The organism is Pseudomonas sp. UBA7500 (assembly GCF_002478435.1).
GTDB classification, from domain to species: domain Bacteria; phylum Pseudomonadota; class Gammaproteobacteria; order Pseudomonadales; family Pseudomonadaceae; genus Aquipseudomonas; species Aquipseudomonas palmensis.
In genome coordinates this window covers 1-51,671 of the sequence record NZ_DLNW01000021.1, presented here as the reverse complement: position 1 = coordinate 51,671, position 51,671 = coordinate 1, and the positions used below count along the sequence as shown (strand labels likewise).

The following is a 51,671-nucleotide window of genomic DNA, read 5'->3' as shown; positions in this document are numbered from 1 at the left end:
CTTCAGGCCCTGGCCATGCAGCGAGTTGACGCGGATTTCATCGCTCTGCAGCAGTTCTCGCAGCCAGCTGCCGGCTTCCAGGCGCACGCTGTGAACCTGGCTGTACTGCACATCAACCGGATCGTCGGGGTTCTCCCGGTGATCGTTGAAGCCTGGTTCGGCATAGACCTTCTGGTAGATGTCGCCGCCCAGTGCCACGTTGATTTCCTGCATGCCGCGGCAGATACCGAAGATCGGCAGGCCACGGGCGATGGCCAGTTGCACCAGCGGCAGGTCGAACAGGTCGCGGTCGCGGTCCTGGGCCTTGCCCGGGGTTTCGTTCTCCTGGCCATACAGCGCCGGGTCGATGTTGCTGCCGGCACCGGTCAGGTACACGCCGTCGGCCATGTCCAGGTACTGCTCGAGGTCTTCGGTACCGCAGCAGGTCGGAACCAGAACCGGCACGCATCCGGCATGGTCGACCAGGGGTTGGATGTATTTGTGGGTCATTACCTGGTAGGCATGGCCCTTGCGTTCCTGGGCACCCATGGTCATGAGCACGACAGGCTTGCGCAGGGTCTGATTCTTATTGCCAATGTTGCTGTTGGGCATATGTCACCTTGGGACAGGCTCGGCCTGTCATTGTTGTGCAGGCGCATCGGGAACCGCTGACGCTACCTGAGGTTTCGAGCACTGCCGAGAGCGCCTGGAAGGGCGACTCCCGGTCGAAACCTGTGACATAGCTTGCCAGAGCCGTTAAATATGTCAAACGGCTTTACCCTGTGGCAGGCTAATTTCATTATGTTGTTTCTAGAAATACAACCCAATACCTTGTTTTATAAGGATTAATGTCAATTGTTAGCGTGCTTGGTAGTTCATTATATTTAACGTACGACTTTCGGCGTAGGCAACCAGGCCTCAGCTGGCCGGCTGGCCCTTGCGCCAGCGCCGCATGCCGGTGGTGATTGCATACAGCAGCCAGACAGCCCAGCCGACCAGCACGAACCAGCCGAACACGAAGGGTATGCCGATGACGCCCACCCCCAGCAGCAACAGGCCGATCCAGAACATGCGGATCTGGAAGGTGTAGTGGCTGCGGTCCAGGTCATTTGCGCCAGCGCGGCTCTGGTAGGCGTAGACCAGCCCGGCAGGCGCGGTGACCACCACCAGCAGGCTGATGAGGTACAGCACGTAGACCAGCATCGGGCCGTTGTCGCTGCTGCGGGTGTAGGTGCTCTGGTTCTGCTGCGCCTGGCGGTGGCGCGGCTTGTAGTAGGCCGTGTGGTCGGTGCTGTCGGGCTGCTGCGGTTGGCTTTGCGGCTTGCTTTGCGGCTTTGCGCGGCCATCCGGGTCGGGGCGTTGAATCTTGAAATCCTGCATGCTTGCTGTTCTCCACTGGAGTTGGAAGGCTTAAGCCTGGGCGTCGTGCATGACCTGAATCGCCGACTGGGTGCCGCGGGTCTGCTCGCGGTACTGGTAGGTGACCTTGTCGGTGGCGACCTTGCCGTTGTAGCCGCTCTTGATGGTTCTGACGATGTAGTTGAAGTCGCCCTTGCTGCGGGTGGTGACCACCACATTGGCCTTGCTGCGGGCACCGGACACGTAGCTGCCGACACGGCCCAGGGGCTCCTTGAGGCGCTTGTCGCGCTTGTTGACCAGGGCCTGGGGTACGTTCACCTGCATGGAGTCGACGGCATCGATGCTGGCGGCGCCCACCGCATTGCGCTCGTCGGCCGGCACCGCGACCTGGCGGGTACTGACCTGCACGGCGGCTACGTCGGCAGACTGGCGCTCGATGTCGGCCTGCACCTGCCGGGCCTGCTGCAGGTCTTTCTGGCGGCCGATGTAGTAGCCACTGGGGGCGCCCAGCGCGGCACCAATGGCGCAGCCCACACCGGGCTTGCCGCCGGTGCCGACCGCAATGATCGCGCCGCCCAGGCAGCCGGCAGCACCGCCCAGTGCGGTGCTGCCCATCTGCGAGTTCTGGCAGCCGCCGAGCAGCACGCTGCCAGCCAGTAGTACAAGGGTAAGGGTGGTCGAGCGGGTCAAGGTGGGGCTCCTTTCAGGCCGTGGCGGGGCGCTGTCATCAGTCGTTGTCGTGGTAGCCGTAGCTCAGGCCTTGCAGCAGGTGCAGGCGAATCGCTTCGTTGAGCGGGTAGAACAGCGGCTGCACCTGGGCGGTCCACTGCGCACCGTGGGCGATCACCCAGCCCATGGCGCCCAGGGTGCTGGCGCCTCGCTGCTTGAGGGTGAGAAACAGCGGCTGTTCGGTGACCTTGTTGCTGAACGGCATCGGCAGCGCCAGCACCACCACCGCGTACACCGCCAGCGCACCCCAGTAGGCGCGACGCGGCACCGGGCGCACGGCGCGCAGGGCGAACAGGGTGCATTTGAACAGGTGGGTGAAGGCCCCCAGCAACGAGAACAGCAGGGCGATCATCGGCACGATCAGGGCGCGGTAGCTGTCTCGGCCGATGTCGGCCTTGTCGTTGCGCTCGCCATAGCGGGCCGGCTCGACCAGGCGTTCGTCGAGCAGTTGCTGGGCATCCAGGCGCAGGGTCGGGCGGTAGATCGCCTGTTCATAGGCGTCGAGCGACCAGTCGGGCTTGAGTGACAGGCTGTCGGGCAGGTACAGCGCGCTACGCCAGCGCTGCTGGATCGCCGTGTCGGCGAAGAACCCCTGGCGCGACAGGCCGGGTTTGATCCAGTCGCCCTGGATATGCTTGAACAGCTCGGTGCCGTAGGCGCCGCTGGCATGGCCCTGCACGCGCTTGGCCACGGCCAGGTTGAAGCCGGCGCGGTCGCCGGGTTGCCAGTTGTCACCCACCTGAATGCCCTTGTCATCCAGCATGCGGCGCACCTGCGGCCAGTGCCGGCGCGGCACGTTGCCTGGGGTCAGGCGGCGATTGCGCTGCTTGAGGGTCTGTACGTAATCGTCCCAGGCCTGTTGCTGATGCCGGGCGATGGCGGCCGGGCTGGTGGCGTCCAGGTAGCGCTGGCTGCCCTGGCGGTAGTTGCCGTACAGCTCGTCCAGCTCGGCCAGGGCCTCGCGGTAACGCTGGTAGTTGTCGGCCAGCGGGCCGCGGCGGGTTTCGGCGAACAGTTCGAAGAAGGCCAGGCCCTGCTGGCGCACCCGCTCTTCGAGGCGATCGACCGACTGCAGCAGGATCGGCAGGGTGGCCAGCAGGGTCTTGCCCTCGGGGCGCTTGTAGTCGTCGGTGCCCAGCTCCAGCCCCTTCAGGCCGAACTCGCGATGCACCAACAGGTAGCTGATGGGCACGCCCAGCACGGCGCGGGCACGCTCCTGCGGGGTGGAGGTGGCGACCAGGTGGTTGATCAGGGCCAACTGCGCATAAAACACCACCAGCAGGCAGCTGCCCACCGTCAGCGCAGACCAGGCCAGCGTGCGGCCCAGGCTCCAGTACTGGCTGCAGGCCTTTTTCAGTACCCAGCCCAGGCCCAGCAGGGCCACGGCGGTGCCGGCGATCAGGCGTCCGTAGACTTCGATCGACTCGACCTGCGCGGGGCTGGCCAGCCCGCCCACCACATCCAGCAGGCGTGCGTTGAAGCCCATCTCGACGAGCAGGTAACACAGCGTCAGCCCCAGCATCAGGCGGGCCACGAAGCGTTGCTGCTGGCGGGGCGTTGACGCACGTGCCACGACAGGCCGGCGCAGCCACCCGCGCCATGGCCGGCCCGTCAGGTCGGGCGACAGGCGGCTGTTCACGGCTAGTGTTCCAGCTCGGAGGTCAGGTCGAGCGTCACCCGGCGCTGGGCTGGCGCCGCGGTTTTGGCGCGGTCGACCACTTCAGTGGCGACCTGGGGCGTGACCTGCGGCGCGGCCGATGGCGCTGCTGCCGGGGCAGGCGTTGGCGGTTTGGCTTCGACCCTGGCCACCGCGGGCGCGGGCTTGGGTTGCGGCGGGGGCGTCGGGGCCACGGCGTGCTGGACGGGTGCAGGGCGTGGCGCTGCGGCCCTGGCAGGGGTTGGTGTCGCCTTGGCCAGGCCCTTGAGCAGGTTCGGCAGGGCGACCCGCAGCGGGCCGCGAAACTGCCGGTCGAGCGACGAGTAGGTCCAGGCCGCCGACTGCGTGCCGTTGAGCTGCATCGCCACCAGGCTTTTGCCGTCTTCGGCGCGCTGCAAGGCCAGCATGTCGGAACAGCCGCCCAGGCGGTAAGGCCCCCACGCCGAGGTGCCGGACAACACCACCAGCGCGCTTTGCGAGTCGCATTGCGGCGTGCGGTAGCTGAGCACCACGGCGGTTTCGCCCTGCAGGTCGTAGGTGCCCTCCACATTGGTTTCGCGCCACTGCGCTGGCAGCTGCAATTGCAGCTTGCGCTGGGGCAGCGTGAGGTAGGCGTGCCCCTGCGGGGTTTCCATGTGGTTGATCGGGCCGGCAGCCGAGGGGTGGGTGCCGATCAACTGGTCGGCCAGCGCGCCGGATGCCTGGAAGGCGAGCCCGGCCATTAGCCAGCAGGCCAGGGCGAGTGCGCTGAAACGTGAGGGGGTGTGGTGTTTCAAAGAGTGCTTCCCTGTACTGATGGCGCGCGTGACCCGCTGCGCGGGATGGTAGCACAGGGCTACATATTGGGCAGTTTCCTACAAGAATTGCTGACAACCGAAACGTGACGCGTAGCGCACGCCAGGGGCGGCGTGGCATTCTGTGGCGTTACGCCAGCAGGCGAAAACAGGACGCGCGCATTGAGACGGAGTAGACGATGACCCAGGCATTCACCCGCACCGTGGAGCAAGCACTGCGCAGCCGCCTGCAGGGGTGCGGCTATGACACCTCCGATCTCGAGCTGACCGTGCAGCAGGTCGAGGACAAGGGGCGCGCGGTGAGCGTGAGCCGGCGCTGGAGCCTGGTGACCGAAGTGCGCCGCGAGTCGGCTTCGGTGGGGCTGCGGATCAATTCGGTGAGCGAACACCAGCTCGAGCAGTCGATGGCCGAGCAGCGTCAAGTGCTGCTGGGCAGGGGCGCGGCGCATTACAAGAACCGTGTGCTCAAGGGGCTGGGCAGCAATCCCGCGCATTTTCTGCGCAGCCAGCAGGTGAAGCTGTTTGCCCTGGACCCGCTCTACACCAGCCATACCTGCGGCACCTGCAGCGGTTACGGCAAGCAGCGCTGCACTGCGTGCAACGGCAGTTGCAAGCTAAGATGCAGCAGTTGCAGCGGCAAGGGCCGCACCCAGTGCTGGGGCTGTGGCGGCTCCGGCCGCACCGGCAGTGGCAGTTGTGCCTACTGCATGGGCGCAGGCGGCGACAACTGCCCCAGTTGTGTGGGCGGCTCTGTGGCGTGCGGCTGCATGGGGGGGCAGGTGACCTGCGGCGGCTGTTTGGGCGACAAGTTCATCTGCACCCGCTACACCCTGGAGGTGTCGGCCAAGGCGGTCGGCAATTCGGTGCACCTGAAGTCCAACGATACCTGGCTCAAGCCTTACGTCGACGAGTGGGGGGATGAGCCCGAAACCATCGAGCGGGCTGCCGAAGGGTTCGCCGCGCCCTATTACCCGGACAATACACCCGAGAAGGGCGACCTGGTACTGAGCGTGGACGGCACCTGCTATTACAGCCAGGCCCAGGTGCGTGCCGGACGGCGCAGCATCCGTTGCAACATGCTTGGCCGCTACCGGCATGTGGTGTTCGATGACGGGCTGGCCGCCAGCTACTTCGACAGGGTGATCGAGCAGTTGGAAAACCCGGCAGACATCGAACAGGTGGCCCTGGCCAGTGAGCGTTCGGTGGCCCGGCGCATGATCGAGGAGTCTGGACACGTGAATTACGTCAGCCAGCTGTCGGACGTGAAAAACGGCACGGTCAGCCCCGAGCAGGCCAATCGCTTCTTCGCGCTGCGCAAGAACGCCTCGGACCAGCAGACGGCCCTGCGCAGCAAATTGGAGCCCAGGCTGGTGCTGCGCCGTGCGCTGGGTTACTTCTGGCGGCTGAGCCTGCTGATGCTGGTGCTGTTCTTTTTCAGCGCGGGCAAGCTTCTGGAGGTGAAGTTCGGCGGGCCGCAGGTGCTGTTCAGGGCCGATGGCCCGGCCACGGTGTGGGCCATGTTCAAGCACTACCTGGTGCTGCCGTTCACCAGTCCGATCAACGGGGTGATGCTGGTGGGCGTGGGGCTGCTGTGCACCTGGCTGTTCAAGGACATGCTGTGGCACCGCATGAACCGCTTCATGGGCAAGGGCCCGGGCAATCGGCTGCTGGCCGCCGTGGTGCTGGCCTTCTGCCTGATGCCGCTGCTGGCGTTGTTCCCGGACACGCCGATCGCCCTGTTGCGGGACGGGCCACGCCTGCAGCACATGCTGCCCAATGCGCTGGTCGGCATGCTGGGGGCCTTGCCCACGCTGGTGCCGCTTTCGCTGCTGCTGGCCCTGGTGTTCAACCGCGCGCTCAACGCGCCGGCCATCGATGCGCGGCTGCGGCGCATGAACTTCGACGTGTGAGGGGGCAAGGGCAGGGCGTGTACCTGTCCTATACTTCGCGTATCCGCAACAGCTGGCTGTCGTTGATCGGATCGAGACGTCTCGATGCCGCCGGTAGTGCCTGTAGTCGTAGTCGCAGCTGAGCCGTCACTCAATCAGCGCTGCGCAGGGGTATAGCCATGGACATCGTGAGTCTGGTCATTCAGGTCATCAGTGGTGTGGTAGGCGGCAATGCCGCCGGCATGAGCAAGCAGAGCATGGGGCCGTTGCTCAATTCGATCTTCGGCGGGGTGGGCGGGGTGATCGTGGGCCAGATACTGGCCGCGATCACCGGTGAGCCCGGGGCCGCCATGGGGGCTGGCGGGTCGCTGGACATGGCGGCGATCATCAGCAGCATCGTCGGCGGTGGTGCCGGCGGCGCGGTGCTGACGTTCGTGGCCGGGTTCATCAAGTCGAAGATGCAGGCGCGCTAGGCGTAGTACGTGGTGGGCCTTTCGCGGGGCAAGCCCACTCCCACAAGGCCGGCGTGAGCCCCTGTGGGAGCGGGCGTGACCCGCGAAAGGTCAGCGGCTTCAGTGCAGAATCTGCGCCAGGAAGCCCTTGGCCCGATCACTCTGCGGGTTGTTGAAGAACGCCTCGGGCGGGGCATCCTCGATGATCTGCCCGCCGTCCAGAAACAGCACGCGCTCGGCCACCTGTCGCGCAAAGCCCATTTCGTGGGTCACGCACAGCATGGTCATGCCGGTGTCGGCAAGCTTGACCAGCACATCCAGCACTTCGGCGACCATCTCCGGGTCCAGTGCCGAGGTCGGCTCGTCGAACAGCATGATCTTTGGCTTCATGCACAGCGCCCGGGCGATTGCCACGCGCTGCTGCTGCCCGCCCGACAGCTGGCTGGGATACTTGCCCGCCTGGCTCTCGATGCCCACCTTGTTCAGGTAGAACCGTGCCCGCTCCTCGGCCTCCTTGCGCGACAGGCCGCGCACGCTCATCGGCGCCAGGGTGCAGTTGTCGAGCACGCTCATGTGCGGGAACAGGTTGAAGTGCTGGAACACCATGCCGATCTCGCTGCGCACCTCGGCGGCCTGGCGCGTGGTCAGTGCCAGGTCGGTGTTGTTGACCAGCAGGGTGCCTTTTTCGGCGATCTCCAGGCGGTTGATGCAGCGGATCAGCGTCGACTTGCCCGAGCCGGACGGCCCGCACAGCACGATGCGCTCACCTTCACGCACCTTGAGGTCGACGTCGCGCAGTACGTGAAAGTCGCCATAGAACTTGTTCAGCCCGTCGATGCTCACCACGACCTTGCGCGGGTCGGGGTGCGTGTCGGGGCGTGCAGCGGCAAGGCTCAGTGGTGCGGTCATGTTGTTGTTCTCCGCGATCTCAGTGTTCGAAGCGGTCGGCGCCATAGGGCGTCGGGTCGGTAAAGGTGTTTTCGCCGGTGATCATTTCTGCCAGCAGGCGCCCGCATACCGGGCCCAGTGTGAGGCCGTGGTGGGCGTGGCCGAAGTTGAACCACAGGCCCTTGTGCCGCGGCGCCGGGCCGATCACCGGGCGCATGTCCGGCAGGCAGGGGCGTCGGCCCAGCCACGGCGCGTCCTGGGTGCGCTCGCCCAGCGGGAACAGCTGGCGGGCGATGGCTTCGCAGCGCTGCAACTGGACCTCGTTGGCCGCATCGTCGCTGGCGGCGAACTCGATGCCGGTGGTCAGGCGAATACCCTGGGCCATCGGTGCCAGCACGAAGCCGCCCTGCACGTCGCACAGTGAATGCTTGAGCGCAGCACCGGCCTTGGCATGGAAATGTACGTGATAGCCGCGCTTGACCTCCAGCGGGATGTCGTAGCCCAGCGGGCGGAACAGCTCGCCGGCCTGCGGGCCCAGCGCGATCACCGCCTCCGGTGCAGTGACCGGGCCCTGGCGGGTGTCGACCTGCCATTCGCTGGCCACCTGGCGCAGGGTGCGCGCATCGCCCTGGATGAACTGCCCGCCGCGCTTGACGAACAGCGCCGCGTAACCGCGGGTGAGGCCGCCGGGGTTGCTCACGGTCTTGGGGTCGAGCCAGTGGATGCCGCCCACGGCGTTGGCGCTCAGGTCCGGTTCGCGATCGTGCAGTTGCTGCTTGTCGAGAATCTCGAACTGCAGGCCGTAGGGCTTGAGCGCCTGGGCATCGGCCACGGCCTGGGCCAGGGCAGGCTGGGTGCGGTACACCTCGATCCAGCCCTTGGCCTGCACCATGGCGCCCAGTTCAGCAGCCTCGATCAGTGCGTCGTGTTCCTCGACGCAGCGCTGCACCAGCGGCAGCATGGCGCGGGTGGCCTCGGCCAGGGGCGCCGGGGCAGAGTTCTTCCAGTACTGCAGCAACCAGGGCGCGGCCTTGGGCAGGTAGCTGAAGCTGTAGCGCACGTCGGGCTGGCGGTTGAGGCCGTAGCGCAGCAGCTTGGACAGCTCGCGCGGGAAGGCATAGGGGATCACGCTGGAGCGCTCGATCAGGCCGGCATTGCCGTGGCTGGTGCCGCTGCCCGGTTCGTCACGGTCGATCAGGATCACCTTGCGCCCGCGTGCTTGCAGGTGCAGGGCCGTGGAAACACCGACGATACCGGCGCCCAGAACGATGGTTTGGCAATGCATGAAAAAATCCTCTACGGCTACGGTTCAGCGCAGGTGGCGGCCCAGTCGGGCTTCTATGTGTTTGAGGCTGCGGCGCACGATCTCCACGATCAGCAGGTAGAGCACCGCGGCCCACAGGTAGATCTGGAAGTCGAAACTGCGCGAGAAGGCCAGCTTGGTCACGCCCATCAGGTCGTAGATGGTCACCAGCGAGGCGATTGCACTGGCCTTGATCATCAGAATCAGCTCGTTGCCCAGCGGGCCGATGGCCACGATCAGCGACTGCGGCAGGATCACCTTGAAGAAGGTCGTCGAGCGCTTCAGGCTCAGTGCCCTGGCCGCCTCGTATTGCCCGGGGGCCACGGCCATCAGGCTGCCGCGAAAGATCTCGGCCTGGTAGGCGGCGGTGTTCAGGGTGAAGGCCAGCAGGGTGCAGTACCAGGCTTCGCGGAAGAACCACCACATGCCGACGTCCTGCCAGAAGCTCTTGAGCGAGCCCAGCCCGTAGTACAGCAGAAACAGCTGCGCCAGCAGCGGCGAGCCCCGGAAGAAGTAGATGTAGCCGGCGCTCAGGCGTTGCAGCAGCACGTTGTTCGACAGCCGCGCCAGCGCCAGCAGCAGGCCCAGCAGGGCGCCCAGGGTGAAGGAGATGGCCACCAGTTTGCCGGTGACCAGCAGCCCGTCGATAAAGCGCGGGCCGTAGCGTTCGAGCAGGTCGGGGTCGACGAAGAACGCCAGCAGGGCATCGAGATTCATGTGCGTGCACTCCGCAGGTGACGGCTGGTGTGGCGTTCGATATAGGCGAAGACCCGGCCCGACAGCGCCGAGAACAGCAGGTAGCCCAGGCAGGCGACGGTGTAGAAGAACATCGGCTCCTTGGTCACGCTGACGGCCAGGTTGGTCTGGCGCATCAGGTCGACCAGCGAGATGGTCGACACCAGCGAGGTGTCCTTGAGCAGCGACAGCCAGTTGTTCGACAGGCCCGGCAGGGCGATGCGCACCAGCTGCGGGAACACCACCTTGCGGAAGGTGGTGGTTTTGCTCAGGCCCAGCGCGGCCGAGGCCTCGTACTGGCCCTTGGGAATGGTCTTGAACGCGCCCAGCCAGATTTCACTGGAAAACGCGGCGAACACCAGGCTGAAGGCGATCATGGCGGCGAGGAAGGTATTGATCATCACCTCGCCCTCGTAGCCCATGGCGGTGAGGATCTTCTGCGCGGCGATCTGGCAGCCGTAATAGATGATCAACAGCGTGAGCAGTTCGGGCAGGCCGCGAAATACCGTGGAGAACACGGTGGCCCAGGCGCGCGGAAAGCGTTTTTTCGAGCGGGCGGCCAGCGCCACGCCCAGGCCCAGCGGCAGGCCGATGGGCAGGCAGGCCAGGGCCAGGGAAATGGTCACCAGGGCGCCGGCCAGCAGGGCCTGGCCCCAGCCACCGCTGGCAAAGGATAACAGGGACAGTTGTTCGATCATGCGCGAACCCTCGGCAAGACAACAGGGCCTCTTCGCCGGCAAGCCGGCTCCCACAGGGTCGCGGTTGACGCAAAACCCTGTGGGAGCTGGCTTGCCAGCGAATGCGGTCTTACTGGTAGATATCGAAGTCGAAGTATTTGCTGGAGATCTTCTGGTAAGTCCCGTTGGCGACGATCTCGTCCAGGGCCTTGTTCAGGCGCTCGCGCAGCGCCTCGTCTTCCTTGCGCACGGCGATCGAGGCATCGGCGGTGGTGCCCTTGACGTCACCCAGGATCTTGCAGCAGTCCTTGCCTGCCTTGCCCAGCCATTCGAGCAGCGGGAACTTGTCGGCAATCACCCCGTCCAGGCGCCCGGCAGCGAGGTCCGCGTTGGCTTCGTCCAGGGTCGGGTACAGCTTGACGTCGGCACCGGCCTTGCCATACACGTCTTCGGCGTAGATCGCCTGGGTGGAGGAGGACTGCGCGCCCACCGTGTAGCCCTTGAAGTCGGTCTGCGCGTCGGTGATCTCGCTGTCCTTGGGCACTGCGACCGACAGCGGTGTCTTGTAGTAGTGGTTGGTGAAGGCGATTTTCTTGCGGCGTTCTTCGGTGTTGATCATCGAGGCCACCACGGCGTCGTACTTCTTGGCCATCAGCGCCGGGATGATGCCTTCCCAGTCCTGGGCCACCACGGTGCACTCGACATTCATCTGTTCGCACAGGGCCTTGGCGATGTCCACGTCAAAGCCGTGCAGCTGGTTCTTGGAGTCGACGTAGTTGAACGGCGGGTAGGCGCCTTCGGTGGCGATCTTCAGGGTTTCGGCCTGGGCCGAGGTGATGCCGGCGAACAGCAGCGCGCATGCGCCTGCAAAGCGGAGGACGGGTTTCATGAAACACCTCGTGGTTGATTGCACTCTTGCTATTGTTTGCTCGTTGACGTGTAGCCAACGAATTCGTTGTGTAGAGCGGCAGTTGCTTCCAAGCGTTTTTCAACATCCGGCCCGAGCTTCTTGCAGACCTCGTTGACCATCAGGTGTACCCACGACAGCATCGTCGCGGTGGACTCCCAGAACAGATTGAATTCGGTGGGGATGCGAAACACCTCGTCGGCGTTGGCATCGGCCCAGTCACAGAAGGTGTCGGTAACCAGTGTTACCGGGATGCCCGCTTCGCGTGCCTTGCGACACAGCACCAGGGCGTGGCGCGAGTAGCGGCGCGCCTCGAACACCACCAGCGCACAGTCGTGCGAGGCGCTGAGCAGCACTTCGCCGAAGTGCCCGGCGCTGCCGTCCACCACCTGCACGCCATCGCGCAGGTATTGCAGCAGGTGGCTCATGCACTGGGCGATACCGCGCTCGGTCTGGAACCCGGCAATGAATACCCGACGCCGTTCGGCCAGGCGCCGGGCCACGGTGTGCCAGGCCTCGGTGCGGCTGTACTCGTAGACCCGCACCAGGGCGGCGACCTCCAGCTCGAGGCTGCGCGCGCGGTCGATGTCGTCCTTGCCCTGTTGTTGGCGAAATTCTTGCAACCGATCACCGACCAGCCATGGGCCATCGCCCAGGTCGTCCTTGAGATCGTGCTTGAGGGCCTTGAGGTGCTCGTAGCCGAGCGAGCGGCAGAAACGCCCGACACTCGATTCGCTGACGCCGATTTTTGCCGCCAGGCTGGCCGAGGTCTCGAAGGGCAGGTCGGTGAAATGGGCGAGCATGTACGTGGCGATCTTGCGACCCGAGGCCGCCGCATGTTGCAGGCTGTTTTCCAGGCGTTGCTTGATCGGTTGGCTCACGGACGATTCTCGACGACGGTTGCGCTGGGAATAGAAAATGAATGTTTTCTGTCATCAAGTCAACATTTGACAGTTTGCTGTCAATCAGAGGAAAGTCCGCTATCGCTCACTGCTGTCGCCCATACCAATTCCAACAAGGGAGCTTCAGATGTCCGCAGCTGTTCACCACTTGCCCCAGGCCGACCTCGAGCGCCTGTTGCAGCAGATTTTCGTGCGCCACGGCACCAGCGAATCGGTTGCCCGCACGCTGGCCGCCAACTGCGCCAGCGCCCAGCGCGACGGCGCCCATAGCCACGGGGTATTCCGGATTCCCGCCTATGTGTCGACCCTGGCCAGTGGCTGGGTCAACGGCACGGCGGTGCCCCAGGTGCAGGACGTGGCCAGCGGCTACGTACGGGTCGATGCCGGGGGCGGTTTTGCCCAGCCGGCGCTTGAGGCGGCGCGGGCGCTGCTGGTGGAAAAGGCCCGCAGTGCCGGCATTGCTGTGCTGGCGATACACAACTCGCATCACTTCGCGGCCCTGTGGCCGGATGTCGAGCCCTTTGCCGAAGAAGGCCTGGTGGCCCTGAGCGTGGTCAACAGCATGACCTGCGTGGTGCCGCACGGCGCGCGCAAGCCACTGTTCGGTACCAACCCCATCGCGTTCGCCGCACCCTGTGCCGGGCATGCGCCGATCGTGTTCGACATGGCCACCAGCGCCATGGCCCATGGTGACGTGCAGATTGCCGCGCGCAAGGGCGAGCAGTTGCCCGAAGGCATGGGCGTGGACCGCGACGGGCAGCCGACCTGCGACCCGCAGGCGATTCTCGACGGGGGTGCCTTGCTGCCCTTTGGCGGGCACAAGGGCTCGGCGCTGTCGATGATGGTCGAGTTGCTGGCCGCGGCGCTGACCGGCGGCAACTTCTCGTTCGAGTTCGACTGGTCGCAGCACCCGGGCGCCAAGACCCCGTGGACCGGGCAACTGGTGATCGTGATCGACCCGACCAAGGCCGAAGGCAGCCGTTTTGCCGAGCGCAGCCGTGAACTGGTGGAACAGATGCAGGCGGTAGGCCTGACCCGCATGCCCGGCGAGCGGCGCTTGCGTGAGCGCGAGGCGTCGGCGCGGGACGGGGTGAGCGTGACGGCGCAGGAGTTTGAGCAGTTGCAGGTGTTGGCCAAGGGGTGACCCGCGGCCTTTTCGCCGGCGGATGCATGCGCAGCTGCACTGATCAGTTGCATCCAGGGTCATGTCACAAATCGGCGGCTACAGGTATCCTCGGCAGCGTCTTTCACGATTTGCCCAGACCCAAGGAGCTGCACGCTGTGTTCAAACATGTCGATGCCTATGCCGGCGATCCGATTCTCTCCCTGATGGAGACCTTCAAGGCCGATCCGCGTGCCAACAAGGTCAACCTGAGCATCGGCCTGTATTACGACGCCGCCGGTGTGGTGCCACAGCTGGCGGCAGTGGGCGAGGCGGAAAAACGCCTGGCCGACCAGCCCCACGAAGCCTCGCTGTACCTGCCGATGGAAGGCCTGGGCAGCTACCGCCAGGCGATCCAGGCGCTGCTGTTCGGCGCCGATCACCCGGCCGTGGGTGGCGCACGTGTGGCCACCGTGCAGACCGTGGGCGGCTCGGGTGCGCTGAAGGTCGGTGCCGACTTCCTCAAGCGCTATTTCGCCGACTCGCAGGTATGGGTCAGCGACCCGACCTGGGACAACCACCGCGCGATCTTCGAAGGCGCCGGGTTCAAGGTCAACACCTACCCGTACTTCGACCCGGCCACCCGTGGCCTGGACTTCGACGGCATGCTCGCCACCCTGCAGACCCTGCCGGCCAACAGCATCGTGCTGCTGCACCCGTGCTGCCACAACCCGACCGGGGTCGACCTGAACCAGGCGCAATGGCAGCAGGTGATCGAGGTGGTCAAGGCGCGCGAGCTGATTCCGTTCCTCGATATCGCCTACCAGGGCTTCGGTGAAGGCCTGGACGCCGACGCCTACGCCATTCGCGAGTTTGCCCGCGCCGGCGTGCCGTGCCTGGTCAGCAACTCGTTCTCCAAGATCTTCTCGCTGTATGGCGAGCGGGTTGGCGGCCTGTCGGTGGTCTGTGACGACAGCGCCACCGCGCAGAGCGTGCTGGGCCAGCTCAAGGCGACCGTGCGCCGCAACTACTCCAGCCCGCCCAACTTCGGTGCGCAACTGGTTGCGACGGTGCTTGGCGATGCCGGCCTGAATGCCCAGTGGCAGGCTGAAGTGGAGGGGATGCGCCTGCGTATCCTGGACATGCGCCAGGCGCTGGTGGATGCACTGGCGGTGCTGCTGCCGGGTCAGAACTTCGACTTCTTCCTGAGCCAGCGCGGCATGTTCAGCTACACCGGCTTCAGCGTGGAACAGGTGCGCCGGCTGCGTGACGAGTTCGGCGTGTACCTGATCGACAGCGGCCGGGTGTGCATGTCGGGCGTGCGCCCGGACAACCTGCAGCAGGTGGCCGAAGCGTTCGCGGCGGTGCACAAGACCGCATAACGGCCAGTCCCGGCTCAAGCCCGCTCCCCCACATACAGTGATGGCCTTGTGGGGGCGGGCTTGACCGGCGATGCGTTGCCGGCAGGTGCAACCACTCCTCGGCAAGGGCTTTGCAAGTGCAACCAAAGCGCGCACAATCGCGCCCCTCTTTTACAGCTGGGGTGCGCCGATGCGTCTGTTTGGCCACTCCCAGCGATGTTGCAGTCTTGCGAGCGGAGTTGCACCCGGATGAATGAGCAGGCCCCGAGCGTTGATCAACGCTTCGAATCGACCCCCGCCGCCCTAGGTAGCTGGGCCCGGCAGGACACCACCTGGATGCTGGGCCTGTTCGGTACCGCCATCGGTGCCGGCACGCTGTTCCTGCCAATCAACGCCGGCCTCGGCGGCTTCTGGCCGCTGCTGATCCTCGCGCTGCTGGCCTTCCCGATGACCTACTACGCACACCGTGGCCTGACCCGCTTCGTGCTCTCGGGGCGTGACGGTGCCGACATCACCGAAGTGGTGGAGGAGCATTTCGGCCTCAGCGCCGGCGCCTGCATCACCTTGCTGTACTTCCTGGCCATCTTCCCCATCCTGCTGATCTACAGCGTGGCCCTGACCAACACGGTCAGCAGCTTCATGGAGCATCAACTGCACATGGCGCCGCCGCCGCGGGTGCTGCTGTCGTTCGTGCTGATCCTGGGCCTGCTGGTCATCGTGCGCTGCGGCGAGCAGGCCACCGTCAAGGTCATGAGCCTGCTGGTGTACCCCTTCATCGTGGCCCTGGCATTGCTGGCGGTGTTCCTGATACCGCACTGGAACGGCGGCATCCTCACGACCGCCACCGAGCTGCCATCGGGGTCGGCATTCGTGCACACCCTGTGGCTGGCGATTCCGGTGATGGTGTTCTCGTTCAACCACTCGCCGATCATTTCGGCCTTTGCCGTGGACCAGAAACGCCGCTACGGCGAGCACGCCGACGAGCGCAGCGGGCAGATCCTGCGGCGCGCGCACCTGTTGATGGTGGCGATGGTGATGTTCTTCGTGTTCAGCTGCGTGCTCACCCTGAACCCGGCGCAACTGGCCGAGGCCAAGGCGCAGAACCTGTCGATCCTGTCGTACCTGGCCAACCACTTCAGCAACCCGACCATCGAGTTCGCTGCACCGCTGATTGCCTTCATCGCCATCGCCAAGTCGTTCCTGGGCCATTACATCGGTGCCAGCGAAGGCCTCAAGGGCCTGGTGCTCAAGACGGGCAAGCGGCCGGGCGCCAAGGCCCTGGACCGGTTCACCGCAGCCTTCATGCTGGTGATCTGCTGGGTGGTGGCCACGCTCAACCCCAGCATCCTGAGCATGATCGAGTCGTTCGGCGGCCCGGTGATCGCGGCGATCCTGTTCCTGATGCCGATGTACGCCATCCGCCGCGTGCCGGCGATGCGCAAGTACAGTGGCGCGCTGTCCAACGTGTTCGTGGTCGTGGTGGGCCTGGTGGCCATCAGCGCCATCGTCTACTCGCTGGTCGGCTGAGGCCGGGGGCGGGCAGGGGTGCACACCCTTGCTCGCTCTTTGTCCACAAAAACTCTCTGGATATTCAACAATTTATCGCTGCCCCATAGGTGTCGGGGCACTTTCATGCTTAACTCTGGTCCTTTACTCACCCCCGCATAAGGACTTCTTTCATGGCTCAAGTGACTCTCAAAGGCAACCCGGTTCAGGTCAACGGCGAACTGCCGAAAGTCGGTGCCCAGGCACCTGCGTTTTCCCTGGTGGCGGGCGACCTGTCCGACGTGACCCTGGCTTCCTTCGCCGGCAAGCGTAAAGTGCTGAACATCTTCCCGAGCGTCGACACCCCGACCTGCGCCACCTCGGTGCGCCAGTTCAACGCCAAGGCCAACGAACTGGCCAACACCGTGGTACTGTGCATCTCGGCCGACCTGCCGTTCGCCCAGGCACGCTTCTGCGGCGCCGAAGGCCTGGAAAACGTCAAGAACCTGTCCACCCTGCGTGGTGCCGAATTCATCCAGAACTACGGCGTGGCCATTGCCGACGGCCCGCTCAAGGGCCTGACTGCCCGTGCAGTCGTGGTACTGGACGAAAACGACAAGGTGCTGCACGCCGAACTGGTCAAGGAAATCGCCGAAGAGCCGAACTACGACGCGGCGCTGGCGGTACTGAAGTAACGCATTCAGGCACCGCGAGTTTTCATGCACCGCATGGATGCCTTCGCTGGCAAGCCAGCTCCCACAGGGGGGCGGTGTTGAAATAGAAAGGTTATTTGAAAAAAGTTGTAACGGCCTGGCCTTAGCCCAGGCCGTTTTTATTTATAGTTCAGCACTTTGCCAACGTCAGCTCTAGGTAAATAGCCGGTAAAGGCGCTTTGCTAAAACCGCTCTACTGCTTATCGTTCAGCCTCCTCAAGAGAAGTCTTTCCGCACAATGGCCGATCAACCGATGCAAACCGCCCGTCCTCGTCACTCCCGTCGCTGGCTGCTGAGCCTGCTGGTCCTGCTGCTGATTGCCGGCCTGTGCTGGGTATTCTGGCCCTCATCGCCGGCGACCAAGGCCCCGGGCGCAGGCAAGCCGGGGGGCGGGCGGCCAGGTTTCGGCGCGTTCGGCGGGCCGGTACCGGTGCGTGTGGCGCCGGCCACCGTGGGCGACTTCCCGCTGTACTACAAGGCCCTGGGCACCGTGACCGCGACCAACACGGTCAACGTGCGCAGCCGCGTGGGCGGCGAGCTGGTCAAGATCAACTTCAAGGAAGGCCAGCGGGTCAAGGCCGGCGACCTGCTGGCAGAGATCGACCCGCGCAGCTACCAGATCGCCCTGCAGCAGGCCGAAGGCACCCTGGCACAGAACCAGGCGCAGCTGAAAAACGCCCAGATCGACCTTGAGCGCTACAAGGGCCTGTTCGCCGAAGACAGCATCGCCAAGCAGACCCTCGATACCCAGGCCGCGCTGGTAGCCCAGTACCAGGGCACCATCAAGACCAACCAGGCGGCGGTGGGCGATGCCAGGCTCAACCTCGACTTCACCAGGATTCGTGCCCCCATCAGCGGGCGCCTGGGCCTGCGCCAGCTGGACGTCGGCAACCTGGTGGCGGCCAACGACACCACGGCACTGGTGGTGATCACCCAGACCCAGCCGATCACCGTGGTCTTCACCCTGCCGGAAACCGAGCTGAGCACCGTGCTGTCGCGCTACCGCAGCGGGGCCCAGCTGCCGGTGCAGGCGTGGGACCGCGGCGACACCCAGCAGCTCTCGGTGGGCGTGCTGAGCAGCCTGGACAACCAGATCGACACCACCACCGGCACCCTGAAGTTCAAGGCCGGGTTCGAAAACCAGGATGAAATGCTGTTCCCCAACCAGTTCGTCAACGTGCGCCTGCTGGCCGACACCTTGAAGGACGTGGTGCTGGCGCCATCGGCCGCGATGCAGTTCGGCACCAACGGCACCTTCGCCTACGTGATGGACGGCGACAACAAGGTGACCATCCGCAGCCTCAAGCTCGGCGCCAGCGACGGCGACCTCACGGTGGTCAAGGAAGGCCTGGCCAAGGGCGAGCGCGTGGTGCTCGAAGGTACCGACCGCCTGCGTGACGGCAGCGAGGTGGAGGTGGTCAACGACAGCAGCGACGTGCCCGCCACCCCAGGCCAGCACCTGCAGGGCCAGGACAAGAAAGACCTCTCGGCCACGCCGGGCGAGCAGGGCAAGGCTGGCGCATGAACCTTTCGCGGCTGTTCATCCTGCGCCCGGTCGCCACCACGCTGAGCATGCTTGCCATCGTGCTGGCCGGCCTGATCGCCTACACGTTGCTGCCCGTGGCGGCCTTGCCCCAGGTCGATTACCCGACCATCCGGGTCATCACTCTGTACCCCGGTGCCAGCCCGCAGGTGATGACCAGCGCGGTCACCGCGCCGCTGGAGCGCCAGTTCGGGCAGATGCCCGGGCTTACCCAGATGGCCTCGACCAGTTCGGGCGGTGCCTCGGTACTGACCCTGCGCTTCAGCCTCGAAATGAACATGGACGTCGCCGAGCAGCAGGTGCAGGCGGCGATCAACGCGGCCAGCAACCTGTTGCCCAGCGACCTGCCGGCGCCGCCGGTGTACAACAAGGTCAACCCGGCCGATACCCCGGTACTGACCCTGGCCATCACCAGCAAGACCATGCTGCTGCCCAAGCTCAACGACCTGGTCGACACACGCATGGCGCAGAAGATCGCACAGATCAGCGGTGTGGGCATGGTCAGCATCGCCGGTGGCCAGCGCCAGGCGGTACGCATCAAGGTCAACCCTGACGCGCTGGCCTCGGCCGGGCTGAACCTGGCCGACGTGCGCACCCTGATCGGCGCCTCCAACGTCAACCAGCCCAAGGGCAACTTCGACGGCCCCACGCGGGTCTCGATGCTCGACGCCAACGACCAGCTGCGCTCCCCCGAGGAATACGCCAACCTGATCCTGGCCTACAAGAACGGTGCGCCGCTGCGCCTGAAGGACGTTGCCGAGATCGTCGACGGCGCCGAGAACGAGCGCCTGGCGGCCTGGGCCAACCAGAGCCAGGCAGTGCTGCTGAACATCCAGCGCCAGCCTGGGGCCAACGTCATCGAGGTGGTCGACCGGATCAAGGCGCTGCTGCCGTCGATCACCGACAACCTGCCGGCGGGGCTGGACGTGGTGGTGCTCACCGACCGCACCCAGACCATCCGTGCTTCGGTCAAGGATGTGCAGCACGAGCTGCTGATCGCCATCGTGCTGGTGGTGCTGGTGACCTTCCTGTTCCTGCGCCGGGCCAGCGCCACCCTCATCCCGTCGATCGCCGTGCCACTGTCGCTGATCGGCACCTTCGGCGTGATGTACCTGGCCGGGTTCTCGATCAACAACCTCACGCTGATGGCCCTGACCATTGCCACCGGCTTCGTGGTGGACGATGCCATCGTGATGCTGGAGAACATCTCGCGGCATATCGAGGAGGGCGAGACGCCGATGCAGGCCGCGCTCAAGGGCGCCCGGCAGATCGGCTTCACCCTGATCTCGCTGACCTTCTCGCTGATCGCGGTACTGATCCCGCTGCTGTTCATGGCCGACGTGGTGGGGCGGTTGTTCCGCGAGTTCGCCATCACCCTGGCGGTGGCGATCCTGATCTCGCTGGTGGTGTCGCTGACCCTCACGCCGATGATGTGCGCGCGCCTGCTCAAGCGCGAGCCCAGGGAAGAGGAACAAGGGCGCTTCTATCGCGCCAGCGGTGCCTGGATCGACTGGATGATCGCCCACTATGGTCGCGGCCTGCAGTGGGTGCTGCGCCACCAGCCGTTGACCCTGCTGGTGGCGGTGGCGACCCTGGGCCTGACCGTGCTGCTGTACCTGGCGGTGCCCAAGGGCTTTTTCCCGGTGCAGGACACCGGGGTGATCCAGGGTATTTCCGAAGCCCCGCAGTCGATCTCGTTCGCCGCCATGAGCCAGCGCCAGCAGGAACTGAGCGCGGTGATCCTGCAGGACCCGGCCGTGCAGAGCCTGTCGTCGTACATCGGCGTCGACGGCGACAACGCCACGCTCAACAGCGGCCGGTTGCTGATCAACCTCAAGCCCCACGGCGAGCGCGACATCACTGCCTCGCAGGTCATCACCCGCCTGCAACCGCAACTGGACAAGCTGGTGGGCATTCGCCTGTTCATGCAGCCGGTGCAGGACCTGAGCATCGAAGACCGCGTCAGCCGCACCCAGTACCAGTTCAGCCTGTCGTCGCCGGATGCCGACCTGCTCGCGCAGTGGAGCGGCAAGCTGGTGGATGCGTTGCATGATCGCCCCGAGCTGACCGATGTGGCCAGCGACCTGCAGGACAAGGGCCTGCAGGTGTTCCTGGTGATCGACCGCGACGCCGCCAGCCGTCTGGGCATCAACGTGTCGGAAATCACCAACGCGCTGTACGACGCCTTCGGCCAGCGCCAGATCTCCACCATCTATACCCAGGCCAGCCAGTACCGCGTGGTGCTGCAGGCCGCTGCGGCGGCCGACCTTGGGCCCAGGGTGCTCGACCAGATCTACGTCAAGACCACCGATGGCGCGCAGGTGCGCCTGTCGAGCCTGGCCCATGTGGAGCAGCGCCAGGCGCAACTGGCCATTGCCCACATCGGCCAGTTCCCGGCGGTGATGATGTCGTTCAACCTGGCCGAAGGCGTGTCGCTGGGCGAGGGCGTCAAGGTCATCGAACAGGTGCAGCAGCAGATCGGCATGCCGCTGGGCGTCCAGACCCGCTTCCAGGGCGCGGCCGAAGCCTTCCAGGCGTCGCTGTCGAGCACCCTGCTGCTGATTCTGGCGGCGGTGGTTACCATGTACATCGTGCTCGGCGTGCTCTACGAGAGCTACATCCACCCGGTGACCATCCTCTCGACCCTGCCCTCGGCCGCAGTGGGCGCGCTGCTGGCCTTGATGATCAGTGGCAACGACCTGGGCATGATCGCGATCATCGGCATCATCCTGCTGATCGGTATCGTCAAGAAGAACGCGATCATGATGATCGACTTCGCCCTGGAGGCCGAACGCAACCAGGGCATGGACCCGCAGACGGCGATCTACCAGGCGGCGCTGCTGCGCTTCCGGCCGATCCTGATGACCACCCTGGCGGCGCTGTTCGGGGCCATCCCGCTGATGCTCGCCACCGGCTCGGGCGCCGAGCTGCGCCAGCCGCTGGGCCTGGTGATGGTGGGCGGGCTGCTGGTGAGCCAGGTGCTGACGCTGTTCACCACGCCGGTGATCTACCTGTACTTCGACCGCCTGGCGCGTCGCTGGCGCCGTCAGCCTGACCCGCAACAGGCCGACGCATGAACCTCTCCGGCCCGTTTATCCGTCGCCCGGTGGCGACCATGCTGCTGAGCCTGGCCATCATGCTGCTGGGCGGGGTCAGCTTCGGCCTGCTGCCGGTGGCGCCGCTGCCGCAGATGGACTTCCCGGTGATCGTGGTGTCGGCCAGCCTGCCCGGGGCCAGCCCCGAGGTGATGGCCTCCACCGTGGCAACCCCGCTGGAACGCTCGCTGGGCAGCATCGCCGGGGTCAACACCCTGACCAGCCGCTCCAGCCAGGGCTCCACGCGGGTGATCCTGGGCTTCGACATGGGGCGCGACATCGATGGCGCCGCACGCGAGGTGCAGGCGGCCATCAATGCCACGCGCAACCTGCTGCCCAGCGGCATGAAGAGCATGCCCACCTACAACAAGTTCAACCCGGCCCAGGCACCGATCATGGTGCTGTCGCTGACCTCCGATGTGCTGCAGAAGGGCCAGCTCTACGACCTGGCCTCCACCATCCTGTCCCAGAGCCTGTCCCAGGTGCCGGGTGTGGGCGAGGTGCAGATCGGCGGCAGTTCGCTGCCGGCGGTGCGTATCGAGCTTGAGCCGCAACTGCTCAACCAGTACGGCGTGAGCCTGGACGATGTGCGCCAGACCATCGCCAACGCCAACGTGCGCCGGCCCAAGGGCTTCATCGAGGACACCCAGCGCAGCTGGCAGGTACAGGCCAACGATCAACTGGAGAAAGCCAAGGACTACGGCCCGCTGGTGATTCGCTACCAGGACGGCTCGGTGCTGCGCCTGAGCCACGTGGCCAAAGTCACCGATGGCGTGGAGAACCGCTACAACAGCGGCTTCTTCAACGACAAGGACGCGGTGCTGCTGGTGATCAACCGCCAGACCGGCGCCAACATCATCAAGACCATCGAGAGCATCAAGGAGCAGTTGCCGGCGTTGCAGGACCTGATGCCGGCTAGCGTGCAACTGAACGTGGCCATGGACCGCTCGCCGGTGATCAAGGCCACCCTCAAGGAGGCCGAACACACGCTGCTGATCGCCGTGGCGCTGGTGATCCTGGTGGTGTTCCTGTTCCTGGGCAACCTGCGCGCCTCGCTGATCCCGACCCTGGCGGTGCCGGTGTCGCTGGTGGGCACCTTCGCGGTGATGTACCTGTGCGGGTTCTCGCTCAACAACCTGTCGCTGATGGCGCTGATTCTAGCCACCGGGCTGGTGGTGGACGACGCCATCGTGGTGCTGGAGAACATCTCGCGGCATATCGACGAAGGCGTCGCGCCGCTGGCCGCGGCCTTCCTCGGCGCCAAGGAGGTGGGCTTCACGCTGCTGGCGATGAACGCCTCGCTGGTGGCGGTGTTCGTCTCGATCCTGTTCATGGGCGGCATCGTCGAGTCGTTGTTCCGCGAGTTCTCCATCACCCTGGCGGCGGCCATCCTGGTGTCGCTGGTGGTGTCGCTGACGCTCACGCCGATGCTCTGCGCGCGCTGGCTCAAACCTCACGCCCCCGGCGAGCAGACCCGCCTGCAGCGCTGGAGCGAGCGTCTCAACCAGCGCATGATGGCCGGCTACGACCGCAGCCTGGGCTGGGCGCTGCGCCATCGCCGCCTGACGCTGCTGAGCCTGCTGGTGACCATCGTGGTCAACGTGGCGCTGTACGTGGTGGTGCCCAAGACCCTGATGCCGCAGCAGGACACCGGCCAGCTGATGGGCTTTGTGCGGGGTGACGACGGGCTGTCGTTCGCGGTGATGCAGCCGAAGATGGAAATCTACCGGCGCGCCTTGCTCAAGGACCCGGCCGTGCAGAGCGTGGCCGGTTTCATCGGCGGCAACAGCGGCATCAACAACGCCATGGTGCTGGTGCGCCTCAAGCCGATCAAGGAGCGCAAGGAGTCGGCGCAGAAGATCATCGAGCGCCTGCGCAAGGAGATGCCCAAGGTACCCGGCGGGCGGCTGTTCCTGATGGCCGACCAGGACCTGCAGTTTGGCGGTGGCCGCGAGCAGAGCAGCTCGCAGTTTCTCTACACCCTGCAAAGTGGCGAGCTGACGGCGTTGCGCGAGTGGTACCCGAAGGTGGTGGCGGCGTTCAAGGCGCTGCCGGAGCTGACGGCCATCGACGCCCGCGAAGGCAGCGGCACCCAGCAGGTGACCCTGGTGGTCGATCGCGAGCAGGCCAAGCGCCTGGGCATCGACATGAACATGGTCACCGCCGTGCTCAACAACGCCTACAGCCAGCGCCAGATCTCGACCATCTACGACAGCCTCAACCAGTACCAGGTGGTGATGGAGGTCAACCCCAAGTATGCGCAGGACCCGCGCACCCTGGAGCAGGTACAGGTGATCACCGCCGACGGCGCGCGCGTGCCGCTGTCGACCTTTGCCCATTACGAGAACAGCCTGGCCGAGGACCGTGTCAGCCATGAGGGGCAGTTCGCCTCCGAGGACATCTCGTTCGACCTCGCAGAAGGCGTCAGCCAGGACGTGGCGCTGGCCGCGGTGGAGCGCGCGGTGGCCAAGGTCGGCCTGCCCGAGGACGTGATCGCCAAGCTTGGCGGTACCGGCGATGCCTTCACCAAGAGCCAGGAGGGCCAGCCCTGGATGATCCTCGGCGCCTTGCTGGCGGTGTACCTGGTGCTGGGGATTCTGTATGAAAGCTACATTCACCCGCTGACCATCCTCTCGACCCTGCCATCGGCCGGGGTAGGGGCGCTGCTGACGCTGTACGTGGTCGGCAGCGAGTTCAGCCTGATCTCGCTGCTGGGGCTGTTCCTGCTGATCGGGGTGGTGAAGAAGAACGCGATTCTGATGATCGACCTGGCCCTGCAGCTGGAGCGCCATGAAGGGCTCAGCCCGCAGGAGTCGATTCGTCGGGCCTGCCTGCTGCGTCTGCGGCCGATCCTGATGACCACCCTGGCGGCGATCCTGGGCGCCTTGCCGTTGCTGCTGAGCACCGCCGAGGGCGCCGAGATGCGCCAGCCGCTGGGCCTGACCATCATTGGCGGGCTGGTGTTCAGCCAGATCCTCACGCTTTACACCACTCCGGTGGTCTACCTCTATCTGGACCGCCTGCGCCATCGCTTCAATCACTGGCGTGGCGTGCGTACCGACGCTGCTTTGGAAACCCCGCTATGACCCGACCTGCCGATGTTTGTCCACCTTCCCTGCAGCGCGTGCTGGCGGCCCGTGGTTCGCGCCTGCTGACCTCGGCCCTGTGCCTGGCGATGCTCAGCGCCTGTACCCTGAGCCCCGACTACCACCGGCCGCAGGCGCCGGAGCCGGTGGCGTTCAAGTACGCCGAGGGCTGGACCCAGGCCAACCCGTCCGACGCCCTGGCGCGCGGCGCCTGGTGGGAGCTGTACGGCGATGCGCAGCTCAACGGTCTGGTCGAGCAGCTCAATGCCAACAACCAGACGGTGGCCCAGTACGAGGCGCAATACCGCCAGGCCCAGACCCTGGTGCGCAGCGCCCGGGCTTCGCTGTTTCCCAGCCTCGACCTGAGCGCCGGCAAGACCCGCTCCAGCCAGGGCACCGGCAGCAGCAGTTCGAGCCTGAGCAACAACAGCAGCGGTATCCGCGACACGTACAGCGCCCAGTTGGGCGTGAGCTGGGAAGCCGACCTGTGGGGCAAGCTGCGTGAGGGCCTGAACGCCAACGAGGCAAGTGCCGAGGCGAGCCTGGCGGACCTGGCGGCGATACGCCTGAGCCTGCAGTCGGAGCTGGTGCAGAACTACCTGCAGCTGCGTGTGATCGACGAGCAGAAGCGCCTGCTCGAGGCCACGCTGGCGGCCTATCAGCGTTCGCTGACCATGACCCAGAACCAGTATCGCGCCGGGGTTTCGGGCAAGGACGCGGTGGCCCAGGCACAGACCCAGCTCAAGAGCACCCAGGCCGACCTGATCGACCTGATCTGGCAGCGGGCGCAGTTCGAGAATGCGATTGCCGTGCTGATGGGCAAGGCGCCGGCCGAGTTTGCCCTGGCGCCGAGCACCACCATACCGGCCTTGCCGCAGATCCCGCTGGCGCTGCCGTCGCAGCTGCTGGAGCGCCGCCCCGACATTGCCTCGGCCGAGCGCAAGGTGATGGCGGCCAACGCCAATATCGGCGTGGCGCGGGCGGCGTACTTCCCGGACCTGACCCTGAGCATGAGCGGTGGCTACAGCAGTAGCAGCTTCAGCGACTGGATCAGCTTGCCGAACCGATTCTGGTCGGTGGGGCCGCAGTTGGCCGTGACCCTGTTCGATGCCGGCAAGCGCTCGGCCGAGGTCGACCGTACCAAGGCCGTGTATGACCAGACTGTGGCGCAGTACCGTCAGAGCGTGCTGGATGGCTTCCAGGAGGTGGAAAACTACCTGGTGCAGCTGAAGGTGTATGCCGATGAGGCGCAGGTGCGCGATGAGGCGCTGGCGTCGGCGCGCGAGTCGCTGCGCCTCACCGAGAACCAGTACAAGGCGGGCCTGATCGGGTATCTGGACGTGGTGAACGTGCAGACCACCGCGTTGAGCAATGAGCGCAGCGTGCTGAACCTGCTGCAGGGCCGGCTGGTGGCCAGCGTGCAGTTGATTGCGGCGTTGGGGGGCGGCTGGGAGGCAGCCAGCCTTGCTGCTGAAGAGCGTACCGCGACCGACAGGTAGTGTGCGTCGAGGCGTTCGCCGGCAAGGCCGGCGCCTACAGGCCGCGGTGTGATTGTAGGGGCCAGCCTTGCCGGCGAAGGCCGCGACGCGGTTCCAAAGCCTGATGGCCATTCGCCAAAAACATCCCGCCATCCCTCGGAAACTCCGTGCGTTTCGCTAAAGGTTGAGTACAATCATCGGTTTTTCACCGGGCCGGGACAGCGCCCGTCAACCGGGCCTTGGAACCTTCATGCTCAACGGTAGTTATTCCTCCTCGCTGGTCCTGATTTCGCTGTGCGTGGCGATTCTGGCGTCCTACACGGCGCTGGACCTGACCGGGCGCATCGCCACCGCCAAGGGCCGTGCCGCGTACCTGTGGATGGTCGGCGGTGCTCTGGCCCTGGGCACCGGGATCTGGTCGATGCACTTCATCGGCATGCTTGCCTTCAGCCTGCCCATCGAGCTGGGCTACGACCTGAGCCTCACCGCGCTGTCGCTGGTGATCTCGGTGCTTTCGTCGGGCTTCGCACTCTGGCTGGTGAGCCAGCCGAGCCTGCCGGGCCGCGTGCTGGCGCTGGGGGCGCTGATCATGGGCGCGGGCATCAGCAGCATGCATTACACCGGCATGGCCGCCATGCAGATGCAACCGGGCATCGACTACGACCCGCTGCTGTTCGCCGCCTCGCTGTTGATTGCAGTAGGCGCGTCGGTGGCCGCACTGTGGATCGCCTTCCGCCTGCGCCGCAATACCCCGTATGTACGCCAGATTCGCGGCGGCGCCGCCGTGGTGATGGGCATTGCCATCGTCGGCATGCACTACACCGGCATGGCAGCGGCCAATTTTGCCGACGGCAGCTTCTGTGGCGCGCTGGACGGTGGGCTCAGCGGCAGTGGCCTGGACTACCTGGTGCTGATCACCACCCTGGCGGTGCTGGCGGTGGCGCTGCTGACCTCGGTGCTGGATGCACGCCTGGAGGCGCGCACTGCGGAGCTGGCGCAATCGCTGACCCTGGCCAACCAGGAGCTGACCCAGCTGGCGCTGCACGACACCCTCACCGGGCTGCCCAACCGCAGTCTGCTGACCGACCGCATCGAGCAGGCCATCGCCAAGGTGGCCGAGCAGGGCGGCTGCTTTGCGCTGATGTTCATCGACCTGGACGGGTTCAAGCCGGTCAACGACGCGTTCGGCCATCACACCGGCGACCAGTTGCTCAAGGAGGTGGCGATGCGCCTGCGTGGCCACCTGCACAGCCAGGACACCCTGGCGCGCATCGGCGGTGACGAATTCGTGCTGCTGGTGGAGCTGGACGAGCCTGAAGACGCGGTGGGGGTGGCCGCCAAGCAGGTCAACCTGGTGTCGCGCCCGTTCCGGGTGGCCGAGCAGAGCCTGCAGATCTCCGCCAGCGTCGGCATCGTGTTGTACCCCGGCAACGGCGCCGACCAGATGGAGCTGCTGCGCAATGCCGACGCGGCCATGTACCACGCCAAGAGCGCCGGCAAGAACGCCTACAGCTTTTTCGATGTGTCGATGAACAGCAACGCGCGCCTGCAGCTGCAGTTGCTGCAGGACCTGCGCATGGCGCTGGAGCAGCGCCAGTTGCGCCTGTTCTACCAGCCCAAGTTCGATGCGGTGGGGCGCCAGCCTATCGGTGCCGAGGCCCTGCTGCGCTGGGAGCACCCGCAGCACGGCATGTTGCTGCCCGATCGCTTCATCCAGCTGGCGGAAAAAACCGGGTTGATCATCCCGATCGGCGAGTGGGTGCTGGACGAGGCCTGCCGCCAGATGCGCAGCTGGATGGACCAGGGCTATGAAAACTGGCGGGTTGCAGTGAACCTGTCGGCCATCCAGTTCTGCCATGCCGGGCTGGTTGACAGCGTGGCGTCGGCCTTGCAGCGTCATCGCCTGCCGGCCAACAGCCTGACCCTGGAGATCACCGAAACCACCGCCATGCATGACGCCGATGCGAGCCTGATGGTGTTGCAGCGCCTGTCGGACATGGGCGTGGACCTGTCCATCGACGATTTCGGTACCGGCTACTCAAGCCTGATGTACTTGAAGCGCCTGCCGGCCAACGAGTTGAAGATAGACCGTGGCTTCGTGCGCGACCTGGAACAGGATAGCGACGATGCCGCGATCGTGTCGGCCATCGTGGCGCTGGGGCAGGCACTGGGGTTGAGGATTGTTGCCGAAGGGGTGGAAACCGACCGCCAGCAGGACTTCCTGACCCGTCTGGGGTGTGATTCGCTGCAAGGGTACCTGCTCGGTCAGCCGCTGCCGGCCGAGCGTTTCATGGCTGATATCGAGAGACTGGCGGTGGGGCAGGCCTGAGCGCCAGCGTCAGGCCGAGCGCAGCGCACACGAGGGCTGGAACGCTTCAAGCTCGTCTTCCACCGCTTCGATGATGCGCTCCACATCCGACGCCGCCATCAGTGTGGCGCACGGAATGCCGGCAATCGCCAGCAGGGTTTCGCCGGTGGCGCGGTCGAACACGCGCGCCACCATGCTGCGCGGTGCATCCATGCTGGCTTCAAAGCCCAGGGGATGGAAGTGCCAGCGCATCATCTGGCAGGCGTTGGGAAACGTGAGCTTGTTCATGCCGGCCTCCTTTTACAGCTGACCCCGATTCGCTGAGCATGCCTGTACCCGGGACACGCTGCCCAAGGAAGGCCAAGACCCTAACCATAGCACCGATGCGGCCGCTGTCCGCCGCTTGTTTGCGCCCCGTTGCAGGATGTTTGACCTGCGTCACAATGGCTTTTTGCTATGTGTGGGTTGCGCAAGCGTTTGCGTGGTCCGCATTGCGGCGGGTGAGGCTGTCATGGCCGCTGAAGCGGGCAGGGTGGGGCCACGGGTATTTCAGACCAGCGGCGGGCTCAGCTGAGCAGGCCGGCGGCGATGTTGATGGTGAAACCCAGAATAGCGGTGTTGAACACGAAACCGATCACCGAGTGGGCCAGCACCACCCGGCGCAGTTCACGCCCGGCGACGCCCACATCGGAGGTTTGCACCGCGACGCTGAGGGTGAACGAGAAGTAGTGGAAGTCCCAGTAATCGGGGTTGCGCTCCTCGTCTGGAAAGCGCAGCAGCGGCTGCTTGGCGGTGCTGGTGTAGAACAGGCGCGCATAGTGCAGGCTGAAGATGGTGCCGATCAGCAGCCACGAGCCGGCCACGGTGAGGCCGGTGTACAGGTAGTGCAGGGCCTGGGTGCTGCCGGTCAGGCCCTTGCTGCTGGCCAGTTGCAGGGTAACTGCGGCAAGGCTGGCGATGGCCGCGATACTCACGGTAAACAGCACCAGCCCGGCATTTTCGTCCTCGATGCAGGCCACCTTGCGCACCTGGCCCGGTTTTGCCCGCAGGGTCAGCCAGAACACCAGCAGCAGGTACAGCCAGACCCCGAGGTTCCAGCCCGCCAGGATGTGTTGCACCAGGTTGTCTGCCGGGATGAACACGCCGCCCAGGCAGCCGACCAGTGCGGCGGCGCTGAGGCGCGGGTGGGTATGGGCCAGTTTGTGGAATGCCATGTTGCCTCACGTCGATGGATGCACCGCCAACTGTAGCCTATACCTAGGAAGCCTTTCTTCAGGCGCCACTGGAGCGACCGCATGAAACACGCATTGATCATCGGCACCTTGTGCCTGGCCGGGCTGGGCCTGGCCGGTTGTTCGAGCAGCACCGTGCAGCCCGACGAGTACTCCGGGTTCCTCAAGGACTACAGCCGTCTCAAGCAGACCACCTCGCCCTCCGGTGCCACGGTGATGCGCTGGATCGACCCGAACCTCAAGCTCGACCGCTACACCAGCGTATACATCGAGCCCAGCCAGCTGTATCCCAGGCCGCAGCCTACCGCGCGGATTCCGCAGAGCACCCTGCAAGGCATCACCCACTACTACGACCAGGCGCTCAAGCGCGAGCTGGGCAAGTCGTTGCCGCTGGCCACCGGCCCTGGCCCGGGGGTGATCGTGGTACGCCCGGCGATCACGGCCGTCAGCAGCAAGACCGAGGGCCTGAAGGCATACGAAGTGATTCCGGTGGCGCTGGTGGCGGCAGCGGTGAGCACGGCCTCGGGCATCCGCGACCAGGAAACCGATATTGCCACCGAGGCGCAGTTTCTGGATGGCGGCAACAACAAGGTGCTCGCCCAAGTGGTGCGCAAGGGCAGTGGCAAGCCGCTGGAAAACGACAGCCAGGTGATGAAGGCCGACGATGTGAAGGCAGTGCTCGATGGCTGGGCGTCCGACCTGCACCAGTCCTACCTCAAGCTCAAGGGCCATTGAGCCCTGTGCCAGGCCATTCGGGGAGCCTCGCAATGGCCTGGCAGCGTGTTGGCCGGTCTGCCGGCCCCAGCGGGCTTGACCGCTTCACCATTGAAACCCGGCTTCAATCAGCCTAGCCTGCGCGGCATACCGTTGAAAGGAGCCCGTCATGCAAGGCGTTACCCGCAAGATCACCCAGGCCATTCTGTACGAAGTCATCGCGGTGGCCTGTGTCGCACCGGCCCTGGCATTGGCCTTCGATGAGGGCATGGCCCATTCCACCGTGCTGTCGGTGATCATGTCGGGCATGGCCCTGGGCTGGAACATGCTCTACAACTACCTGTTCGAGTTCTGGGAGGCACGTCAGGCCCGACGCAGCCGCACCTTCGTGCGGCGCCTGCTGCATGCCATCGGCTTCGAGGGCGGGCTGGTGCTGATCCTGCTGCCGGTGGTGGCCTGGTGGCTGGACATCAGCCTGTGGGCGGCACTGGGCACCAACCTTGCGCTGTTCGTGTTCTTCTTCGTGTACGCCTTCGTGTTCCAGTGGGGCTTCGACCGGGTGTTCGGCGTGCCCGAATCGGCGCACGAACGCGGCGTGCAAGCCTGCACGAGCGCAAAATGAATGATTGACTTGAAAAAGGCCCTGGGCTAGTTTCGCTGCCATGACCTTATTCGCAGCGTTGCCTTCGCACAGCATTATTACCGCCATTATCAGATTGGCGGGCTAGCGAGCACCTTGCACCTAACCCGCCCTGGAGGCGGGTTTTTCCTTTCTGACTCCTGGGCACTTCAAAAAAAACCAGGAGTCACCGATGACCAGCCTTACCGTCTGCCCCAGCACCTCGACCAGCGCCACCAGCCTGCTGTCGGACTACGTGCGAAGGATTCTTGCCGCACCGGTATATGACCTGGCCATCGAGACGCCCCTGCAGCCCGCCCGGGCGCTGTCCGAGGCCCTGGGCAACAACGTGCTGCTCAAGCGCGAAGACCTGCAGCCGACCTTTTCCTTCAAGATCCGCGGGGCCTACACCCGCCTCAGTCGCCTGAGCACCGAGCAGCGCGAGCGCGGGGTGATCACCGCGTCCGCCGGCAACCATGCCCAGGGCGTGGCGCTGGCCGCCCGTGAACTGGGCATGCGCGCCACCATCGTGATGCCCACCACCACTCCGGCGCTGAAGATCGAAGGGGTGCGCTCGCGTGGCGGCAATGTGGTGCTGCACGGTGACAGCTTCCCGCGGGCGCTGGCCCATGCGCTGCAACTGGCCCAGAGCGAAGGCGCCACGTTCGTGCCACCGTTCGACGACCCGGACGTGATTGCAGGGCAGGGCACCGTGGCCATGGAGATCCTGCGTCAGCAACCGGGCGAGCTGGACGCGATCTTCGTGCCGGTGGGCGGCGGCGGCCTGATCGCCGGCATCGCCGCCTACGTCAAGTACCTGCGCCCGCAGGTAAAGGTGATCGGCGTCGAGCCGCATGACTCTAACTGCCTGCAGGCCGCGCTGGCCGCTGGCGAGAGGGTGGTGCTGCCCCAGGTCGGCACCTTCGCCGACGGCGTGGCGGTGGCGCAGATCGGCGCGCATTGCTTCGAGGTGTGCCGGCATTACGTGGACGAAGTGGTCACGGTCAGCAGCGACGAGCTGTGCGCGGCCATCAAGGACATCTACGACGACACCCGCTCGATCACCGAGCCTTCCGGTGCGCTGGCGGTGGCCGGGATCAAGAAGTACGTGGCCAGCCGCGGCGTGACGGGCCAGACCCTGGTGGCAATCGACTCCGGTGCCAACGTCAACTTCGACCGCCTGCGCCATGTGGCCGAACGCGCCGAACTGGGCGAGCAGCGCGAGGCGGTCATCGCGGTGACCATCCCCGAGCAGCCGGGCAGCTTCCGCGCCTTCTGCCAGGCCCTGGGCCAGCGCCAGATCACCGAGTTCAACTACCGCTACCAGCCCGGCAAGGAGGCCCGCCTGTTCGTCGGCGTGCAGACCCACCCGCACACCGACCCGCGCGCGCAGTTGCTGGCCAGCCTGGCCGGGCAGGGCTACGAGGTGCTGGACCTGACCGAGAACGAGCTGGCCAAGTTGCATATCCGCCACACCGTGGGCGGCCACTCGGCCCCCTCGCTCGACGAGCGGGTGCTGCGCTTCGAGTTCCCGGAGCGTCCTGGCGCCTTGCTGGGCTTTCTGGAGCGCCTGGGCAAACGCTGGAACATCAGCCTGTTCCACTACCGCAACCACGGCGCTGCCGAGGCGCGGGTGTTCGTGGCGCTGCAGGTGCCGGACGATGAGCTGGCGCAGTTGCCAGGCACCCTCGACGGCATGGGCTATCGCTACTGGGACGAGACCGACAACCCGGCCTATCGGCTGTTTCTTGGCTGACTTTGCGCTGGATCAACATGCCCTGCGGCCCACGGGCGGATCCTTGAGGCAGAGATATAAAGCCTGAGGAATACCGCCATGAGCAGCACGTTTTTCATCCCAGCCGTCAACATCATGGGCATCGACTGCCTGGACGAAGCCATGACCGCCATTGTCGGCTATGGCTTTGCCAAGGCGTTGATCGTCACCGATACCGGGCTGGCCAAGGCCGGCGTGGCACAGCGAATCGCCGAGCAGCTGGCGATGCGTGACATCGACTCGGTGGTGTTCGACGGCGCCAAGCCCAACCCGAGCATCGCCAACGTGGAGCAGGGCCTGGCGATGCTCAAGCGCGAGCACTGCGACTGCGTGATTTCGCTGGGCGGCGGTTCACCCCACGACTGCGCCAAGGGCATTGCCCTGTGTGCCACCAATGGCGGGCACATCGGCGACTACGAAGGGGTCGACCGCTCCGCCAAGCCGCAATTGCCGCTGATCGCGATCAATACCACGGCCGGTACGGCCAGCGAGATGACGCGCTTCTGCATCATCACCGACGAGGCGCGCCACGTGAAAATGGCCATCGTCGACCGCAACGTCACCCCGTTGCTGTCGGTGAACGACCCGGCGCTGATGGTCGGCATGCCCAGGTCGCTGACGGCGGCCACCGGTATGGATGCACTGACCCACGCCATCGAGGCCTATGTATCCACGGCGGCCACGCCGATCACCGACGCCTGCGCACTCAAGGCCATCGAGCTGATCAGCCGCAACCTGCGCCAGGCGGTGATCGACGGGCAGGACCTGACCGCGCGGGAGAACATGGCCTATGCGCAGTTCCTCGCCGGCATGGCGTTCAACAATGCTTCGCTGGGGTTCGTGCATGCGATGGCGCATCAGCTCGGTGGCTTCTACGACCTGCCGCACGGGGTGTGCAACGCGGTGCTGCTGCCCCATGTGCAGCGGTTCAATGCGGCGGTGAGCGCGGCGCGCCTGCGTGATGTGGCACAGGCGATGGGCGTGGCGGTGGAGGGGCTGAACGCGGCGCAGGGTGCCGATGCGGCGATCCAGGCCATCGTGCAACTGAGCGACGATATCGAGATCCCGCCGGGGCTGGAGGTGCTGGGTGCGCGGGTGGCGGATGTGCCGACCCTGGCGGCCAACGCGCTCAAGGATGCCTGCGGCCTGACCAACCCGCGGCGGGCCAGCCAGGCCGAGATCGAGGCGATCTTCAAGGCAGCCTTCTAGCGCATCTTCGCTGGCAAGCCAGCTTCCACAGGGTTCTGCGGTACGGCCAGAACCTGTGGGCTGGCTTTGCGGCGATGCCGTCAGACCACCAGCGACAACAGCATGATGAAGATGATGCCCACCACCGACAGGATGGTTTCCATCATGCTCCAGGTCTTGAAGGTTTCGGCCACGGTCATGTTGAAGTACTGCTTGACCAGCCAGAAGCCCGCATCGTTGACATGCGACAGGATCAGCGAGCCGGCCCCCGTGGCCAGCACCAGCAGCTCGCGGTTCACGCCCGGTATCATGCCGATCACCGGGGCCACGATACCCGCACCGGTAATGGTCGCCACCGTCGCCGAGCCCGTGGCGATGCGAATCACCGCCGCCACCAGCCAGGCCAGCATGATCGGCGAGATCTGCGCCTGCACTGCCATCTGACCGATCACGTTGCCCACACCGGTATCCACCAGCATCTGCTTGAAGCCGCCCCCAGCGCCCACGATCAGCACGATTGCCGCCGTAGGCGCCAGGCTCTGGTCGAGCATCTTCATGATCTGCTGGCGGCTGAAGCCCTGGGCCGAGCCGAAGGTGTAGAAGGCCAGCAGCAGGGCTGCCAGCAGCGCCGTGATCGGGTGCCCGATCAGGTCCATCCACTGGCGAAAGATGTGCTCGGCCGGCAGTACCACGTCGGCGAAGGTCTTGAGCAGCATCAGGAACACCGGCAGCAGGATGGTCACCAGCGTGATGGCGAAGCTGGGCAGTTGCGTGCGCTCGGCTTCGCGGGCGATCTGGTCCATCAGCTCCTGGGACGGCGAGCCGGGGATGTACCGCGAAATGAACGTGCCGTACAGCGGCCCGGCGATGATCGCCGTGGGCAGCGCCACGATCAGCCCGTAGAAGATGGTCTTGCCGATGTCGGCGCCGAACACGCCGATGGCCAGCAGCGGGCCCGGGTGCGGCGGCACCAGCCCGTGCACCACCGACAGCCCGGCCAGCAGCGGAATGCCGATCTTGATCAGCGATACCCCGGTGCGCCGGGCAACGATGAACACCAGGGGTATCAGCAGCACGAAGCCGATTTCGAAGAACAGCGGGATGCCCACCAGGAAGGCGGCGAACATCATGGCCCAGTGCACCTTCTGCTTGCCGAAGGCGCGAATCAGGGTTTGCGCGATTTGGTCGGCGCCGCCGGAATCGGCCATCAGCTTGCCGAGCATGGTGCCCAGTGCCAGCACGATCCCGACAAAGCCGAGTACGCCCCCGAAACCGTCCTGGAACGACTTCATCACTTTGGCTACCGGCATGCCGGAGGTCAGGCCCAGAAAGCCCGCGGCCAGGGTCAGCGCCACGAAAGGGTGCACCTTGAAGTGGGTGATCAGCAGCACCAGGCCGATGATGGTCACCAGTGCATCGAGCAAGAGGTAGGTATCAGTTGCCAGACCGAACATGGTTCAGTGCCTCGTATTGTCATTGTTGTGGGCGGAACTTTTACAGCGTGCAGCAGTCGAGACAGCGCTATCTTTGGTGAGCCGGAAAACTGCCGGAAAATCAGGCAGTTCGCGCCAGCGCCGACTCACCGCAGGGCTTTAGCCAGGTGTCTACCTGACGGGCCAGCTGGGCGATGGGTTGGGTGGCGTCCAGGGTCAGGGTCAGGGTTTCGCCGCGCGGCGACTCCAGGGCGGCGAACTGGCTGTCGATCAGGCTTGCCGGCATGAAGTGGCCGGGGCGTGCCAGCACGCGGCGTTCGGCTTCCTGAGGCGTCAGTTCGAGGAACACGAAGCCCAGGTCGGGTACGGCGTGGCGCAGGGCGTCGCGGTAGCGCTTTTTCAGCGCCGAGCAGGTGAGGATCGGCCGTTCGCCGGCCTTGAGGGTGGCCTGCAGCTCTTCGCCCAGGCGGATCAGCCAGCCAGCGCGGTCGTCATCGTCAAGGGGAATGCCGGCGCTCATCTTCTGGATGTTGGCGGCAGGGTGAAAGGCATCGCCTTCGATCAGGCGGCCGCCGCTGCAATCGGCGATGGCAGAACCGACGCAGCTCTTGCCGCAGCCAGCCACGCCCATCACCACAATAGCGGACAGGGGAGAGTTCATCGGTACCTCCTGCGGGGCGAGATAGCGCTATCTTTGGCCGAGGCTGACAACGCCTCGGCGGCTTCCCACCCGGTTGTTATTGGTTTTGTAAAAGCAGTCTGGGCGCTCATCGCCGTGCACCTGCAGTTATGCATTGCCTGACGTCTGAGACAGCGCTACCTTAGTGCCCGTTCCCTTCTCTTTGCAAGCCGAAAAATAAAAGCCCCCATGACCCGCATTGGCTCCCGTACTACCGGTCGTCCCACCCTGGCTGAAGTGGCCAGGCTTTCCGGGGTTTCCCCGATCACCGCCTCGCGCGCCCTGCGCGGCATCAGCACGGTTGCCCCGGAACTGGTGCAGAAGGTCAAGGATGCTGCCGCAGCGCTGGGCTATGTCGCCAACCCGGCAGCCCGCGCGTTGGCGTCGGCACAGAGCCAGTCGGTGGTGGTGCTGATTCCGTCGCTGTCCAACCAGCTGTTCATCGAAACCCTCGAAGCCATCCACGACGTGATGCGCCCGCGCGGCCTTGAAGTGCTGATCGGCAACTTCCACTACGACGTGGCCGAAGAGGAGAACCTGATTCGCAACTACCTGGCCTACCAGCCGTGCGGCATGCTGCTCACCGGTTTTGACCGCACCGAGGCGTCGCAGCAGATGCTGGCCGCCAGTGGTGTGCCCTGCGTGCACATGATGGAGCTGGGTGGGCCGGACACGGCCACTTCGGTCGGGTTTTCCCAGCAGCAGGCCGGGCGCGCGGCCGCCCGACACCTGATCGAACGCGGGCGGCGGCGCCTGGGCTTCATTGCCGCGCAGCTCGATCCGCGGGTGATGCAACGCGCCGACGGGTTCCGCCAGGCGCTCGACGATGCAGGGCTGTATGACCCGGCACTGGAAATGCTCGCACCGCAGCCGTCATCCATCGGCCTGGGCGGCGAGCTGTTCAGCCAGTTGCTCGAGCGTCACCCGGAGGTGGACGGGCTGTTCTTCTGCAACGACGACCTGGCCCAGGGCGCGATTCTGCAGGCCTTGCGCCAGGGCATCGAGGTGCCGGGGCAGGTGGCGATGGTGGGCTTCAACGACTTGCCGGCATCGGCTCACCTGGTACCGCGCCTGACCTCCATTCGCACCCCGCGCGCTGCCGTGGGGCGGCAGGCTGCGCAGGCGCTGCTGGCGTTGCTCGACGGCAAGGGCGGGCAGCCGCGCACCCAGGACCTGGGCTTCGAACTGATGGTGCGCGAAAGCAGTTGACGTGGGGTGATAAACGGTGATGGCAGTTGGCTTGCAGGGTACAGAAGTGCATCTATGCTGAGCAAAAACCGCCAATGGAGTGGTAACCAATGTTTAACGCCCATCGCAAGTCTGACCTGGCTGAAATCGAGCGTTGCACCCAAGCGTTACACCACTCCAATGCCAAGCTTGCGGCCATAGGTCGCTCGATGGCCATGATCGAGTTCAGCCCCGACGGGGTGATTCTCGAAGCCAACGAGCGTTTCTGCTCCACCCTGGGCTATGCCGCCGAGGAGATCATCGGCAAGCACCACCGCATTTTCTGCGAGCCCGACTACGTCAAGAGCGATGAGTACCGCACCCTGTGGCGCGACCTGGCGCGGGGCGAGGCCCACAGCGGTACCTTTCTGCGGCGCGACAAGGCCGGGCACGATGTGTGGCTGGAGGCCAGCTACATGCCGGTATTCGGCGCCAACCAGCAGGTCACCAGCGTGATCAAGGTCGCCTCCGACATCACCCGGCGGGTGGTCGAGGAGCATGAGAGCGACAGCCTGATCAACGCCATCAGCCGTTCCATGGCGATGGTCGAGTTCACCCCCGAAGGCAATGTGATCCGTGCCAACGAGAACTTCCTCAAGACCATGCATTACCGGGCCGAGGAGGTCATTGGCCAGCACCACAGCCTGTTCTGCCACCGCAGCGAGAGCGAGTCGAGCGCCTACAAGGCATTCTGGGCCTCGCTCAATCGCGGCGAGTACCATTCCCATCGTTTCGAGCGCAAGAACAAACTCGGGCAGATGGTGTACCTGGAAGCTTCCTACAACCCGATCTTCGATACCCGTGGCCGCCTGTACAAGGTGGTCAAGTTCGCCAGCGACATCACCCACCAGGTGTGTACCCAGCAGACGGCTGCCGAAGCGGCCCACGCCACCTCGGTGCAGAACGATGCCTGTGCGCGCAAGGGCTCGGAGGTGGTGCAGCATACGGTGCAGGTGATCGAGGAGATCTCCCGCGAGCTCAATGCCGCAGCCCGCAGCATCGATGCGGTGAGCAAGCAGTCGGAACTGATCGGGCAGATCGTGCAGACCATCCGCAGCATTGCCGACCAGACCAACCTGCTGGCCCTGAACGCCGCCATCGAGGCGGCGCGGGCAGGTGAACACGGCCGCGGCTTTGCCGTGGTGGCCGACGAGGTGCGCAGCCTGGCGGCACGCACCAGCAAGGCGACCCTGGAGATCGTCGATGTGGTGCGCCAGAACCACGACCTTTCACTCAATGCGGTGGCCAGTATGCAGTCGAGCCTCAGCCGCACCGGGCTGGGGGTGGAACTGGCCAATGAGGCGGGGGAAGTGATCCTGGAAATCCAGCAGGGTTCGCAGCACGTGGTGGACGCCATCAGCCAGATCAACTCGACCCTGCAGCTGCACTGAGCCGCATCTCAACCGGCGGCGATGGATCGCTGCAGGTGTTCATGCAGATCCTTCAGGCTCTGTTCCAGCGCCGCCAGCAACGCCTCGATGGCCTTGTCCGGGGCCTTGCCGGTACAGGCCTGCTCCAGCGCATCGCAGTGCCCCACCAGGCCATGGGCCTTGAGCATCTTGGCGCCGCCCTTGATGCGGTGCGACAGGCTGCGCAGTTGCTGTCGACTCGCGCCTGAGCCCAGGGCACGCAACGCCTCGAGGTCTTCGGCGCTGCTGCGCTCCAGCTCCGTCAGCAGACGCTTGATCAGCCGTGGGTCACCCAGGGTCAGGTGCTTGAGGTTGTCGATGTTGAAACCGCTGTTGTCCTCGGCGCGGGGCTCGGGTGGCGCCTGCGGCTCGGGGGTATCCACCCCCGACAGGTGACGGCTCAAGGCGCCCAGGCCGATCGGCTTGAACAGGCAGTCATCCATGCCCGACGCCAGGCAGCGCTCGCGTTCGTCGGCCTGGGCGTTGGCGGTCAGGCCCAGTATCAGGCAGGGCGGGCGATTCGCCTGGGCTTCCTGGGCACGAATCTCGCGCGCCAGCTGGTGGCCGTCCATGCCGGGCATGTTGCAGTCGGTGATCACGGCGTCGAAGCGCCCGGCCTGCCAGGCCTGCAGGCCGCCCGCGCCGTCGCTGGCCTGGGTCACCCGATGGCCCAGCACGCTCAGCTGCTTTTCCAGCAGCATGAGGTTGGCGGGGTAGTCGTCGACCACCAGGATGTTCAGCCGCTGGCTGGCCTGGGCCGTTGGCTCCTGGGCCGGTTCCTCGGGTTGACTGGCAGTGCTGGCCAGCATCAGCGGCAGGCTGACCGTGACCTGGGTGCCATGGCCCGGGGTGCTGTGCAGCTCCAGGCTGCCCTGCATCAGTTCGCACAGGGTCCGGCTGATCACCAGGCCCAGGCCGGTGCCCTGGCGAGCCGGCTGGCTGCCGGCCTGGATGAAGGGGTGGAACAGGCGCTGCTGGTCCGGCTGGCTGATGCCGATGCCGCTGTCCTCGACGGCCAGGTGCATGTGCACCTGCTTGCCGCACGGTGTGGGCTGGCACTGCAGGCGCACGTTGACGCCGCCGCGCTCGGTGAACTTGATGGCATTGCCCAGCAGGTTGGACAGGATCTGGCGAAAACGCAGCGGGTCGATCTCCACCAGGGCGGCGGGGGGCTGCAGGTCCTGGGTCAGGCTGATGTCCTTGAGACGGGCGCTGCTTTCGAACACCTGCACGGTGCTGCGTACCAGCGCACCCAGGTCGGTGGGTTGTGGCGCCAGGCTCATGTGTCCGGATTCGATGCGGGCGATGTCCAGCACGTCGCCGATCAGCTCCAGCAGGCTGCTGGCCGAATCAAATGCCACCTGCAGGGAGTGCTCGTCGGTGCGGCCCTGTGCGGCATCCTTCAGGGCAAGCTCGAGCAGGCCGATCACCGCGTTCATGGGGGTGCGGATCTCGTGGCTCATGGTGGTCAGGAAGGTGCTCTTGGCGTGGTTGGCGCTGTCGGCCTGTTCCTTGGCCACATGCAGCTCTTCGAGCAGGTGTTCGCTGATGCGCAGCTGCAGTTGCAGGGCCTGCTCGGCCTCGGCGCGTTGCTGCATCAGCTTGCGCAGGTAACGGTTCCACAACGCTATGGCAAGCACCAGCGCCACCGCGATGCCCAGAATCTGCAGCACCAGCGAGCGGTAGTTGCGCCAGGGCGTGTCGCTGATCAGGGCATTGATGCGCCAGCGATTGACCAGCTGGGTCATCTGCTCGGGCGGGATGCTGAGCAGGGATTTTTCCAATATCGCATGCAGTGGCGAAGAACGTTCGGTGGCGAAGGCCGCGAGGGCCGGGGTGTCGTCCAGCAGGGTGGCGATGCGCAGGCGGTCCTTGAACATGCGGCTGATGAAGTAGGCGGCGTTGATCTGCGAACTGAGCGCCGCGTCCGCGCGGCCCTGGGCCACGTACTCCATCAGTGCCAGCGGGTCGTCGACTTCGATCAGGCTGATGGCGGGATAGCGCTGGCGCAGTTCGGCGCTTACCGGTGTACCGCGAATGATCGCCAGGCGCTTGCCGTCGAGCTGGTCGGGGTGGCGGATCGATGTATCGCGCACGCTGGTCACCAGCACCCGCGGGTTGGCCAGGTAGGGGCGGGTGAAGGCCAGGGTTCTGGCGCGCTGCTCACCATAGTTGAGCGCGCCGACGACCTCGGCTTCGCCCTGTTCGACCATGCTGATCATGGTGGGCACCGAGTCGGTCTCGATGATCTGGAACTTCAGCCCGCTGCGCAGGCTGATCTGCGCCAGCACGTCGGCGGTGATGCCGCGAAAGTGCTGGTTTTCGTCGAAGAAGCTCAGGGGCGCGAAGTACTTGTTGATGACCACGCGCACGCTGGGATGCTGCGCGATCCAGTGTCGCTCTTCGTCGGTCAGCGCGATGTCCGCCCGGTTGAGCAGGATGCTGCTCACGCCGCTGGTCCAGCGGCGCATCACGTTCAGCCGGTCGCTGTCGGTGATGCTGCCCAATGCCTTGTTCACCAGGTCCAGCAACGCGGTGTTCTCGCGCACCAGGGCAAAGCCGAAGGAAGAGCGCTGGGGTTTGACGTAGTGGGAGATCTGCAGGCTTTCGCGGTAGTTCTTGCCGATCAGGTAGTCGGAACTGATCGCGTCGCCGATGAATGCATCGGCCTGGCCCAGGGCCACCGCCGACAGGGCCGACATGGTCGAGGCGTACAGTTGCAGGTTTGCCCGGGGGTAGAGCTGGCGGACCAGCGGCGGTGGCAGGTAGTGTTCGACCATCGACAGCGTCAGCCCGTCGAGCGGGTCGTCAGGGTCATGGGTCACGCCGACGGGGGTTGCGATGATCGGCTGGTCGTCGGCGTAGGGCTGGCTCATCACCAGTGCGCTGTCGGCGGCTTCGTAGCCGTTGGCGCTGCCCAGTAGGTCGATCTGGCCACTGTGCAGGGCGGCGATGGCCTGGATACGGTTCGGGAACTGCAGCACCTGCACCGGGATCTTCAACTGCTCGCCGATCAGGCCGGCGAAGTCGGCGCTGACCCCTTCATAGTCGTGCTGGCTCACATTGATGTCGAAGGGCGGGTAGTCCGGCGCCGAGGTGCCCAGGCGCAGCACCTGCTTGTGCTTGAGCCACCGACGTTCGGCGAGGGTCAGCGGGGGTGGCGCACTGCTGCTGACCGAGCGCCCGAGCAGTTGGCGGGCAACCCCCGGCTCCTGTGCCATGGCGCCTATCGCCAGCCACTGCACCAGGCAGGCGAGCAGCAGGGCAGGCAGGCAACGCTTGGTCATGGGCGGCTCAGGTCAGTGCGTTGCGGTTGGCCACATCGATCAACTCAACCAGCGATACCACCCCGAGCTTTTCCATGATGCGGGTCTTGTAGGTGCTGATGGTCTTGGCGCTGAGGATCATCGCCGTAGCGATTTCGCCATTGCTGGCGCCCTTGGCCAACTGGCGCAGCACCTCGAACTCACGGTTGGACAGCTTGTCCAGGCGCTGGAGTTCCGAGCTTGACCGGTCGTTGAAGCGTGACGCATCGGGCAGGTAGGAGTAACCGTTGAGCACGGCCTTGAGGGCGGCGCTCAGGATATCGAGGTCTTCGTCCTTGCGCACGAATGCCGAGGCACCGGACTCGATGCAACGGCGGGCGAACAGCCGGGGTGGGCGGCCGGTCAGTACCAGGATGCGTGGCGGGTTGGTCAACTGGCTGAGCCGCTCCAGCACGCTCAGGCCATCCAGGCGTGGCAGCCCCAGATCGAGGATCACCACGTCAGGCTGCAGCTTGCGCGCCAGTTCGACGGCACTGGCGCCGTCTCGGGCTTCACCGACGATGTTGTAGCCATCGCGCTCCAGCAGGGTGCGGATGGCGAAGAGGATGGTGGTGTGGTCATCAACGATCAAGACTTTGGGCATCGCGCAACTCCTTGTCAGAGAGGTGATCCAGGCCCCGAACCGTTCGGGGCGACGCCTGCCCAGGCTCTGGCAAGGCGGCCAAGATACGTGGAAACGCTCAGCAGGAGTACGTCCAGTATAGAAGTGAGGAAGAAATCAGTTCGATTAGAGGATTTTTCTTACAAGGCGCTCGAAAGTTCTGTAGCCGATTTCCTATCGTCTGGGCCGGTTGTCGCCTGCAGAGGCTGTTGAATCGGCAGGCGCGCCCATGGGAACGCGCCGGGCATCGGGCCGGGAGGGCGGCCGTCAGTGGCCGTCAAGGTCGGTACAGGTGCGCATGCCCGGCGCGGTAGAGCGCCGACTCGCTGAAGGTATCGCTGCCCAATACCCGGCCCACCAGGATCAGTGCGGTGCGTCGAAAGCCCTTGGCCTGCACCCGTTGCACGATGTCGTCCAGGCTGCCCAGCACCCAGTCCTGATCTGGCCAGGTGGCGCGGTGCACCACGGCGATCGGGCAGTCGCTGCCGTAATGCGGGCGCAGTTCCTCGACGATTCTGGCCAGGTGCTTGACCCCCAGGTGAATGGCCAGGGTTGCCTGGTGGCTGGCCAGGCTCCCCAGCGATTCGCCCGGCGGCATCGGTGAGGTGTCGCCGTAGCGCGTCAGGATCACGCTCTGGGCGATGTCCGGCAGGGTCAGCTCGCATTCGAGCAGGGCGGCACTGGCAGCCACGGCGGTCACGCCGGGGATGATCTGGAACGGGATACCCAGTTCACGCAGGTGGCGGATCTGTTCGCCGATCGCACCGTACAGCCCCGGGTCGCCGCTGTGTACGCGGGCCACATCCTGGCCGTTGGCGTGGGCCGTGCGCATCAGCTCAATGATCTGCCCCAGGTGCAGTTCGGCGCTGTTGATCACGGTTTCGGCGCGGTGGCCTTCGAGCACGGCGGCGGGCACCAGCGAGCCGGCATAGATGATCACCGGGCAGCTGTGGATCAGGCGCTGGCCCTTGACGGTGATCAGCTCGGGGTCGCCCGGGCCGGCACCGATGAAATAGACGGTCATGATGAATCCTTGGAAAGACTGCGCGGCATTATCCGTCAAACGGCGGGGCCCAGGCCAATGCCAGGGTGGCGGCGCCTTGCACGGTGCGTGGCAGGCGCAGTGCGGCATTGGCGCCGCCGCGTTGCTCGGCCAGGGCCAGCGCGGCGCTTTCGGCCACCCCATGGCAGCCGCTGAGGGCGAACGCCGTGGGCGAACGGTGGCTCAGGCGGCTTTCGAAGGGGGCCAGTTGCGCGGCCGAAAAGAACACCAGCGGCAACCCCAGTTGCCTGGCCAGTTCATGCAGGCCGGGCTCGTCGGCCTTGAGGTCGATGCTGGCCAGCCCGGCGAGGGCAGAGGCGGGCAGGTGATGGGCGAACAGGGTCTGCTGGAGCAGGGCAGCCAGTTCGCGGGCCGGGCAGCCGCGACGACAGCCCAGCCCGGCATACAGCTGCATCAGGCTGGCTGGCGACGGTACAGCCAGGCACTGAGCAGGCCCAGGGCCAGCCAGAACGCGGCATTGGTCAACAGCGACGCCACCTTGAACTGCGCCTCCAGTGCTTGCGGCGCCAGGCTCTCGTGCACCTCCGGCTGCGGCGCACCGATCACGTGCGGAACAACCAGCAATGCCACACCCAGTGCCTTGAGCAGCCAGTTGTGGGCAAACACGATCAGGGCCAGGCCGGCAGCAGTGGCAGCCGCGGCGCCCACCCACCACAGTTGACGCTGCGCCAGGTCTGCGGCGGCAGTGCCCGGCAGCTCTGGCGGCAGCCCGAGGGTGGGCGCCAGGCAGAATACCGCGAACCCGGCAAGCCCCCAGGCTGCGCCGGTGGCGGTACGGCCCGGCGCACGCAGGGTGTACAGCGCAGCCAGGATCAGGGCAAAGCCGACCGCCACCACCAGGTTGCCACCGGTGGTCGACAGCACGCGCTGCCAGCCGTCTTCAGGCGACCAGGCCTCGGCATCGTGGTGGTGGCCTTCACCCGCGGCGTCGGCATGCTCATGGGTTTGGGCGGCCGGTGCCGGGTTCTCGTAGGTTTCGGCCTGCAGAATCAGCGGTGCGACCCAGAAGCTTTGCAGCAGGGTCAGCAGCAGGGCGGCGAGCAGGCCGGTAAAGCCTGCGGTGCGGGCAATGCGCTTGATCATCGGGGCAGGTCTCAGTGGCAAGGGAACGCGGCGCTGTGGCGGGTATCGTGGGCAGCGTTGTGCACCGTCTCGATGTGCGAGAAGCCGGCGAAGTAGACCAGGCAAAGGCCCAGCAGCGAGGCACCGATGGCGACGGCCAGGCGCTGGCTGAGGGTAGTGGGGGTGACAAGGGGCTGGCTGGCGGTACTGATGGGCATGGCGCGTTCCTTTTTGCTGTTGTCGTGTCGTCGGGGCTATCGGCAACAGGCAAGCGCGGCCAACCCCTGCGCGAAGCTCGCCCAGGGGTTCAACAGCGCCCGCCCACCGCGGGTTTGTCATGACTGTATCGGGCCGGTCTCCGGGCTTGCGAGGGCTGGCAGCATGCTCAGCCTGAGGGCGTCACCTTCCCATGCCGCACAGCTGGCACAGTGGTAAAGACGCTTTCCTCGCTTACCGTTGCGGGGGCAGCACCGGATTTGTCGCTGCTTCTTTGCAGAAGCGGCTGACGCACCGGTTTCCCGTTTCACCTTGTAAAAAGGCACCCGAACGAATGCGGCTAGCAAATCACGCGCGCCGGCATCCGTCAATACAGCGGTTGACCTGCCCCGGACCACTGCGTAGCCTAGCCGCTTCGAGGTTCTGCGGCCCTGGCTGCAGCTAAGACGGGAATACGGTTCAAGCCGTGGCTGCCCCCGCAACTGTAAGCGTTGAACGGCATCGGCCGTGCCACTGCCCCGGGCGGGAAGGCGTCGATGCTGCCGGCAGGCGTGCCGGCACAGCGCGAGCCAGGAGACCTGCCTCGAACAGTTTCCGACTTTCAACCGGGCGGGGTGATCCGGTGGCGAATGCGCTCAGGCAGCAAGGCTCCTGCGGCTCTCGTCCTGCATGCCCGCCATCCTGCCAAGGGCACCCCCATGAAAACACTGGCCAAACTCCCCGTCACCATCGTTACCGGCTTCCTCGGCTCGGGCAAGACCACCTTGCTGCGGCACATGCTCGACAACGCCCAGGGCCGCCGCATCGCGGTGATCGTCAACGAGTTCGGCGAGCTGGGCATCGATGGCGAGATCCTCAAGCAGTGCAGCATCGGCTGCACCGAGGAAGAAGCCAGCGGGCGCGTCTACGAGCTGGCCAACGGCTGCCTGTGCTGCACCGTTCAGGAAGAGTTCTTCCCGGTGATGCGCGAGCTGGTGGCGCGCCGTGGCGACCTGGACCATATCCTCATCGAAACCAGCGGCCTGGCGCTGCCCAAGCCACTGGTGCAAGCCTTCCAGTGGCCGGAAATCCGCAACGCCTGCACGGTCGATGCGGTGATCACCGTGGTCGACAGCCCGGCCGTGGCCGCCGGCACCTTCGCTGCCTACCCCGACCAGGTGGACGCCCAGCGCAAGCTCGACCCGAACCTGGACCACGAGTCCCCACTGCACGAACTGTTTGCCGACCAGCTGGCCAGCGCCGACCTGGTGGTGCTGAACAAGGCTGACCTGATCGCTGCCGACGACCTGGCCAGGGTGCGCGCCGAGGTGGCCGAGGAACTGCCGCCTGCGGTCAAGGTGGTGGAGGCCAGCAGCGGCCGCCTGCCGTTGGACGTATTGCTGGGCCTGGGCGCCGAGTCCGAGCAGCACATCGACGCGCGTCGTACCCACCACGATTCGCACCATGACGGCGATGACGACCACGACGATCACGACCATGATGCCTTCGACTCCATCTCCATCGAGTTGCCCCAGGCCGACGAAAGCCTGCTGCTCGATGCCCTGACCCAACTGGTGGTGCAGCACGGCATCCTGCGCGTGAAGGGCTTCGCGGCCATTCCGGGCAAGCCGATGCGTCTGCTGGTGCAGGGCGTGGGTACGCGCTTCGACAAGCACTTCGACCGCGCCTGGCGCAGCGACGAGCCACGTACCACGCGCATGGTGCTGATCGGCCAGGACCTAGACGCCGTGCAACTCGAAGCCAGCCTGCGCGCCGCACTGGGCGCCTGACCCATGCACCTGCTGCGGACCCAGCCCGGCGGCTTTGTGCCGGACGACAGCATCGCCGACCTCGGCCAGACCCCCGCCGACCTGGTGATTCTCTGCAGCGGTGATTCGCACCTGGCACTGCTGGCCGAAACCGCCCAGCAGTTGCCGGACGACTACCCCAGCCTGCGCCTGGCCAACCCGATGCAGGTGCAGAACCATGCTTCGGTCGACCTGTATGTGGACGAAGTGCTGCGCCATGCCAAGGTCATCCTGGTGTCGCTGCACGGCGGCATCGGCTACTGGCGCTATGGCGTGGAGCAACTGGTGGCGCTGGCGGGGCGGGGCGTGCAACTGATCCTGGTGCCGGGCGACGACCGCCCGGACCCTGAGCTGACCAGCCTGAGCACGGTGCCCGCTGCCCAGGCCGAACGGTTGTGGCACTACCTGCGCCAGGGCGGCAAGGCCAATGCGCTGAACCTGTTCCAGTGCCTGGCCAGCCAATGGCTGGGCCGCGACTACCACTGGGACGAGCCGCAGCAGTTGCCGCGCACCAGTGTCTATCACCCGCAACACCCCCAGGCGAGCGTGGACAGCTGGCGTGCCCTGTGGCAGCCCGGCCAGCCCGTGACGCCGATCATCTTCTACCGCTCGCACCTGCAGGCCGCCAACACGGGGTTCATCGATGCGTTTTGCGAGCGTCTGCAAGGCGCGGGGCTCAACCCGCTGCCGATTGCCGTGGCCAGCCTCAAGGAGGCAGCCTGCCTGGACCAGGTCGAGCAATGGCTGGACCAGGTCGACGCGGCCCTGATCATCAACACCACAGGCTTCGCCCAGTCCAGCCCGCAGCAGCCGCATTTGCGCCCGTTCCGGCGCGACATCCCGGTGCTGCAGGCCATCTGCGCACAGGACAACCAGCCGGCCTGGGAGGCCAGCGAACAGGGCCTGGGGGCCCGCGACCTGGCCATGCACATTGCCCTGCCGGAACTGGACGGGCGCATCATCAGCCGACCGATCAGCTTCAAGGACCTGGCCTGGCGCAGCGAACGCAGCCAGTCGGACGTGGTGTGCTACAAGCCGCACCTGGAACGCATGGATTTTGTTGCGGAACTGGCCCGGCGCTGGTGCGAGCTGGCGCGCCTGGACAACCCGCAAAAACGCGTGGCGCTGATTCTGGCCAACTACCCGACCCGCGACGGGCGCATCGGCAACGGTGTGGGGCTGGACACCCCGGCGGCGGCGCTCAACATCCTGCGCGCCATGCAGGCCCAGGGCTACCCGGTAGGGCCGTTGCCAGACAGTGGCACGGCGCTGATCCAGGCCCTGCTCGGCGGGGTCAGCAACGACCTCGACACGCTCGACCAGCGCCCCTGTGCGCAGAGCATGGCGCTGGACGATTACCGCGCCGCCTTCGCCCTGTTGCCCCAGGCCAACCAGCAGGCGGTGCGCGAGCGCTGGGGCGAGCCGGAGCAGGACCCGATGTTCCGCAGCGGGCGCATGATGGTCGCCGGCCTGCGCCTTGGCCTGACCTTCGTCGGTATCCAGCCGGCGCGCGGTTATCAGGTCGACCCCAGTGCGGTGTACCACGACCCCGACCTGGTGCCGCCGCATGGCTACCTGGCGTTCTACTTCTGGCTGCGCCACGCCTATGCCGCCGATGCGCTGATCCACGTGGGCAAGCACGGCAACCTGGAGTGGCTGCCGGGCAAGGGCGTCGGCCTGTCAGCCGGGTGCTGGCCGGACGCGTTGCTGGGGCCGCTGCCGAACATCTACCCGTTCATCGTCAACGACCCGGGCGAGGGCGCCCAGGCCAAGCGCCGCACCCAGGCGGTGATCATCGACCACCTGATGCCGCCGTTGACCCGCGCCGAAACCTACGGGCCGTTGCGCGACCTGGAACTGCTGGCCGACGAGTACTACGAGGCGCAACTGCTGGACCCGCGCCGGGCCCGTGAACTGCAGCGCGACATCCTCAACCTGGTGCGCGACAACCACATCGACCGCGAGCTGCAGCTGGAAGGCGCGCTGGACGATGCGGCGGTGTGGCTGCCGCGCCTGGACACCTACCTGTGCGACCTCAAGGAGTCGCAGATTCGCGACGGCCTGCATGTGTTCGGCCAATCGCCGGACGGGCGCCTGCGGATCGACACGCTGCTGGCCCTGCTGCGGGTGGAACGTGGTGATGGGCGCGGCCCCAATGCCAGCCTGCTGCGCGTCCTGGCCCGCGGCCTGGGGCTGGGCTTCGACCCGCTGGACTGCGACCTGGGCCTTGCCTGGGAAGGGCCACGGCCGCCCAGCCTGGCACAGGTGAGCAGCGAGGCCTGGCGGACCAACGGCGACACCCGCGAGCGGCTTGAACTGTATGCCGCCCGCCTGATCGAGCAGACCCTCGACGGGGCGCCGGCCAGCCACCAGCACAGCGCCGACGTCGAGGCCGTGCTGCAGGCGCTGCGGGCCCAGGTGGCGCCGCAGCTGGATGCCTGCGGCCCGGCCGAAATGCAGGGCCTGCTGGCGGCGCTGGACGGGCGTTTCGTGCCGGCGGGGCCGAGCGGGGCGCCCAGCCGCGGGCGCCTGGACGTGCTGCCCACCGGCCGCAACTTCTACACCGTGGACGTGCGCAACCTGCCCACCGCCACGGCATGGCGCATCGGTTTCGCCTCGGCCAACCTGATTCTGGAACGCCACCTGCAGGACCACGGCGACCACCTGCGCCAGCTCGGCCTGTCGGTATGGGGCACGGCCACCATGCGCACCGGCGGCGACGACATCGCCCAGGCCATGGCCCTGCTCGGCGTACGCCCGGTATGGGCCAGCGGCAGCCAGCGGGTGGACGACTTCGAGATCCTGCCGGTGAGCCTGCTGGATCGCCCACGGGTAGACGTGACCCTGCGCGTTTCGGGGTTCTTCCGCGATGCGTTCGGCAACCTGATCAAGCTGTTCGACGCGGCGGTGCAGGCCGTGGCGGCACTGGATGAGCCGGATGACCTCAACCCCCTGGCGGCCAAGGTGCGCAGCGAGCGTGCCGAACTGCTGGCCGCTGGCCTGAGCCCCGAGCAGGCCGAGCGCCAGGCGGGCTGGCGGGTGTTCGGCTCCAAGCCCGGTGCCTACGGCGCCGGGGTGCAGAACGCCATTGACGGCCGTCTGTGGCACAGCCGTGAAGACCTTGCCGAGGTCTACCTCAACCATGGCGCGTATGCCTATGGCGCCTCGGACGACGGCACCGCCGCGCGCGAACCCTTTGCCCGGCGCCTGAGCCAGGTGCAGGCGGTGCTGCAGAACCAGGACAACCATGAGCACGACCTGCTCGATTCCAATGACTACTACCAGTTCCAGGGCGGCATGCTCGCGGCGGCAGAAAGCCTGGCCGGCGCCGGCGTTGCCAGTTACCACGGCGATCACAGCCAGCCGGATCGCCCGCGCATTCGCACCCTCAAGGAAGAACTGAACCGGGTGATCCGTGCGCGCGCGCTCAACCCCAAGTGGATCGACGGGGTCAAGCGCCATGGCTACAAGGGCGCGTTCGAGATGGCTGCGACGGTCGACAACCTGTTCGCCTTCGATGCCACCACGCACCTGATCGACGATCATCATTACCAGTCGCTGGCCGAGGCCTATGTGCTCGATGCCGCGACCCGCGAGTTTATCCGCCAGCACAACCCCGAGGCCCTGCGCGACATCACCGAACGTTTGCTGGAGGCCCAGCAGCGCGGGCTGTGGCAGGCACCGGGCGAGTACCGCCAGGCCCTGGAAGAGCAACTGCTGGACGCAGAGGAATAAGCCAGACATGAGCGAACCCGTACATTTTCCGCTGGCCGCCGTAGTCGGCGCCCACGACCTGAAGCTGGCGCTGTGCCTGACGGCCATCGACCCCAGGATCGGCGGCGTGCTGATCGAAGGCCCGCGCGGCATGGCCAAGAGCACCCTGGCCCGGGGCCTGGCCGACCTGCTGGGCGAGGGGCCCTTCGTGACCTTGCCGCTGGGCGCCACCGAGGAGCGCCTGGTCGGCACCCTGGACCTGGATGCTGCGCTTGGGCAGGGCCGCGCGCAGTTCTCGCCGGGTGTGCTGGCCAGGGCTGATGGCGGCGTGCTGTACGTCGACGAGGTCAACCTGCTGCCCGATCACCTGGTCGACCTGCTGCTGGATGTGGCTGCCAGCGGCACCAACCGGGTAGAGCGCGATGGCATTTCCCATCGGCACAGTGCGCGCTTCGTGCTGATCGGCACCATGAACCCGGAGGAGGGCGAGCTGCGTCCGCAGTTGCTCGACCGTTTCGGCCTGAATGTGGCCCTGCAGGGCCAGCCGCTGCCCGAGGCGCGAGGCCAGATCATCCGCCGCCGGCTGGACTTCGACAGCGACCCGCAGGCGTTCTGCGCGCAGTGGGCCGATGCCCAGGCCGAGCTGCGCCAGCGCTGCCAGCAGGCACGCGAACGCCTGGAACAGATTGCCCTGGATGACCAGGCCCTGGCGCAGATCACCCAGCGCTGCTTCGAGGCCGGGGTCGACGGCCTGCGCGCCGACCTGGTCTGGTTGCGTGCCGCCCGTGCCCATGCGGCCTGGCGCAGTGCACCGGGCATCGAGGCCGAGGATATCGAGGCGGTGGCAGAGTTTGCCTTGCGCCATCGGCGCCATGACCGGCCCGCCGAGCAACCGCCTCGCCCGGACGCTCAGCCCCAGGGGCAATCGAGCCCGTCGAGCGAGCCCCAGGGCAGTGGCCAGTGGGGTGAGCTGCCAGGCCAGCCGGTGGCTGTGGGCGCTCGGCGCGAGGTACCGCGCTGGCCAAAAAAGCCTTGAGCATCCGCCCGCGCTCGCACCCGGCGGCGGATGCCAGGCCCCGTGCAGGCAAGCTCGACCGGGGCCCGCGCGGGCGTGCCCGGGCAGCCGGGCAGGGCAGCGTGGCCTGGCCTGCCACCCTGCTCAAGGGCCGCCCGCGCCAGCGCGAC

At 65.9% G+C, this 51,671-nt stretch carries 41 protein-coding genes, 1 pseudogene and 2 riboswitches; of the genes and pseudogenes, 21 read left to right on the top strand and 21 right to left on the bottom strand.

The window, feature by feature from the left end:
- The 5 genes from B4I46_RS10230 to B4I46_RS10210 all read right to left on the bottom strand — a co-directional run.
- Positions 1-591 (bottom strand): gamma-glutamyl-gamma-aminobutyrate hydrolase family protein (locus B4I46_RS10230; RefSeq protein ID WP_286900003.1); only part of this gene is annotated, 591 nt, incomplete at its 3' end.
- A gap of 306 nt (positions 592-897) precedes the next feature.
- Positions 898-1,359 carry a DUF4870 family protein gene (locus tag B4I46_RS10225; protein ID WP_054914589.1) on the bottom strand — a complete coding sequence of 154 codons (462 nt, stop codon included), beginning with the start codon at positions 1,357-1,359 and terminating at the stop codon, positions 898-900.
- Positions 1,360-1,389: 30 nt separating this feature from the next.
- On the bottom strand, positions 1,390-2,028 hold the full coding sequence (locus B4I46_RS10220; protein ID WP_058540130.1) for a glycine zipper domain-containing protein: 639 nt from the start codon (positions 2,026-2,028) through the stop codon (positions 1,390-1,392).
- Positions 2,029-2,065: 37 nt separating this feature from the next.
- A complete protein-coding gene (locus B4I46_RS10215) occupies positions 2,066-3,706 on the bottom strand; it encodes a hypothetical protein (protein WP_286900001.1) in 1,641 nt (546 codons plus the stop codon).
- Between the two features lie 2 nt (positions 3,707-3,708).
- The gene (locus tag B4I46_RS10210) at positions 3,709-4,500 is read right to left on the bottom strand and encodes a hypothetical protein (RefSeq protein WP_286899999.1); all 792 of its coding nucleotides are present in this window, start codon (positions 4,498-4,500) and stop codon (positions 3,709-3,711) included.
- A gap of 197 nt (positions 4,501-4,697) precedes the next feature.
- Between B4I46_RS10210 and B4I46_RS10205 the strand changes: the two genes are divergently transcribed.
- Both B4I46_RS10205 and B4I46_RS10200 read left to right on the top strand, forming a co-directional pair.
- Positions 4,698-6,428, top strand: a complete 1,731-nt coding sequence (locus tag B4I46_RS10205) for a zinc finger-like domain-containing protein (RefSeq protein ID WP_088514962.1) — start codon at positions 4,698-4,700, stop codon at positions 6,426-6,428.
- Between the two features lie 158 nt (positions 6,429-6,586).
- Positions 6,587-6,880, top strand: a complete 294-nt coding sequence (locus tag B4I46_RS10200) for a hypothetical protein (protein WP_054914585.1) — start codon at positions 6,587-6,589, stop codon at positions 6,878-6,880.
- A 99-nt stretch (positions 6,881-6,979) separates the two neighbouring features.
- Here the strand turns inward: B4I46_RS10200 and B4I46_RS10195 are convergent, their stop codons facing one another.
- The 6 genes from B4I46_RS10195 to B4I46_RS10170 form a co-directional block, all read right to left on the bottom strand.
- Positions 6,980-7,768, bottom strand: a complete 789-nt coding sequence (locus B4I46_RS10195; protein WP_286899997.1) for an amino acid ABC transporter ATP-binding protein — start codon at positions 7,766-7,768, stop codon at positions 6,980-6,982.
- A 19-nt stretch (positions 7,769-7,787) separates the two neighbouring features.
- Positions 7,788-9,032: an NAD(P)/FAD-dependent oxidoreductase gene (locus tag B4I46_RS10190; RefSeq protein WP_054914584.1), complete on the bottom strand. Its 1,245-nt coding sequence runs from the start codon at positions 9,030-9,032 to the stop codon at positions 7,788-7,790.
- 24 nt (positions 9,033-9,056) lie between these two features.
- On the bottom strand, positions 9,057-9,767 hold the full coding sequence (locus B4I46_RS10185) for an ABC transporter permease (protein ID WP_043861426.1): 711 nt from the start codon (positions 9,765-9,767) through the stop codon (positions 9,057-9,059).
- Positions 9,764-10,483, bottom strand: coding sequence for an ABC transporter permease (locus B4I46_RS10180; RefSeq protein WP_043861427.1), 720 nt, complete (start codon positions 10,481-10,483; stop codon positions 9,764-9,766). Before B4I46_RS10180 ends, B4I46_RS10185 begins: the two co-directional genes overlap by 4 nt.
- A 109-nt stretch (positions 10,484-10,592) precedes the next feature.
- Positions 10,593-11,351 carry a transporter substrate-binding domain-containing protein gene (locus B4I46_RS10175; RefSeq protein ID WP_286899995.1) on the bottom strand — a complete coding sequence of 253 codons (759 nt, stop codon included), beginning with the start codon at positions 11,349-11,351 and terminating at the stop codon, positions 10,593-10,595.
- A 29-nt stretch (positions 11,352-11,380) separates the two neighbouring features.
- The gene (locus B4I46_RS10170; protein WP_043861429.1) at positions 11,381-12,250 is read right to left on the bottom strand and encodes a MurR/RpiR family transcriptional regulator; all 870 of its coding nucleotides are present in this window, start codon (positions 12,248-12,250) and stop codon (positions 11,381-11,383) included.
- A gap of 148 nt (positions 12,251-12,398) precedes the next feature.
- Between B4I46_RS10170 and B4I46_RS10165 the strand changes: the two genes are divergently transcribed.
- The 9 genes from B4I46_RS10165 to B4I46_RS10125 all read left to right on the top strand — a co-directional run bounded on the left by B4I46_RS10165 (position 12,399) and on the right by B4I46_RS10125 (position 28,463).
- On the top strand, positions 12,399-13,415 hold the full coding sequence (locus B4I46_RS10165) for an Ldh family oxidoreductase (protein WP_058540136.1): 1,017 nt from the start codon (positions 12,399-12,401) through the stop codon (positions 13,413-13,415).
- Positions 13,416-13,552: 137 nt separating this feature from the next.
- A complete protein-coding gene (locus B4I46_RS10160; RefSeq protein ID WP_043861431.1) occupies positions 13,553-14,755 on the top strand; it encodes an aromatic amino acid transaminase in 1,203 nt (400 codons plus the stop codon).
- Positions 14,756-14,983: 228 nt separating this feature from the next.
- Positions 14,984-16,261 carry a serine/threonine transporter gene (locus B4I46_RS10155; protein WP_043861432.1) on the top strand — a complete coding sequence of 426 codons (1,278 nt, stop codon included), beginning with the start codon at positions 14,984-14,986 and terminating at the stop codon, positions 16,259-16,261.
- A gap of 152 nt (positions 16,262-16,413) precedes the next feature.
- Entirely contained in the window at positions 16,414-16,914 is a 501-nt protein-coding gene (gene tpx, locus B4I46_RS10150) for a thiol peroxidase (protein WP_043861433.1), read from the top strand.
- Positions 16,915-17,170: 256 nt separating this feature from the next.
- A complete protein-coding gene (locus tag B4I46_RS10145; RefSeq protein ID WP_078480367.1) occupies positions 17,171-18,457 on the top strand; it encodes an MdtA/MuxA family multidrug efflux RND transporter periplasmic adaptor subunit in 1,287 nt (428 codons plus the stop codon).
- Positions 18,454-21,552 carry an MdtB/MuxB family multidrug efflux RND transporter permease subunit gene (locus B4I46_RS10140; protein WP_058540138.1) on the top strand — a complete coding sequence of 1,033 codons (3,099 nt, stop codon included), beginning with the start codon at positions 18,454-18,456 and terminating at the stop codon, positions 21,550-21,552. The genes B4I46_RS10145 and B4I46_RS10140 overlap by 4 nt, the downstream gene beginning before the upstream one ends.
- A complete protein-coding gene (locus B4I46_RS10135; protein ID WP_043861436.1) occupies positions 21,549-24,656 on the top strand; it encodes an efflux RND transporter permease subunit in 3,108 nt (1,035 codons plus the stop codon). Before B4I46_RS10140 ends, B4I46_RS10135 begins: the two co-directional genes overlap by 4 nt.
- The gene (locus B4I46_RS10130) at positions 24,653-26,155 is read left to right on the top strand and encodes an efflux transporter outer membrane subunit (RefSeq protein WP_116054217.1); all 1,503 of its coding nucleotides are present in this window, start codon (positions 24,653-24,655) and stop codon (positions 26,153-26,155) included. The genes B4I46_RS10135 and B4I46_RS10130 overlap by 4 nt, the downstream gene beginning before the upstream one ends.
- Positions 26,156-26,384: 229 nt before the next feature.
- Entirely contained in the window at positions 26,385-28,463 is a 2,079-nt protein-coding gene (locus B4I46_RS10125) for a putative bifunctional diguanylate cyclase/phosphodiesterase (RefSeq protein ID WP_058540139.1), read from the top strand.
- A gap of 9 nt (positions 28,464-28,472) precedes the next feature.
- On the opposite strand, the gene B4I46_RS10120 is transcribed toward B4I46_RS10125, so the two are convergent.
- Positions 28,473-28,730 (bottom strand): DUF1652 domain-containing protein, encoded by a 258-nt coding sequence (locus B4I46_RS10120; protein ID WP_043861439.1) that lies wholly within the window; start codon positions 28,728-28,730, stop codon positions 28,473-28,475.
- A gap of 278 nt (positions 28,731-29,008) precedes the next feature.
- Complete coding sequence (locus tag B4I46_RS10115; protein ID WP_054914577.1) at positions 29,009-29,656, bottom strand: DUF1345 domain-containing protein; 648 nt, start codon at positions 29,654-29,656, stop codon at positions 29,009-29,011.
- 81 nt (positions 29,657-29,737) lie between these two features.
- Here B4I46_RS10115 and B4I46_RS10110 point away from each other — a divergent pair, with 81 nt between their 5' ends.
- The 4 genes from B4I46_RS10110 (at position 29,738) to yiaY (ending at position 33,990) form a co-directional block, all read left to right on the top strand.
- Positions 29,738-30,409 (top strand): DUF3313 domain-containing protein, encoded by a 672-nt coding sequence (locus tag B4I46_RS10110; RefSeq protein ID WP_286899990.1) that lies wholly within the window; start codon positions 29,738-29,740, stop codon positions 30,407-30,409.
- 148 nt (positions 30,410-30,557) lie between these two features.
- Positions 30,558-31,010 carry a PACE efflux transporter gene (locus B4I46_RS10105; RefSeq protein ID WP_043861441.1) on the top strand — a complete coding sequence of 151 codons (453 nt, stop codon included), beginning with the start codon at positions 30,558-30,560 and terminating at the stop codon, positions 31,008-31,010.
- A gap of 190 nt (positions 31,011-31,200) precedes the next feature.
- Positions 31,201-32,763, top strand: coding sequence for a threonine ammonia-lyase, biosynthetic (ilvA, locus tag B4I46_RS10100; protein WP_043861442.1), 1,563 nt, complete (start codon positions 31,201-31,203; stop codon positions 32,761-32,763).
- Between the two features lie 78 nt (positions 32,764-32,841).
- On the top strand, positions 32,842-33,990 hold the full coding sequence (gene yiaY / locus B4I46_RS10095) for an L-threonine dehydrogenase (RefSeq protein ID WP_054914574.1): 1,149 nt from the start codon (positions 32,842-32,844) through the stop codon (positions 33,988-33,990).
- 80 nt (positions 33,991-34,070) lie between these two features.
- Here the strand turns inward: yiaY and B4I46_RS10090 are convergent, their stop codons facing one another.
- The gene (locus B4I46_RS10090; RefSeq protein WP_043861444.1) at positions 34,071-35,423 is read right to left on the bottom strand and encodes a GntP family permease; all 1,353 of its coding nucleotides are present in this window, start codon (positions 35,421-35,423) and stop codon (positions 34,071-34,073) included.
- A gap of 100 nt (positions 35,424-35,523) precedes the next feature.
- Positions 35,524-36,063: a gluconokinase gene (locus B4I46_RS10085; protein ID WP_043861445.1), complete on the bottom strand. Its 540-nt coding sequence runs from the start codon at positions 36,061-36,063 to the stop codon at positions 35,524-35,526.
- Between the two features lie 207 nt (positions 36,064-36,270).
- Between B4I46_RS10085 and B4I46_RS10080 the strand changes: the two genes are divergently transcribed.
- From B4I46_RS10080 to B4I46_RS25635, 3 genes and pseudogenes are all read left to right on the top strand, one after another.
- Positions 36,271-37,290, top strand: coding sequence for a LacI family DNA-binding transcriptional regulator (locus tag B4I46_RS10080; RefSeq protein WP_054914573.1), 1,020 nt, complete (start codon positions 36,271-36,273; stop codon positions 37,288-37,290).
- Between the two features lie 89 nt (positions 37,291-37,379).
- Positions 37,380-38,162, top strand: a pseudogene (locus B4I46_RS25640) (PAS domain-containing protein); the annotation flags it as partial.
- The gene (locus tag B4I46_RS25635) at positions 38,160-38,699 is read left to right on the top strand and encodes a methyl-accepting chemotaxis protein (protein ID WP_373870429.1); all 540 of its coding nucleotides are present in this window, start codon (positions 38,160-38,162) and stop codon (positions 38,697-38,699) included. The pseudogene B4I46_RS25640 and the gene B4I46_RS25635, both read left to right, overlap by 3 nt.
- 8 nt (positions 38,700-38,707) lie before the next feature.
- Here B4I46_RS25635 and B4I46_RS10070 read toward each other — a convergent pair whose 3' ends face one another.
- From B4I46_RS10070 to B4I46_RS10045, 6 genes are all read right to left on the bottom strand, one after another.
- Positions 38,708-42,004, bottom strand: coding sequence for a transporter substrate-binding domain-containing protein (locus B4I46_RS10070; protein ID WP_286899984.1), 3,297 nt, complete (start codon positions 42,002-42,004; stop codon positions 38,708-38,710).
- Between the two features lie 7 nt (positions 42,005-42,011).
- Positions 42,012-42,626 (bottom strand): response regulator transcription factor, encoded by a 615-nt coding sequence (locus tag B4I46_RS10065; RefSeq protein WP_043861449.1) that lies wholly within the window; start codon positions 42,624-42,626, stop codon positions 42,012-42,014.
- Positions 42,627-42,921: 295 nt separating this feature from the next.
- The gene (gene cobM, locus B4I46_RS10060; RefSeq protein WP_043861450.1) at positions 42,922-43,668 is read right to left on the bottom strand and encodes a precorrin-4 C(11)-methyltransferase; all 747 of its coding nucleotides are present in this window, start codon (positions 43,666-43,668) and stop codon (positions 42,922-42,924) included.
- Positions 43,669-43,696: 28 nt separating this feature from the next.
- A complete protein-coding gene (locus B4I46_RS10055) occupies positions 43,697-44,101 on the bottom strand; it encodes a cobalamin biosynthesis protein (RefSeq protein WP_054914569.1) in 405 nt (134 codons plus the stop codon).
- Entirely contained in the window at positions 44,101-44,790 is a 690-nt protein-coding gene (locus B4I46_RS10050; RefSeq protein WP_054914568.1) for a CbtA family protein, read from the bottom strand. Before B4I46_RS10050 ends, B4I46_RS10055 begins: the two co-directional genes overlap by 1 nt.
- Positions 44,791-44,801: 11 nt before the next feature.
- Complete coding sequence (locus B4I46_RS10045; protein ID WP_286899981.1) at positions 44,802-44,987, bottom strand: CbtB domain-containing protein; 186 nt, start codon at positions 44,985-44,987, stop codon at positions 44,802-44,804.
- Between the two features lie 114 nt (positions 44,988-45,101).
- Positions 45,102-45,330: riboswitch (cobalamin riboswitch) on the bottom strand.
- A 56-nt stretch (positions 45,331-45,386) separates the two neighbouring features.
- Positions 45,387-45,585, top strand: a riboswitch (cobalamin riboswitch).
- Between the two features lie 98 nt (positions 45,586-45,683).
- Between B4I46_RS10045 and cobW the strand changes: the two genes are divergently transcribed.
- Genes cobW through B4I46_RS10030 form a run of 3 tightly spaced genes read left to right on the top strand, consistent with a single transcriptional unit; the run spans position 45,684 to position 51,522 of the window.
- A complete protein-coding gene (gene cobW / locus B4I46_RS10040; protein ID WP_286899979.1) occupies positions 45,684-46,754 on the top strand; it encodes a cobalamin biosynthesis protein CobW in 1,071 nt (356 codons plus the stop codon).
- A 3-nt stretch (positions 46,755-46,757) separates the two neighbouring features.
- Positions 46,758-50,507: a cobaltochelatase subunit CobN gene (gene cobN, locus B4I46_RS10035; protein ID WP_286899977.1), complete on the top strand. Its 3,750-nt coding sequence runs from the start codon at positions 46,758-46,760 to the stop codon at positions 50,505-50,507.
- 7 nt (positions 50,508-50,514) lie between these two features.
- Positions 50,515-51,522, top strand: a complete 1,008-nt coding sequence (locus B4I46_RS10030; RefSeq protein WP_116054196.1) for an ATP-binding protein — start codon at positions 50,515-50,517, stop codon at positions 51,520-51,522.
- Positions 51,523-51,671: the final 149 nt, after the last annotated feature.

Excerpts from the sequence above, each read along its gene's own strand:
- B4I46_RS10225 (WP_054914589.1), bottom strand. The coding sequence starts at position 1,359 with ATGCAGGATTTCAAGATTCAACGCCCCGACCCGGATGGCCGCGCAAAG.
- B4I46_RS10090 (WP_043861444.1), bottom strand. The coding sequence starts at position 35,423 with ATGTTCGGTCTGGCAACTGATACCTACCTCTTGCTCGATGCACTGGTG.
- ilvA (WP_043861442.1), top strand. The coding sequence starts at position 31,201 with ATGACCAGCCTTACCGTCTGCCCCAGCACCTCGACCAGCGCCACCAGC.
- B4I46_RS10130 (WP_116054217.1), top strand. The coding sequence starts at position 24,653 with ATGACCCGACCTGCCGATGTTTGTCCACCTTCCCTGCAGCGCGTGCTG.
- B4I46_RS10065 (WP_043861449.1), bottom strand. The coding sequence starts at position 42,626 with ATGCCCAAAGTCTTGATCGTTGATGACCACACCACCATCCTCTTCGCC.
- B4I46_RS10085 (WP_043861445.1), bottom strand. The coding sequence starts at position 36,063 with ATGAACTCTCCCCTGTCCGCTATTGTGGTGATGGGCGTGGCTGGCTGC.
- B4I46_RS10190 (WP_054914584.1), bottom strand. The coding sequence starts at position 9,032 with ATGCATTGCCAAACCATCGTTCTGGGCGCCGGTATCGTCGGTGTTTCC.
- tpx (WP_043861433.1), top strand. The coding sequence starts at position 16,414 with ATGGCTCAAGTGACTCTCAAAGGCAACCCGGTTCAGGTCAACGGCGAA.
- B4I46_RS10175 (WP_286899995.1), bottom strand. The coding sequence starts at position 11,351 with ATGAAACCCGTCCTCCGCTTTGCAGGCGCATGCGCGCTGCTGTTCGCC.
- B4I46_RS10120 (WP_043861439.1), bottom strand. The coding sequence starts at position 28,730 with ATGAACAAGCTCACGTTTCCCAACGCCTGCCAGATGATGCGCTGGCAC.
- B4I46_RS10125 (WP_058540139.1), top strand. The coding sequence starts at position 26,385 with ATGCTCAACGGTAGTTATTCCTCCTCGCTGGTCCTGATTTCGCTGTGC.
- cobW (WP_286899979.1), top strand. The coding sequence starts at position 45,684 with ATGAAAACACTGGCCAAACTCCCCGTCACCATCGTTACCGGCTTCCTC.
- B4I46_RS10110 (WP_286899990.1), top strand. The coding sequence starts at position 29,738 with ATGAAACACGCATTGATCATCGGCACCTTGTGCCTGGCCGGGCTGGGC.
- B4I46_RS10135 (WP_043861436.1), top strand. The coding sequence starts at position 21,549 with ATGAACCTCTCCGGCCCGTTTATCCGTCGCCCGGTGGCGACCATGCTG.
- B4I46_RS10165 (WP_058540136.1), top strand. The coding sequence starts at position 12,399 with ATGTCCGCAGCTGTTCACCACTTGCCCCAGGCCGACCTCGAGCGCCTG.
- B4I46_RS10180 (WP_043861427.1), bottom strand. The coding sequence starts at position 10,483 with ATGATCGAACAACTGTCCCTGTTATCCTTTGCCAGCGGTGGCTGGGGC.
- cobM (WP_043861450.1), bottom strand. The coding sequence starts at position 43,668 with ATGACCGTCTATTTCATCGGTGCCGGCCCGGGCGACCCCGAGCTGATC.
- B4I46_RS10045 (WP_286899981.1), bottom strand. The coding sequence starts at position 44,987 with ATGCCCATCAGTACCGCCAGCCAGCCCCTTGTCACCCCCACTACCCTC.
- cobN (WP_286899977.1), top strand. The coding sequence starts at position 46,758 with ATGCACCTGCTGCGGACCCAGCCCGGCGGCTTTGTGCCGGACGACAGC.
- B4I46_RS10105 (WP_043861441.1), top strand. The coding sequence starts at position 30,558 with ATGCAAGGCGTTACCCGCAAGATCACCCAGGCCATTCTGTACGAAGTC.
- B4I46_RS10080 (WP_054914573.1), top strand. The coding sequence starts at position 36,271 with ATGACCCGCATTGGCTCCCGTACTACCGGTCGTCCCACCCTGGCTGAA.
- B4I46_RS10145 (WP_078480367.1), top strand. The coding sequence starts at position 17,171 with ATGGCCGATCAACCGATGCAAACCGCCCGTCCTCGTCACTCCCGTCGC.
- B4I46_RS10030 (WP_116054196.1), top strand. The coding sequence starts at position 50,515 with ATGAGCGAACCCGTACATTTTCCGCTGGCCGCCGTAGTCGGCGCCCAC.
- B4I46_RS10205 (WP_088514962.1), top strand. The coding sequence starts at position 4,698 with ATGACCCAGGCATTCACCCGCACCGTGGAGCAAGCACTGCGCAGCCGC.
- yiaY (WP_054914574.1), top strand. The coding sequence starts at position 32,842 with ATGAGCAGCACGTTTTTCATCCCAGCCGTCAACATCATGGGCATCGAC.
- B4I46_RS10115 (WP_054914577.1), bottom strand. The coding sequence starts at position 29,656 with ATGGCATTCCACAAACTGGCCCATACCCACCCGCGCCTCAGCGCCGCC.
- B4I46_RS10155 (WP_043861432.1), top strand. The coding sequence starts at position 14,984 with ATGAATGAGCAGGCCCCGAGCGTTGATCAACGCTTCGAATCGACCCCC.
- B4I46_RS10140 (WP_058540138.1), top strand. The coding sequence starts at position 18,454 with ATGAACCTTTCGCGGCTGTTCATCCTGCGCCCGGTCGCCACCACGCTG.
- B4I46_RS10070 (WP_286899984.1), bottom strand. The coding sequence starts at position 42,004 with ATGACCAAGCGTTGCCTGCCTGCCCTGCTGCTCGCCTGCCTGGTGCAG.
- B4I46_RS10055 (WP_054914569.1), bottom strand. The coding sequence starts at position 44,101 with ATGCAGCTGTATGCCGGGCTGGGCTGTCGTCGCGGCTGCCCGGCCCGC.
- B4I46_RS10200 (WP_054914585.1), top strand. The coding sequence starts at position 6,587 with ATGGACATCGTGAGTCTGGTCATTCAGGTCATCAGTGGTGTGGTAGGC.
- B4I46_RS10050 (WP_054914568.1), bottom strand. The coding sequence starts at position 44,790 with ATGATCAAGCGCATTGCCCGCACCGCAGGCTTTACCGGCCTGCTCGCC.
- B4I46_RS10195 (WP_286899997.1), bottom strand. The coding sequence starts at position 7,768 with ATGACCGCACCACTGAGCCTTGCCGCTGCACGCCCCGACACGCACCCC.
- B4I46_RS10185 (WP_043861426.1), bottom strand. The coding sequence starts at position 9,767 with ATGAATCTCGATGCCCTGCTGGCGTTCTTCGTCGACCCCGACCTGCTC.